This is a genomic window from Paenibacillus methanolicus (assembly GCF_008124765.1).
Classification (GTDB): Bacteria; Bacillota; Bacilli; order Paenibacillales; family Paenibacillaceae; genus Paenibacillus_Z; species Paenibacillus_Z methanolicus.
This window is the reverse complement of sequence record NZ_VNHS01000001.1, coordinates 692,056-749,726: the sequence shown is the minus strand read 5'-3', so window position 1 is coordinate 749,726 and position 57,671 is coordinate 692,056. Positions and strand designations below refer to the sequence as shown.

Here is a 57,671-nt window from a genome sequence, read left to right as displayed (position 1 = left end):
CCACTCTTCGTTGATAATCTTAAAGTAGGAATCAGTTTGCTTTCGGAAAGCAAGCGGTTCCTCGGTACCAGCTGCCTTCGGCATTCTTGGCCTTTCCGGTCGCAATCCTGGCTGTTCTCCATAAGAATCTTCCCATTCTAAATCAACTAGCGGATTGTCATACGGATACATTTGTAATCGCGTCATGCTTCTGTAAAAGCCTTTTATGGCCGCTAAAAATAAATGCACTGTTTTTGAGCTCTTACTGGTCGTGTAAATACCTTCGTGATTTTCTCGCCCGCGGATCTTACAGTGAAGCTTTTGAATTAGGTATTGCCTTACGGCTTCTTTTACGGCTTCAGATTGATCATTCCAACGAACTAATGAGCCCTTGTAATGACTCTTCTTCTCGATCCATGAAAAGAATGGTTTTAGAGTATTTAGATATGCGAGTACGGAGCCCTCACCTATTCGATTGATCTGATCGTGATAATATTCTGTTAAGGGAATGAAGGGCTCTTTATTTCCGTTATAAACGATTAACCGATATTTGCTTTTCACTCCCTTAGGACAAAATACATGAAAATATGAACCCAATGTTCCCACCTCGATGTTCTATTTTGGGCATAAAAAAATGGACTTCCCACACTCTCAATTGTGGGTGTCCACATATAATGTATGACACTATATGAAAATACAGTTATAGAAAGGTTTCGTCAACACTTCTTGTAAATTGATATTACATTGTATTTTATACATATGTCCATTGATCGGGTAAAATGAATCGAATTGCCCTACGGTCTGAAGACAAGAACTATGTTACATAAATGACAAGAACTTTAGCACATCCTTTGCTGTCTACTTTCACACCATTAAGAAAGTTTGCAAAGATATTAAAATCTAAGAAAAATAAAGATCCGCTAATCAGCGGATCTAATTGTACGTATGCTCTTGTTTTCAATTATTACGTCTGCAGCCGACCTTAGTCGGAGTGCAGCTTAATTAGCTTCTGGAATTTCAGCACCCCATAGCCGAGTAGCAATACGCAGAGCAATTGGAACACACTCAGTGCGCCTATGAGAATTGAAATCCGGCTTTCCCCCATCAAGCCACTGATCCAGTGTTTGGAATTCACTAGCAATACCACGAAGTTCACCAAGGCTATGATTCCAAGCATCTTCTGGACTCTTCGGTAAAACGAACGAATCGATTCCTTGTCGCTGTACAGTTCGGTCGTCTCTCCCTCCAGATATTGCCTCCGAAAGTACCGCCAATTCACGCAAGTCCCGACATACTCCCAGCCAGCGTCCGCATACAGATTGCAATATTCTTCAAGTTGCTTATCGTTCATCGTATCTTGATAATCCATCCGATACTCGTACCGGACACTTTGATCAAAGTCGAAGCGGTAACGAAAAACTCCCGGACGGTTCAGTTGTAGTCCTCGCTTCGAACAGTCGGCCAGCCAAGCCTCATCGCGCTTATAGTCCCAAACGAAGGATAATCGGTTTTTGTATATCGACTTTGCGCTCCCAATATCAGTTACCATTGGTATTCCTCCCTAAAGTTGTGTGACCTTTCGGCCGTTGCGCAACAGTTCTTCCAATCGCTCCATTTCCGCCATCACGACCTGTTTGCCAAACGGGGTAATCGCATAGGTTTTGCGGCGCGAATCCGCTTCAACTCCATCCGAAGGGATGATAAGTCCTTTTTTCATCAAATTGTTGAGCGCTGTGTACAAGGTTCCCGCCCCTATTTTGACGCGGCCTCCGCTCAACCTCTCCACATCCTGCATCATTCCGTATCCATGTGAGGGGGAAGCATATAGAGAAACCAAAATATAGTAAAACGCTTCGGTCAAGGGCAGTAAATCCCTAGTGTTCTCCAAAGGGTCGCCTCCGTTCTTTAAATATATATCATATGTCGATATAATAACATGCGATGTATCGACTGTCAATATAACTAAAAGGCCGAATACCCTCTTGAGTCTCATTCATATCACTGCCCCACAAGGAACGCATAAGCAGCCTCATTTCCGCCCAAGCAAAAAAAGGCTATCCCTCCTACATTCTGGGGTTAACTTCAAGTCAAGGCCACTTTTATCGCCCACTCGGCAATGTGTGCATGTTCTTGTCACTACACGGCAATGTGCCCAAGTTCTTGTCATTTACGCATGACAAGAACTTGGATACATAAATAAAAAATCCGCTAATTATGCGGATTCGTTTGTACGTATGTTCTTGTCACCCGACAGTCTTAGTTTTTTTTGTAAGGATAACAAATCCTTCAACGAGTGTTTGACAACATGTATAATACTAAAGTTTCTTTAGCTGGATCCAACTTCTTTAATCAATAAGTAAGTATCTTGAGATATGTCTAGCTTATCCTCAAATATAGAGGCGCATAGTGTCTCAAGTGCTACCCCCCACTCGTTATGCTCTAACAATTCTTGAATAGACTCTTTGTCTCGCATAGAGAGAGATTTAATACTATCAAGGAGCTTGAAAATTTTTGTTTCTATATCCATTTATCTTTATTCCCTCTTTCTGTTCTGTTACCTTGTTGGGAAAGCTGTAATAATTCCTTCCCCTGTCGGTTCAACAATGACTTTAATTTTCACTCCGCCTCTGACTCCGGTTACTTCATACCTTTGCTTTCCTTTGACCACTCTTCCTTTAGTCCATGTAAGATTACTTTGCCGCTAACTTTTGCACCCTTTACTACGGATGGTCCCACTACAAAGGGTACGAATGGAATACCTGATTCTTTGATGATATTTTCACGTACACGGTGATGAGCCGCTAAAAAGAAGTCGCACACAAAGTACGCACATTTTTATGACATAGTAACAAAAATGTGACTTAAGGAGTGGAAAAGTGGCTAGACATCAGTATGACTCAAATAACATCACAATAAATACAGTACAACAAATTTGTCCGCTGACGAAAGCTCAGGATGTCATTGCTGGACGATGGAAAATCATCATCCTATCGCATTTAAAATGTGCATGGGGTGATTCGTTTTATTGAGGTCGGGAAAGGCAAGGGAGCAGCCACCTCAATTGCTTCACTCATATAGTAATGTACAAGAAGAAGCGGGAATCACACGGGCACATAAAATATTAGTTGCCGGTGATGATTTCACACACACCCCTTATATAGTTAACTTCGAGAAGGCGAAAATCCCACGGGTGAGTATAATTTTTTTACTCCCTCTCCATTTCGAACAAATAAAAGCCCTTCCCACATACCGGGAAGGGCTCTTCCGTTTATCCGGAGGCTTGCTTTTTTGGTTAAGTTTATGATGAAGCCGGAAGCGGGACGACGATTTTGTAAATTTTAGAATTCCACACGGTATAAAAGGTCGTCTCGTTGTAAAAGTATGTCGTCTCGTCTTCCGTAAAGTCCGGCTTATAGGCATAGTGATAGCGATGCAGCGGATTTCCCTCTAAATCGGCATATACAATGGCATCTTCTTCTTCTTCATAGTAGATCATGTAGTTCTCCGTCGTATACGTCGTTCCTGACCGAGCGGTAGAATACATATATTTGCTTAGAGTACCAGATTTAAGATCCATGACATAGCCATAATCGTTCTGGGACCAGTCTTGCAGCAGCAGCGAGCCGTCGTTCAAGATCAAAATCAAGCCGAAATGCATGTCATCGGGATCGAAGCTCGAGTCAAACTCGGGAATCGAGACGGACCATAGCAACTCTCCCTTGGCATCGTAGCTGTTCCAGCTGCCTTCAACATCCACATAGTGGTAGGCATTGCCGTGAGCAATCATAAAGGTATCCATGAGCTTCGCAACCGGCTTCATCCATAGAAATGCGCCATCAGTGCTATATGCGCTCAACATTGCCCGGCCCGGTTCGTATCCGGAATCATGGATGTACAAGACATCCTTCTCTAGACTTATCCAACTGTCCGAGCTGGCTTTCAGCGGCGTCTTCCACTTCGCTTTTCCGTCCGTTCTAAGTTTAAACAAGCCATATTTCTTATCTAAGACGTAGAGACTATTATCCTGTTGTATCGTCGAGACGACCGAGGAGAAATCTCGCTTCCACAGAAACTTAGCTTTCGCATCGAATGCGAGCAGAACTTCCGCGCTTCCCTGCATGGCGCGCAAATAATATGTGCCGTCGGCAAGCACTTGGTCGCCGTAATATTCGGTTAAATTATAAGTTCCGGGGGCTACGGCTTCATAACGTTTGCCCGTTTTATCGTAGATAATGACTTTAAGTTTTTGATCGCGAATTCCGTAAAAATAGACTCGGTCGCCACTGAACTCTTCGGCATGAAGCGGAATCCCTTCATTATTTGCAAATTCCCAAAGCTTCTTTTGGTTACGGACGGCGCCGTAATAAATCTTTTTGTTCCCGTAAGCTCGGTAATAGACCGTCCCATCCTCGTCGACATGCAGAATCCGCGTGGATTCCTTCCCCGAAACGCTGCCCACGCTAACCCCATGAATCGAAATGGCATCCGCCCATACTGGGGACGTGAAACCAAGCATGCCCGCTGCTAGCATCAAGATGAGTAAAAACCGTTTCAAAATGTAGGCCTCCAATATTAGTTATCCTTCCAACCCCACCTATTATAACAGAACCAAAGTCCCGCACCAGCTGCATTTCCTTCCATTTTAATGGGTTGGAAACATTTAACAAACCGCTTGCCCGACTGACCGGGCAAGCGGTTTGGAGTCAACCTGATCTTTGCCCGCCTTTAACTTCAATGAAAAAAAGCAGCTAATCGTAAGATCAGCTGCAGAGAAACTTGATTCAGCCGACGTTCCCCGCTTATCTGGTTCCGGATCGCCGCTTGAAAAATGAAGGATTGAACCAAGTGATTCTTACTTTCCTCTTCGTTTGAGGATTGGACCATACCCACTCCTGCCAATACTGGTAGCCAAAAAGCAAAACCGCGATTCCGAGCATCATCGGATAGCTGGCCCATGAGGGTAAATTACCACCCGAGGTTATGCCAAGCTTCTTCCACAATAGACGCAGTCCAAAGGCATATATGAAATCAATCGCTGCGTTGGCTGCCATATAGATCCAGAAAGAGCGGTAGGTCAGGATGAAAATCCAGATTGTCCCGACTAGAAATAAGCCATAAACCGTATGAATCTGGGCAACTTTGTCCCTATCGAACATGGTGATTTTGTATTTCCCTCAACCATATCGGTATGCTATTTGGTACACAAGCGTTGTTTATGACGGTGGCCAAAAGAGCGACGGGCGATTACCGTATTCTAATAATGAGTCCTTCCTAGTTGAAATCAAGCGCAGACGGTTGAATTGTTCCCTAGAATAAATAAGAAGATCTCCTTGTTGTGGTTCAACTTCAACTGGTATCCTGATCTGGTCGTAGACATCGCCTTGCAAGTTCATCCAAGAGTCATTACACACATTATCCCTATGTCGGGATCTGAGGATGATTGCAATGGAATATCTGGATGCCCTGTTGCCGGAGTGAGTGTACTACGGGCTTTATTTGGTTCAGGACGATCTCTCTCTTACGGACTACGATTGGATATTCCGCTCCGCCTCCAAAGCATCCCAGTTCGGCGTAGGCACATCCGACCTGGTCCTTAACTCGGCAAATGTGTAATTCAACGCATTAAGCTCCGCATCCGTCCCATCAATCAACCGACTAATCGGGAGCAAGAAGAAAAGCTTTAGGACCCAGCGAACTAAGCGTGGATACCTGATAATCCAAGATGCTTGCCCCACCGGGGTCAGCGGGTAACCCAATGAATCCAGTACCTGAAAGCCCTCCCCCATCGCCGCCACCAACTGACGAAACCTCTTGTCGTCACGAACAACCTGTTTCATTTGGAAACCATGGAACAGAATGACCATGTTCATGGGCACGACTAACACCATGTGATTTTTTAGCCAGGCATCGATCAGATCATGATAGTTGAGCTTGTACTTGGTTCGCTTGAATGCCTGCTCCAGCAGGGAGCGGAACGGAATGGGGCCGTTCAATCCCCCGATGACCATCTGCCCATGGCCGCCACGGATGCAAATGACTTGCCCATCGGCACGAGTGCCAGCGGTAGTCTGGAATCCAAATGCGACCTGCTTGGGTGAACGCCCAGCCTTCAAATATTCCTGCATAGCATAGGTATCCATATTGTTGCCAACCAGTATAATATTGCGGCTATCGTTGTTCGCGAGGATCGGCAGCACAGCCCCAAAGTCCGAATATTTCATCATGACGAAGATCAAGTCATACAAGTCACCCGGCTCAAGCGTACGAACCACACGAACCGGATCGAAGGTTGTCTTGCGCTGAACGTAATGCCGGATGACCACTCCCTTCTCTTCCAGTTCCTCCGCTCGCTTCCCTCTTGCCAACACGGTCACATCATGACCGCCCCGTACTAGGACGTGCGCTAAATAGCTTCCCTGCACACCTGCTCCGTACACAAGTATGTTCAATATAGTCCCCTCCACATACGATTAACGGATGTTTAATATATAACAGATGTTGAATATATAACACCTGTGCACTACAATCAAGGTAACATTGGAACTAAAGCAAGCGCAATGGCTAATCGTAACTGCTTTTGTTGAGAAATGAACAACGAAAGCTGGATATGTTCAAGAAAGAGGGGGAAAACATGGATCGACGCATCGAGCGATCAAGACAAATGATTATGCAAGCGTTCATCGGGTTGTTGGAGGAGCAGGATTTTGAGAAGATCACCATTCAAGGGATTGCGGATCGGGCCAATGTCAACCGCGGAACGGTCTATTTGCATTTCACAGACAAATATGACCTGCTGGAACAGAGCGTGGAGACGTATCTGATGATGCTTGTCGACAGCTGTTTACAGGAGGAAGGAGCAGCCACTGAACTATCCCGGGAGCTTCTGATTCGTGCGTTCACGTATCTGAAGGAGCATGCATCGATCTACCGCGTGTTGATGACCAACAAAGGCATTCCAACTTTCAGACATCGTATGACACAGTTCATTCAGGGAAATATTACCGTGGTTGTGAACTACATGAATCTGGAAACGGGTATCCATCGAGATGTGATGGCGCAATTCTTATCCATTTCCGTTACGGGGTTGATTGAGTGGTGGATCGTCGAATCCATGCCGTATACGCCAGAAGAGATGGTCGAACAGATGACTAAGATACTGGAAGCACGGCTGCAGCTATGGTGAACTTAGTATCCTATCTCCCCGCTTTCACCTGAATCTGTTCGCCGTCGCACCAGGCGTTCATGTGACCTGAATCTATGAAGCGGATCGCCTCAATCCGAATAAATAGACTCACCAGACATGAGAAAGATGTTCTCTTCCGAGCAGAAGCTATCGTAATATCAACCTGATAGCAAGAAAACACGCCTGTAGCCGGGGTTTCAGCTACTGGCGTGTTTATGCCGTCTTCAATGATACACTCTATTTTGCGGGTAGCGCTGCTTAATACTGAATCGCGCCGATGCTCGGGCTCGTCGGATCCCATGGGTTGCCATAGTAATCGACGAAGCCGCTGCCGAGCGCCGCAAGATAGGCATTCGATCCTGAAGCTTTAAATGGCGAATTGGCGCTCAAATGAAAGTCTCGATTCGCATAGTTAACGAAAAGAGGATCGCCAGTTGCGTTATTATTGCAGGTGTCTAACGAATACGTTGTTTCACATGCATTCAGTGTGTTTATTGCAGCGTTGGTAAGCGTCTTGTAGCGAGCGACGGTGGTGCTGGAATCCCAGAACGCGTTATTATTCACGGTCAGCATCCCTGTTACCTCCGAGGAAACATTCAACCCTACGGGCAGATAACTCGAATCGTCAGCGTATTGCCCCATCAGATTATTAGCAATCTGAATATTCGTTACGTTGCCTTTCGTTTTATTGTAGTCCCTCACTTCAATCGCATACCCATCGGTATCGAGAATCGTATTGTTCACAATAAACAGGTTTTGGGATTCCAGATCGACGGTTATGTTCTGTGCGGCTGTAGTGCCTTTTTCACGCACGGGCCAAGGCGCGACATCCATTGCAAAAGGCTGCTTCGTCTGCCTAGGGGTTTCAGTGACCCCGACGAAAATATTGCTGTAAATGTAGTTATCCCTTCCTCCAACGTGACTCGTCGCTTGGAAATCATGAAAATAGTTGCGCCGAATAGTATTATTGGTCGTCTTACCCGGTAATCCGATCACGCCAAAGCCATGCATGTAGTCGGAGTTGCCTGACGAAACGTCATTCAATTCGACGAGGACATGATGAACGCCATGTGTCCGGTTCGTACCCAGCCATAAGCTTGTTTCCAACGATATACCGCCATGACCAAAATTAAGAATGGTATTTCCCCTGATGAGTCCGCCTTCAACCGCATCGAGGAGAAAGATGCCTTCGCCGCCATAGGTGATGTCCGGATTGGTATGGTTCTCTTCTTGCGTCCACACCTTGTCGATCACATTGTTCGTTATCGTAAGGTCGGACACGTATTGAGCCCATTGCTGCGGGGTAGGATTGGGATTATTCAACGCCTCCCTATTATAAGCCCGTATCCCGCTCTGAAATGTCTGCCGGATCGTATTATTGTCGATCGTGATATGGGAGCTTGGCGCTTCGACGTCGACAACTCCACCTTTAATATCCAGATTCTGAATCGTCACATAATTTGCATTTCTCACTAACACAGGGATATCGTTGCCGATCAGCTCGACGTGTTGCGGCGCGCCAGTCGTTGAGCCGACGTAGACAAAGCCGTTATTCGCATACCATTCGTAAGGTTGGTCGACGTCCGTTTCGTTCGCGTTCGTATCGTTGGTATTCACCTTGAATTTGGATACGCCATCTTCGAACAAGCGTAGCGTGCCAATCCCAATCGCGGGTATGGCATGCTTATATCGGTTCGTACCATCGGATATCCAGCCTGTTTTACTAAGTAAATACGTGAGCGAGATCATGGGCTTCGCTCCGATGCCGTAAGCTCCGACCACGATGGGGGCGGCGCTGGTTCCTGATGCACCGATTATTTGGAGGGTGCCTCCAATTTTCGTTCCGGCGCCGTTCACACTGTTTCTATACCAAGCATCGCCGCGTTTGAAAAGAACCGAATGTCCAGCTGATAGCAGCGTGTTCGCAGCCGAAATCGATTGCTTTGGCGTGGATGGAGACGTACCGTTATTGGCATCGTCTCCGGATGTGGAGAAATAATAGGTCGTACCTGTGGCAGAAGCAACCTTCGGCTGCGGCACGACAATCGTGCCTAACGCAAATACCAACAGAAGCAAGGCTAGACTGGTCGACTTAAAGCTCATGCTTTTCCATTTACGGACGATGATCACATTCACTCCTCCTAAATGTTCGATCATGCAAGCCTGACTGACGCCTATCGTTTTGAATCAGCTGGATATCATCTGCGCCAACGGGTAAAGCGGGCTATTCTATGGCTTCACATAGAATTTCATCTCGGAGATCGATACCCATTCCGGGTACGTGACAGCGTCCGTAGAGCCGAACACTCCTACTCTAAAATATCTGCCGGTCACGGACGGGAAGTTGAAGGGAATAAAATCGCTGGAGTCTCCCACGGTGTCTCCACCGTACACATGGGTCCAGTTCTCCCCATCATCAGATATGGATAACATCAGCCTGGTTGATCTCGTATGACCGTTATAGATCGCCAAGTCAAGTCGCTCGAGCTGTATCGTTTCGCCAAAATCAAAGATGACATGGCCCCCGATATCACCTGCCCAGCGTGAGTCGTTGGACTTGATATTGTCAAACATCTTCGGAACCAAATCCGGGTTAATGGTTGCCGAATAGCTCTGATACGGCTTTTCTATTAACGCTGAGATCGGGATCGGAGTCACCGGGGCAAGCGCTGTTCTCTCCCATTGGAGCTTCTCTATCTTCGGCAAGGTTGAAATTTCAGCGACTAGATTCTCACCATCCCAGGTCACACGATACCCCAAGCTTGCTTGAATAAAGGTTAGCGGAATTAGCATCTGTTGATTTTCGCCGGTTGCCGGCGCGTCCATAGTCATAGGCTGACCATTAACGTTAGCGGTATTGCTGCCAGCTGTCAGCTCAATCTTTGTTTTCCCATCGGATACCGATGCCGTATTAGTCGCATCATTCCATTCCACCTGTAAACCAAGCGCTTCATAGGCGCCTTTCATCGGAATCATCACATGGCCATTCATGAGCTCGGAAGGGACGTCAAATTCCTGTCCTTTCGAATCGATCCTGGCTCGGATCGTTCTCTCTACTGGTTCTGAAGGCACCTTGCCGGCAAGCGGGAGCGCATTGGAATCCGTTTTTTGCAAGGTGTAGGTGCCAGGTGTCCCTACAAAATAGAGGGTATTGCCATCTTTTTCCACCTGATACTTCACCGCGGCGGTCTCGCCTTCCTTCACTGCCGTCCAATTCCCTTCCTCAAGATCGGCAACCAGTATCTTGTAGGTCTGGTCCGCTTCCCCTGTGAACGTGAACTCGGCTTCCTGATTGACCAGCTCAAATCCTTTGGCAAAAAACACAACGCGATCATGAATCCGGGCGCCGGCATAATCCTCCGTCTCGGAGTAAGTGACATTCAGCGGCGCAGGACCGTTCGCAGCATCCATGACCTGCATCACATTCAAAAACTGCGTCTGGTTGGCTGGAGCTTTATTCGACAGCTCGATCCTCCATTTGCCCGCTTCCAGGCTGGCAATGTTGGTTGGCTTGGTGGCCCGAATCGCTTTATTCACGCCATCTACCTCAAATTCACGATTAACGCCTCCGATGGGCTCGACATCTAGATCATGACTCTTCGGCAGCAGCGTGTCGGTGACCAGCTTGCCGTTATACCCTTGCTCGGTCATAACACTCGTATATCTGCTGCCCTCAATTGCAGGCTGATTAATCGTATGAAGCAGCCATTTTTTCTCGGTGCTGGCATTCGGCGTGTTTATATTATCGTACACAAGCATCGCAGCCGGATGCTCGTCATCCTTGAAATTCAGGAAGGCCATGCTTCTCGTATAATGGTCGGTTCTCGTCTTGCCATACGCCTGACTAAGCTCACCCTTAATGTAAGAGTAATCAGGATACATCGCATCCTCCCCAATCGAGTGGGAAATGACCTTTCCTCGCTGGTAAGCAGGTTCGGCAATCCACTGCTCAACCGATTTGGGATACCGGTCAAAATAAAGGTTGTTGGAATCTCCGATTTGCACGACGTTATGCGCAATGGTCTGCTTATGATAGCCCAAGTCATGCACGCTATTGTACTCCATTGCCTTGCCGGTTGCCGGATCTACACCTGTATACATCCCGGAGTCGATCGCCAGATAACCCTTAAAGTACATAGAGAATGCACCAGGATCGACATGCTGATGATTGGTCTGGGTTCTCTCCCCAATGTTCATGATGGCGACGACCGCATTGGAATCCGGGCCTTCATCCCAGCCTGTTCTTGCCACGATGGAGCCATAAGGCGAAGGAAAGTATCTGGACAGCGGCGTGTCGTATACAGACTGCGATGGCGCGTCCGGGTTAAAGAACAGCATGAAATACAGAGGATCCTGGTACGTTTTTTGCTTTAAAAATTCGTACTGCGCCCTCGGATTGTTGTAAATGCTGCCTGCAATCATGTTTGTGATATTGCCGTATACATATCGATTCCATGGCGATTGAAATTCGGTGTTGAAATCGTCGCCTTCCGTCATGATATGACCGTCCGGCCTACGGGTATAGATCTGCCTGTCGAGCGCCAAGCCGACTTTCTCGGTGAGCGGCTCTACGCCGATGGCCTTCCATAGCTGATTGCCCATCATGATATATTTCAGCCGATTGTCTCCATATGCGGTGCCTTCAAGCGGCATCTCCGCATCCAGCAATACATTGAAGCCAGGCATCGTCACATTCAAGAGGTAGTCTGCGATGTCATTGTAATACTCGGGATTCGTATCATAGAGGGCGATACCCATCGCAAGCTTAAACTGATGATGCACATCGCCATTGGCGTGGCCGGCAATAATGACCTTCTGCTTCTCGTCCAGCGGATAGTTGTACTCCAATCCAGTGCTTACCCAAGTCCCCAGCGCCTGACGAATAGCGGATTTCTGTGTTTCATCCATCAGATCATAGCACCAGTCGTAGGCAATGGATTCAAAGAAGATCAAGTTTCCTATTTCACGGCCAACATTAAAAACAGTGGTCGAATTCGTTCGATCCGGGTTCCACTGCACCGTATTCGCCATATTCACGGCAATATTGACCGCTTTTTGACCCGCTTCCAAATCACCGTGAATCAGATATCGAATCGCACCGGCTTTCATGACATCCACCGCTCGCGGGTCAATATTGGTGTATGCGGTTTCAAGCCTTGGCGCAAAAATGCCGGTCACGTTCCGCTGTATCTTCGTGTTGATGTTCGCCCACTCTTCTTCGAAAGACTTATGCTTCAATCGCTCTCTCAGCGCCGGAAGCATCTCCTTGTTGACCAGCACACGCGGGCGTTCTGCAGGCGGTAACGGAATCGGATCATACTGGTTGGATTGTTTAGGCGCTACCACGACAGGTTCGGTGTGTAACTGAAGAACAACGTTAGGATTGGCCGCGATGTCGCTGAGCTTCTCGCTTCTAGTTCCCTCGTAGTTCAGCGCAAAAGTATAGGAGCCGGGGAGCAGCTGCTTGCTCGCCTCACCATTAACGGTCATGCCGAATGTCTTCCATCCGCTTGCGTAGTAAGATACCTCCCCGCCGCTTAGCGGATAGCCTCGATTGTTTTTGGCCTGTACGTTGGCATTGACCGTCTGGAATACGACAACTGGATCGGTGCCCGTATCCTGGAGCTTATCTTTGCCGGTTCCTTCGTAGTCGGCATGGAAGGTGTATGAACCTGGGAGCAGTTCTTTGCTCGCCTCGCCATCGATTATATCCCCGAAGGTTCTCCAGCCTGTGGCATAATAGGACGCTGTTCCGCCGCTCAGCGGGTTCCCCTCGCTATCCTTTAGCTGCACTTTGGTATTCACCGTCTGGAATGCGACGACGGGATCGGTGCCCGTATCCTGGAGCTTATCCATTCTCGTCCCTTCATAGTCCGCGTGGAAAGTATACGAACCTGGAAGCAGCTCTTTGCTCACCTCGCCATCAGCGATCGTCCCGAACGTCTTCCATCCGCTCGCATAATAGGACGCTTCTCCCCCGCTCAGCGGGTTCCCTTGGCTATCCTTTAGCTGTAAGGTGACATTGACCGTCTGAAATACGACGACCGGATCATCACCGGTATGCTGCACCTTGTCGAGCCTCGTTCCTTCATAGGTGACATGAAAGGTGTACGATTTTTCCGGCAGCGGCTTGGTGGCGATCCCTGCTGCATCTGTCGTTCCGAATGTATGCCATCCAGCATCATAATAATCAACTGTTGCTCCCGCAAGCGGATTGCCATGGCTGTCTTTTAATTGAACCTGAACCTCAGTCTCAGCCGCTTCCGCCGGAAGTGGACCGATTCCGAATAGGAGCCCTCCTGCCATAACCAAACCTAACAGGATAGACATCCATTTTCTGCTCTGACCCTTTAACACAACATGCATTAGCTTCACCCTTTCTCTTTGAGCAGGGACTCGCTCTCCCATCCGATTCACTTACTCCTGTATTTCAAGATTGGAGTGCATTATTTGTCTATTCCACTCACCCCCTTTCAGATAGCCCGTGAATATCGGCCCGGTGCTGCAGTACCTGGCTGATCCGGACGACGGACATCGCCAATACAGCCGCCCCAATCTCCAATGCCTCTAAGTGAAACTGCATCTGAGGATGATGCAGCCCTGGGGATAAGCCGCAGCCGAGGCCAATCATGGTGGCGTGAAGCTCAGGTCGGCGCAGCGGGTAAAAATGAAAATCCTCCCCGCCAGGCGTCACAGGAGGCGGGGCCCATCCGTTATTCCCGAGTAACGCGACGATTACCTCGCCAACCAAAGCCTCCAGATCGGGATCTGGACGCGCAGCAACCATCCGGGACTTCAACTGCAGCTCCACAGGGCTGCCATGTCCTTGACAGACGCGATGAATGGCGGCTTCTAATTCGGGCAGCAAGGCATCCATCGCTTCATTCGTCTGTGCACGAATATCAATCGTGAAGGCTCCTAAGGCTGGAATGATATTGCTGCTCTCGTTCGGAACATGAAGCTTCGTCACTTTGCAGGAAGCCGGTACATCCGAGTAGTCCTCGGAAACCGCTTGAGCTGCCTTGATGATGTCGGCTATCACCTCAATGACATTCAATCCGTCATATGGACGGGCCGCATGCGCTTGGATGCCTGAGACTTTCCCTTCTAATACCGCACATGCCCCATGATAGATGGCGCTGGACACTTGCCCGTATGCAAGCTCCTTGGTGGGCCGCACATGGATGCCCAGCAAGTAATCGGCATCATCAAGACAGCCTGCTTCGAGCAGCTTGAGCGCACCTTCCCCTACTTCCTCCGCAGGCTGGAACAATACTCTTAACTCGCCAGCAGGCTCAAAACCAATTGCCTGAAGTGCCTTTATTGCATACAACACCATGGTCATATGCGCATCATGCCCGCAAGAGTGGTTCGCCCTGCTTACACCGTCTACTTGCTGCCATAAAGCGTCAATATCTGTCCGAAGCGCGATAACGGAGTTTTCTCTCATATCCTCTAGCGCGAATCTTGTGTCCTTCTTCCAATGGGCGACAAGTCCGGTATGAGCTTCAAAGCACTCGTACTCGATACCGATTTCATCTAATACCCGGCTTAGATACCGAGTCGTCCGGTTTTCCTGCCAGCTTACTTCCGCTAACGCATGTAATTCGGCATAGGTTGATTTCAATTGTTCCTGGTGTGCGCGGAGCCACGCCGTGATGGCTGTATTCATCGTTTTCGTTCAAGCACATAGTCTTGAATCTCCGGTTCCGACTGATGACAGGCTACAACCTGGTAGCCTTTGGCGAATGCGGTCATGGACAGCTCGCGCACTTGCCTCTGCCACCCCTGATAGAGATCTGGCCGTGACTGCTTCAGACTGGATGCGTTCCGAGGGACAGGCAGCCTCAGTCCATGCGACTTGCCGATCAGATCGCCATATGGTACCTGTTTAGCAGCTAGAAGCTTATCTGTGGAGCAAGTGACCAATAGCAGCCGCGGATAGTCCGACATGTCGCCAATTGGCTGCGGCCCTTCGCTGACCGTGCGCACGACACGGTCTGAGGAGAGCATCCACTCCACAACAAAGCGATCCGTAGGGAAGCCCGCATCATCCAGCCCGTAAAAGGCAGGGATATAGGTCGATACCACGCCGCCCAGTTTGCAAATATTCAGGTAAGCGTTGCGGGATTCGAAGGGATCGAAGGTCCACACGATTGTACCGTATCCGGCCTGCATCGCCCATAACCGCTGTTCCAGCTTCAGTCGCATCCCTATTCCCAGGTCCCGATAGGCGGGGTGGATGGCCATCATGTGTGAGCCTAGATAAGGCTCGTTGCCATCATAGCCTGCGAAGCCGTAACAAAATCCAACGAGCTTCTCCTCGCAAAATGCCCCAATGACTGATCCGCCATGTAGGATCGCCGCTCTCATATGCTGCATAGAAGAGACCGCATCCGGTCTCCAAACCAGTTGCTGAAGCTCGACGGCCTCGCGAAGCTCGCTTGCTTCCGTAATTAAACGAATTTGTACACTTGCTTCTTGTTCATATGCCATACTTCGTCTCCTCTTCCCGGGCCGGTCTGTCCTTACGGCTCCATGTGACCAGGCTTGCAGCGATCGGCTCTTGACCGCACCCAGTAGTCATCCAATAATTCCAGGTCGAACTCCCTGACAATCTCCTGAATCGTGAAGTCCTCGCTCTCGCTCGAAATGACGAATGCATTCAGCCGTCCCGGATCGCTGATCCTGACCTTAGAGCCGTACTTTTGTTTTACCGCATCGAGTTTCGGCTTGTTGTAATCATAATGAACAACCGCACAATCCATGTTCACGGTCCTTGTCACGAAAGGATAGAAGTGCGTGCTCTCTCCGAGGACTTCTCCTACGGGACTTAGAATCGAACAAGGATCAGGCAGCCATATCGCTCCCGCAAAATGCGCTCTGCAAGTGTATGCCCAATACGACTGCATCAATCCCCCGTGGTAAGCGGACGAGAACACGATCAGATCCGGCTTCTGCTTCACATATTGCTCCATCAGCTCATTAAAATTAATGTCAAAGCAGATGATGCAAGCAACGCGGCCAAAATCAGTCTCTATGACAGCAGCTTCTTTTCCATACAAAGTCGTGGAGGTTGATTTCTGTCTGATCGTTATATGATTTTTGTTATACACACCGCAGATCTCTCCGGAACGATCGATAAGCAATGTCGCGTTACGGAAGGTGCCGTCTTCCATCTCCATCATGGCCGAGTACGCGATATAGCACTGGTGGGCTTTGGACACTTCGGCGAAGAAGTCGAGGATCCGATTCCCCCGATAGCGGTAAAATGCATACAGCCATTCCGGATTCATGCCTTCCATGTAAGGCTCATCGCAGCACTCCGGCAATACGATGAGATCCGGCTGATCCGGCAGCACATGCTGCAGCTGCCTTTCCCATTTGGCTATCATTTGGACAACGATGCCTTCCACGCCGTTCCCGTTATCTACTGTCTTGTTCGGAGGCGCCAGACAGCTGATTGTTACATACCTGGACATACCCATCTTCCTCTCCCTATTGGTAGCGCTTAACCGACCCGCGTCAGCTTCCTGACCGTCAATCGTTCAAGCGATTGCTCGCCTACCTCGTGACCGATTCCAACATTCGTTGGAACGGCAAGGATACCCGGACGAATCATCTCGATCCCTGGCAGAACGATGTCCTGCTCCCAGAATCGCTTCGATGCTGATACATCCCCCGGAATAACAAAGTTAGTTAACGAAGAAAGGGCGATATTATGAAGACGGCCAATGCCAAGCTCCAGCATCCCGCCGCACCAGACCGGTATCCCATGGAGCTGGCAGAGATCGTGAATCTTCTTCGCATTCGTTAACCCGCCTACACGGCCAAGCTTAATATTCATGATCCTGCAGCTGCCAAGTTCAATCGCATGCCGGGCATCGGCTATGGTGTGAATGCTTTCATCCAGACAGACAGCAGTTCGCAGCTCACGCTGCAGACTCGCGTGTTCGATAATATCGTTATGAGCAAGCGGCTGCTCGATCATCATCAGGTTGTAGTGGTCCAATTCCTTCAGAGTAGGCAGATCCTGAAGCGTATAGGCGGAATTCGCATCCACCATCAGCGGCAGTTCATCGCCGAATCGCTTGCGGATCGCTTCTACTAGCCGGACATCGAAGCCCGGTTTAATTTTCACCTTCATTCGCTTGTAGCCTTGCTCCACGAATCGTTCTACGTTCTGAACAACCAAGTCGACCGTTGGCTCGATGCCGATACTCACGCCAACCTCAATTTCCTGCTTCTCGCCGCCCAATGCTTGCGATAACGGAATGCCATTCTGTTTGGCATACAAATCCCAGACAGCCGTCTCGATCGCAGCGATGGCCATATGATTGCGGCGAACCGAGGCGAACAAGCCAGATACCTCCTCGGGACTTGCCACCTCCTTGCCCAATAACGCAGGAATCAGAAAATGCTCTAGCATATACCAGATCGTTCCGGTTGTTTCTTCGTTATAGAAAGGATGCGAGAAAGCGGTGCTTTCCCCGTATCCGACTATGCCGCCGCTATGTACGCTGATGATCACGCAATCCTTCCTGTCCATCCGGCCGAAGCTTGTTTCGAAGGGGTCTTTTAACGGTACTTGAATCTGCCTCATTTCGATTTTATCGATTCTCATCTTCGTTCCGCTCCTTAACACTTCTTGTTCTCTACGTGTCCCTACGTTATCGAAATGAACACCGGTTGAACATCATCGCTTTTCGATAAGCTACACCGTTTTGGCACAAACATTGAAAAAGATGAATGAGGTTCAAAATTGCCCAGTATTCATGGAACATGAGTTCAACGGTTTTTAAAGCCACGTGACCTCAATGAACCGCATTTACACCTGCCCTTAATCTCAAATACGTGTATAAAGTTAAAATACGGTGATACACCGGAGCCGCTAATCATGCTTTAATTAGAGTGACAACTATCCATGGCAAAGGAGAACTTTATGTCCTTCAGGATATCGCTAAAAAAAATCTTGTCCGGTTGGAGGCTCAAAGAATATACGTCCTCCCTGTTCATCCGCCTGCTGCTTGGATTTACGGTCGTGATTTCCCTTATGGCTGCATTTATTTGGTATTCCGTCATCTTCTACAGGGAAAGTCTGCAAGAAGAGGTGATTAGCCACAACACGTTAAATCTGCAGAAAACATCCGAGAACTATGATCGCCTGATCGATTCCATCCGCAGCTCCATTCTCACCTTTTCTCTCGAGCTGGAAGGAACGCAGGATGAGTTTGTAAACTATACGAGCGCTGTCTCGACGATGAAGAAGATCAGGCTTCTCGTCTCCAACCGCGCCTTGTATCTGGATAACCTCATCCTGATGAACAAGAACTCCGGCTTTGCGATTGAGAAAAGCCGCGGCACGGATATAGAGACGATGTTCGACCGCTACTATACCAGTGCCGATTATAGCGCCGCCTTCTGGAAGGACCAGCTCTCGCAGACAGATAAATTCCGGCTGCTCCCCGAATCCGTCTTTGTCGAGCAGGGCGTCAATAGCTGGATCGAGCAAAAGACGCTGCTCCCCATCATGCTGAGGAATGAGGGGCTGCCGAGCTATGATTTACTGGCGATGGTCGATGCGGACCAAATGTATAAGGAATTGGGCCAGTCGGTGAACGAATATTTCTTCATTCTGAATGAACAAGGCCGGACGATTTACACCTCATCGAAGCCGGACGTCATCTCTTTTCCGGAGCTTCCCGGTCCTTCGGGCTATGTAATGAAAGACAAGGTGTATTATTTTTATAAGAAAGGCGAGAACGGCTTAACTTACGTCCATCTTCTGCCGGACCGGACCATCTCGAGCCAGATTCGCTGGAATTATTCGTTCGTGCTGCTCCTCGTTCTGACCATAACCTTCAGCGTCATCGTATCCTTGCTGATCAGCGTTCGCCTCAATGCACCGGTAAAGCGCATTATTAACGCAATTCAGATGTGGAACGTTCCCTTTCATGTAGAGAGCGGGATTAAGGAATTCAACATCATTCATCACAAAATCAACGATATCTTACAATCGCACCGCGATATCCACCAAGATATGTCCGACAAAGAATCTCTCCTGCGGCACTACGCCTACTCGAATATGTTGAAAAAAATACGATTCCAGGATGAAAGCAGCTTAACCAGCATCACCGAGGATCGCTCATTCGTACTTCTGCTGTTTCAAGTCAGCTACAAATCCAACCTGTCTCTTTTGAATGTGCAGGAGGAACGGGCAACCTCCTTCATACGCGAATATGTTAACCGAATTATCGCCCAGACGTATGCAGAATCCATCACATTCCAGATGGAAATGGACCAGATTGTCTCGATTGTGTTCACGGACCGGAACGACCCGCTAATCGCGCAAACCCTAGAGCACGCTCGTCATATGCTTGAGACGGAAAGAGAATACTGCTTCTTCACCCTGACGGCTTCCCAAGGAACGGAGAATTGGAATGAAGCCTACCAGACCGGTCTAAGCCAGCTGAAAAAGAGAAAATTCGGCATTGAAACGCAAATTGTTTCGGCAGACACAAGTCAAGAAGAAGAGGCAGGGCTGTCACAAGTCCAAGAGGAAGAATTGGAAGCGAATCTGCACAGCGGAAATGCTGCCGCTTCACTTCAGATTGTTCGCCGAGTGCTTAGCAAAATGAGCAAGCGCGGCCAAACCTCGCAAAGCGTCCTTCAATTCGCGGAATCGGTTATCTTACGTACGCACAAAAGCCTGCAGCAGCGGCACATCGACCCTGATCCCGCAAGGATCGCGATTACAGAGCTGCCAAGCTGCTATACGTACGAGCACTTGGATGAGATCCTGTCTATCATGATCGAGAGATCGTCCAAGCTTGTCCGGGAGATCATGGATAAGCGCGATCACATCATTGACTTTGTATACGACTATCTGGAGCAGCATTATGACAAGGACATTACGCTCGATACGATTGCAGACAAGCTCAATATATCCCGCGGCTACTTATCCAGGTACTTTAAGGAGAAAACAGGCGAATACTTCGTCGACTACGTCAATTCCGTAAGAATCAACAAAGTGAAGAAGCTGCTGCTTCGACCGGATATTCGAATTCAAGATGCGGCGCAGTCCGTAGGTTATCAGAACGTGAACTCTTTTAACCGGATGTTCAAGAAACTTACAGGATTCACCCCAACCGAGTTCCGAAAAAACGAGCAGCAATAAGAAGAGCCGGCCACAGGTCTTCTCCTGTACCGGCTCTTCTTGCTTTGGACAGCGGCTAATCTCTTATTTCCATTCTCCCGTCGTGCCTGTTTCTTGCAAAAGCCTGTTCACATCGTCAATGACTTCTATCCCGCCTTTATTCATGAATTCCTCCACCATTTTATCCCAGCTGGTTATCGGTTCCTCACCTACGATCATCTTCGTCTGCCATTCCCGCGTAATCTCATTCAGCTCTGTTCCCTTGGTCATTAGAACTTCGGAAGAAACCCGGTTTACCGGATTGATGTAGAACTTGGTCGTTTTCAGTAACTCTACCGTTGCTTGCGTATAACTCTTGGCAAGCGGGTTCGTCAATGATTTCCACGGCTCATTGGCTTCATCGTTCGGCGCCCAGTTCGCGATCTGGCTATATCGGGTCGGCCGCACATCCGAAGCAGGGAATGGCTCTGGAACAACCGTGTTGTTGACCATCTTATACCCTCTGTTGACCCCTCCCCAAATCCAATCAAAGTCGGGATTCTGCGGGTTGCGCTCATCAAAGGGGATGAAGGTGCGGAAATAATCGAGAAAACCGAGAATCCGCTTCACTTTATCAGGCTCGTTCTTCATCTTGGCATTCAGCATCGTCACCGTATAATAACCGGAGCTCTCCAAGAAGCCTTGCTGTCCATCCGCTTGCTTGAAGGCTGGGATGACTTCAATCTTGGCTTCTGGCGAATGCTCCAGCAGCGCATTGAACATCCCCTCGTCAAGACCTGTCACCTGCTCGTACCATATCCCATACTTACCCGCGTAAAAGTCCTTGCGGATATCAATAACATTGGAGACGGCCCAATCCTTATGGATCGCTCCCTCTTTATACAAGTCCGCGAGGAATTGCGTCTGTTCCTTGAATCCCTCGGATATCGTCCCTGGAATTAATTGCCCCTGTTCGTTCTTATGATACCAGCCCGTATCCCATGCCGCGCCCAGGGAGGCGCCATAGACGATATCCTGAGAAAGTCCAAATCCGTAGGTATCGTCTTTTCCATTCTGATCCGGATCATCTTTCGTAAAGGCGATCGCCACTTGTTTCAATTCTTCATAGTTAGTCGGCATCTTGAGACCAAGATTGTCCAGCCAGTCCTTGCGGAGCACGGCTTTCTTCGCGTATTTTGCTGGTGAATAATGCGGAATGGCATAAATTTTGCCATCCACTGTGACCGCATCCCACACGCTTTTAGGAACGGCTTTCAATGTAGGAAACTCGTCGATGTAGTCATCAAGCGGCATAAATGCCCCCTGTTTCACCCATTTCATGAAATTGGCGTCCACCATCTCCCAACCGATCATATCGGGCAAGTCTCCCGCGGCCATCACGACCGGCAATTTGCTGCTATACTCGCCATAAGGAACAAACTGGGGCTTATAATCGATATTAAATTTCTCATTAATGGCCTTTAGACCTTCGCCGTCTGCGCTAGGGAGCGGGGACCAGGTTCCGCCAATGGAAGTAATGCTGAATTTCTTCGATGTCGCATCCTCTGTTGTATCGGCCGGCGCTGTGGATGTATTCTCTACAGACGGTGAATGGTTCGCTGTGCACGCGGCCAGGCTTCCCGCCATACTGATCATGAGACAGAGTGTCGCTATTTTTTTCATACTACCCCTCCGTTAAATAGGATGGAAACGCTACCTTTTTGAAGTATGAAGCCCCTGTTAGCCCTTCACGGATCCCACCATCACCCCCTTCGCAAAATGCTTTTGCAGAAAAGGATAGACAAGCAGAATGGGCAGCGTAGCGATTAGGATGGCAGCCATCCCAATCGTTTCTACAGGCGGCATGCTCTCGGCTATTGCCGCGTCACGGGCAGCCGAAGTCAGCGTATTCGCAGCGTCGTTCAGAATGACAATTTGCCTGAGTATCACCTGTATCGTAAATTTGGCCGGGTCGTTCAAATACAGAATAGCCGTAAAGTAGGTGTTCCACTGCAGGACGGCGTAAAACAATCCGAATGCCGCGAATGCCGGCTTGGATAACGGAATGATCACCTTCGTAAATACCTGCAGATCGTTTGCGCCGTCGATGACAGCCGCTTCATTCAACTCGCTAGGAATATTCAGGAAAAATTGACGGAACACGATCAGATTAAACGGATTAATCAAATTCGGAAGGATAAGCGACCAATAGCTGTCGATTAGGCCCGTAGCTTTGACGATTAAGTAGGTCGGGATCATGCCCGCGTGAAAAACGAAGGTGAACACGACGAGAAGCAGAAACGTCCTTTGACCCCATATATTCCGGGTCATCGCATAAGCCATCGTTGCAGTGAAAAGCAAATTGGCCAAGCATCCAACGACCGTAATGAAGATGGTAACACCCAATGAACGAATAAACTCCTTGGCGTTAAATATGTACGTATACGCATCCAACACCCACCGCTTGGGCCACAAGATGAGCTCGCTTGCCACATATTCCTCATAAGAAGTAAAGGAGACAGCGAAGATATAATAGAAGGGAAAAATCATCAGCAGAGCAAGCAAGCCAAGCAAACTTGCATTCATCATACCACTTATCCGCTCGGTCAACGATTTGTGAAAACGCATGGTATACACCCGCCTTGTTTAAATCTATCACAACTTAGAAAACGCCTTCATCGCCAAATCTCTTCGCAAGCCAGTTTGCGCTCAGAATGAGAACAAAGCCGACGACGCTCTTAAACAAACCGACCGCTGTTCCGAAGCTGAAGTCCGACTGCTGAATGCCTAAGAAATACACATAAGTATCCAGCACATTCCCTGCCTCTATCGTAAAAGGGTTCAGCATCAGAAAAATTTGTTCGAAGCCGGAATCCAGCACTGTGCCCAGCCGAAGAATCAACAAAATGATGATCGTGCTGCGCAGCGCAGGCAGCGTAATGTGCCAGATCTGACGCCACCGGCCCGCTCCATCCACCACTGCCGCCTCATATAAGCTCGGGCTCACGCCAGCCAGGGACGCCAGAAAAATAATCGTGCCCCACCCGGCCTCTTTCCAAATCACCTCAAGAATAACCAAAGGCATGAACCAGCCCGGTTCTTGCAGGAAAGCGATCGGCTCGATGCCAAACAAAGGCGTGATCAGACGGTTAACCAGACCCTCCGTCTTCAGGAAGATGGTCGCAATGCCGATAACCACGACCCACGATAAGAAATGCGGCAAATACAAGATGGATTGCACAATTCGCTTATACCTTTCGCTTTTCAGTTCATTGAGCATAATGGCAAGCACGATGGGAATGGGAAATGCAAAAGCAATTTGTAAAAAAGACAAATAAATGGTGTTCCACAGTACCCGGATCACTTCTTGATCGCTGAATATCTTCTGGAAATGCTGCAATCCGACCCATTCGCTGTTCAAGAAACCTCGGAATGGACTGTAATCCTGGAAGGCGATGATATTCCCGAGCATCGGCACATACCGGTATACAATAAAGTAAAGCAGCCCCGGCAGCAGCAGCAGGAATAAATACCTCTCCTTCCACAACCGTTTTCTCAGCTTGGATGTCCTAGACGTGTTTATGGTCATGGAAAGGTTGGGAAGTGCCTCTAGCTCGGATGCAAGGTTCTTCTGATTCATCTCATCGTTTCTCTCCTTTTCTACAATCTGAAAGTATCGCATGCTTCCCTTGTTCCCAATCTTATCGAAACACCCATAGGTTGAATATCGCCGGTATTGATTGAGCTTCGCAAATTTCACACCAAACCATGAAAATGATGAATGAGTGACATAAATGAATAGAGCAATTATCCGGATATTGAATAATGGATTGTTCATCTAGCTATCGTTCCCCGTTCGATGGTGTCCGTTTAAAAGCAAAAAAGGTACAGCCTCATCAATTTTCTTGAAGAGCTGTACCTTTTTCTAATGTTCGACCTAGCGACTGGAAGGCACCGCGGCAATGTGTATACGTTCTTGTCACAATTCGGGATGTACCCAAGTTCTTGTCATTGATTTTTCTCTTGTTGGTACAACATCCAACTTACGATCAACATGTATATTACGGTTACGATATGAATCCATGATGGCGTTTTATCAACTGCATTTTGCACTACTATAATCGCATCTAATGCAGGCGAACCTATTGTAGCTAATAAAAATACCAAGGTTGCTTTTCTCATCCGAAGCACCATCAAAGCTAGCATAAATACGCCGATGAATAAATCCCGATCTGCTTTAACCCAAACAATAGATTTGTCAGCAGCATCATGCAATGGTAAACCAAAGCCTTGTATAGCGGCTTCTGGTTGAAGAAATCCGTTTACTCCTATATACAACATCAACAGTGTAACAACACCTACCAACCAAAACGTTACAGACTTTGGTCCCCAATAGGATGGACTCATTTTGTCGATCACCTTTTTCTATTTTATTTGATTGACTTCATACTCCGTTGAGATCAGTAGCCAATAAAGGTGAAGCATACGGATGACTCCTATCCTGTATTAGCACTTAATAGAAATTGCGGCTCCGGACGTTCCTCATTTTCCAATTTCAGCACACCTGGATCGCCAAATTCATGTACCGCACTGCCTTCATCAATTGATTTTGACATTAGAATGCTCTCCCTTGTCTAAAGTTTCACCTCAATGCTAAATTCTCAACTGTAAACGAAATATGTTCAGCTTGTGCTGCTTATATTATAATTTGCTTGAGTGGATTCCCTAAAGTACGCACTTTTGAGAAACATAGTATCCATTTTGATACAATGGAGGATTGCTTATGGACGAGGAAAACCGCTTCTGTCCTGTCGAAGCGGCTCTGGCTGTAATCGACGGAAAGTGGAAGCCTTATATTTTTCGGAATCTGAGCGGCCGAACAATGCGATTTGGAGAATTGCAGCGCGATTTGCCATACGTTACACGAAAAATACTTACACAACATCTTCGGGAGCTGGAAAATGACGGTATCGTCGTCAGAACAGTATTTCCGCAAGTTCCCCCTAAAGTTGAGTATTCTCTTAGTGATTACGGGAAGACTTTCATTCCGATTATGAGCTCGCTGTCTGGATGGGGGCAAGCGCATGTCGAACGAGACAATCATGACAGAGCCAAACAACCTGATGGCTGACTGTGCCTGATTGCCAGTCACAGAAGTAGGGTTCTCCGTGATGTTTGTAACGGCAAGTATTAAGGCCTTCCTTTATCGGATGGCCCCAGATTGTCGAGAAACCCATGTCTTTTCATCAGACATGGGTTTCTTCATGCTAAAGACTGCTCATACCGGTGAGGCGAAGGAGGCCTCTCGAAAGCCTGTTCTCTTATCATGCTCATAATAGAAGAACCCACTTCCATAAAGTAGGAAGCGGGTTCAAAAAAGCCACCGTACACTTATTATTGTCAACCACAACACGAGCAGTTTGAGGACCGGTCGCGACGGTTTCCGCACGGGCATTTATGGTGACAGAAAAGAAAATAAAGATGCCGAAGTAAATATGTCGGCTTTCTTTTTTCAATCGATGCCGTAAATCTTCCATGCCTCATCCACCTTCTTAAGCGTGTACAAGGTATCTCCTTCTGGCCCGAACGGAGAGTCTTGATAAGTCTCATGAACAGCAACCGTGATCTGATCATCTTGAACCGTAAACTTCGGATCACTTAACTTTGTAATAATCGTTTTATTGTCTTTGTCGGCTTCGAGATCCGTGCCAGATACGGTCTCCTTCGTAAACACGGTTGGGTATTGTTCGTTATTCCGCTGATTGTAGAATGTAACGCGTTGGTTGATGGTTTTCACCACTTCTAGCTCATCACCCTGATAAGCCTCTTCATCCAATAAGGTAACGACCGAATCCGTTTCTTTTTGATTATCAACTGCAACGGGATTGTTTGGTGTATCTGGTGAAGTAATATTCGAGTTGGATGAGCAAGCAGCCAGCAGCGTCATTGCAAGGAGTGAACTAATAATTAGCGCCTTTTTCAAAGGTAATCTGCTCCCTTCGTGATTACGACAAAATGATGCATGCCTTAGTTAAGACGTCATCACCTTGAATATAGTTTCGAATATATCCGAATTTTTACATATTTCTTACCCATAATTATCTCTCCTTCCATACCTAGCTCCGATGGATCATTCCCCCATATGCGAAAATCATATCATATTCGATATCGAAGAAACTCGGCTAGCCGTGCCAATCCACCCAAAAATACTGTTTGCACTCTTCGCGGTGGCCCCACTAAGTAACCATCGATACATTTCCAGGCGACTCCAAGCCATAAAGGGTTTGACGGAATTCCCTTCTTGTTTAACCTACCCTCACATTCTAATTTGTGAATTAACTTAAACATCTTCCAATGTTGTCCTGGGGGGCGAACTTCGTGCAGTGCAATTAGCCGATTATCACTAACATTCCAGAACTGATGTGTCTCATTAGGATGAATGGTGACTTGACCTCCTTGTTCCACAATCCTTTCATTGCCGTCAATAATAAATCGCATTCGTCCCTCCTTTACCGTGAATTTTTCCTGAAGAACAGGATGCCAATGGGGACCGTTCATTGGACCTTGCCGAGTAATCATGTGTTCAACTAACAGGTATTGTCCTTTCTCGTCTGTGCCGCTGTCCAGTAATGTTACAGTTCGACCATCAAGATGAATGAGGGACTCTTTTATCACACGCATCAACTCACCCTTTCCACTCTCAATTATATGATTGTTCTCTAATCGTACATCTATAACCTTTGTTCTCGTAAAAAACTACCATATATTACTCTGATAGTACTAGGTCGAGCCAGGATCTCGCCTCCTGATACAGAACTGGATTGTTTTCCGGCGTGTAGTATGCCAGCACTCCCACTGCCTGAGAAACGACCCATCCGCGGGCTCTTGCCCACGTAGCGTCGTCCGTCGGAAGATATTCACGGAACGCATCGCGGGCCGCCGGCGAGTGTAACTTCCAAGCGACCATGACATCGCATGCAGGATCGCCAACGCCCATAGTTGCCCAATCGATCACACCGGTGATACGTTTATCGACAAGCAGACGGCGCACGAGCGCCTCATCAATTTCCATTTCGTCGACGTGCATCTTCTCACCCATTAGTCGACTCCTCCTCGTCCGCAATCGCGTTTGTAATACGAGTCCTATAATACAATTAATGCAATAACTGATACCATGAGCAATCCAGTTCAATATATCACTCAAACGCCGAAAAAGGACAGTGTTTCCCTACTCCAAGCGTCATTAACGCAAGACAAGAACTTGGGTACATAAATAAAAAAATCCGCATAATTAGCGGGTTCCATTGTACGTATGTACTTGTCACCCGACAGGTCAGGCTTATCGGTCCGGTATAATAATGACGAACAACAGCCGCTCTTTGTCTTGAACGGCTGCTGTACTTTCTCATTTGGGCGATACTGATAGAGGAAAAAAGAAAACCGGTCGATCAGGATAATTCCTGACCGACCGGTTTCTTATTTCAGCTTGACGGGAATGCAAAATTCGATTCGTACCAGGCCTTCGGGATCTTGAAGCGGAGCACCTTGGAAAATCGTCATCATGCACCGGTCTTCATCCCATTGATAGGGACTGAGCTGAAGCCAACGTATCGTCACCATATGCATAAGCTCGTTCAGCACATCAATCGGCTCGGCTACCGACATAACCGCATACTTGCCCTCGGGGAGCGTAATGGGCAGAACCTCGAGGGAAGGGGGGATTGTCCTCGATGTCGTGAAGCACACCGTATATCGCTGTTTCGACTCCGGGGTGATGCAAGGATCGTCGAAGATCACGCCGATCGCCTGCGTATCGGCCTCCATCAGATCATGGGCCTGCATCCAAGCTTCGAGTCTGCCGAACTCTTCTGAGACGGTCTGGTCGGACACTTCACGGATTAGCGTCCCCACATGATGAATGCAGGCTCCGCATCGCTTCGGCAGCTGCCTAACCTCGATCTTCAGGCTGCGATACTTCTCCTCCACTTCCGGCAGCCGGATGCTTCCGTTCTCTTCGGACAATCGCGCCTCCTGCCACCGCACATACTTCTCGATGCTATATTCCACACGGTATTCGGTAGGGCTCAGGCCGGTATATCGGCGAAATGTCCGAGAGAAATGGGCTGGCGACTGCAGCCCGCATTCGAGCGCAATGTCGGTCAAGCTGCGCTCTGGTTCGAAGACGATGACTTTGACCGCCTTCTCCACCCTTAGCCGATTGACGAAATGAATGACGTTCTCGTTCATGATGCGTTTGAACACGCGGTGAAAGTGATGAAAGGAGAAAGACGAAATATCAGCAAGTTTTTCCACGGTGAGCGGGGAATCCAAATGCTCCTCGATATAGCGAACCACCCGATTGATTCGACTTCGATATTCCAACTCCACTAGATTAGCCGTCCTCATACACCCCACTTTAAGAGTCTATTGTTTACTTCAGCAAGATTATAGCAAAAATCGTTAATGGTCGCACAAAAATTGGCAAGACGAAGCCGAGAATATCGACTAATATTTAAAACTGTAAGCGCTTCTATTCATAGTCAAGAAGACCTGATGGGAGGTGAATCATAATGTCTACTTGCGGAGACGGCGGCGTATTTTGCAAACTTCAGCCTTGCGGAAACTCTCAATATATGAGATACGTCCTCGATGCCAACGGCAATATTTGCTTCGGCTACTGCGGAAGCTGCTACTAATCGCTTCAGTCAATCCTGCTAGAGGTTGCATCAATTTCTGTAAATAGGAAGAAAGGGATGTGACCAAGCGTCTCATTTGGAGGTGAATAATATGTGTATTCAAACCGCGGTTTGTTCAGTTTATGCCTGTGGCTATTACAACAGTAAGCGAGTCGTACTGTTTTACGATGAGAACGGTATGCCGTGTGGCGGAGGTTACTGCGGCTGCTAGAAAATGCAAGGAAAGGGACGCGATTCAGCGTCCCTCTCTTTTGTTCATGACCACTACAAGCCATTGAGGTGACAGTATGAACGAGCTCTATATCCTTCTACAAGTGTTCTTGGCGACGGTATTCGCGTTTTCGGGAATCGCCAAGCTGGCATCCCGTTTTTCTTTCTACGAAACGCTGCTCGCGATCGGCTTGAAAGATTCCTACGCCAAACTCGGTTCTCGCGCATTTCCCTTCGTCGAAATCGCGTCAGCCGCCCTTCTGCTGGTAGAGCCGCTAAGGCTGGCAGGCGAGGCGATTCTATTGTGCATGCTGGCAGGCTTCATCATCATCTCGATTCGGGCAATGCGGGCCAAGGATAAGCAGGTGGACTGCCAGTGCTTCGGCGATCTGGTGGAAGAGCCGCTCGGAACGGCGACGTTGATCCGGTCGATCGTTCTGGTGGCTTGCATGATTCCGCTGCTCTTGCAGGGCGAAGCCACCGGACTGTATCGGATGGCAGCCATGGACGTCATCGCGACCGTCTTCTGCTCCTTCGGCATCGTCATGATTTATGCGATCGCCGCGGCATTCCGGTATCGATATCGCATTGCGAAAGGCAGGTAGAACATATGGATATGATCTCGATTTCCTATATTGTGTTGTGGCTGCTGGTCTTATCGCTCACGATATTCGCCATCGCCATCGCGAAGAAGCCGACTAAGGTGCTCGGAGCGAATCAGACAGGTCTGCCGGTCGGATCGCCCTTTCCGAGATTCAACATGCAATCGGTCGTCAAGCAAATCCCATTCAGCGTGTCGTACCCAGATCGGCAAGGAACGCTGCTGCTCTTCTCGTCAAGCGGCTGCCCGATCTGCAGTACCGTCTATCCGCTGTTTCCGTACGCCGAGCAGAAATATAACGTGAAGCCGCAGGTGATCATGGAAGGCAGAGACGGCGAGGTCGACAGCATTATCGAGAAAATCAATGAAACGGGTCTGAGCGCACCCGTCTATGCGTTAACGCCATCCATTAAAGAGGAAGTGAAGCTGGAAGGGTTCCCATTCGCCTACTATTTGTCTGCGGATGGCAAAGTGTTAGCCAAGGGGGTTATTAATACGACTACGGATATTGATTTGCTTGTCAGCACGGGACGCCGTGCAGGGATGAAGCTCGCCGGCTGATGCAGAAGGACTCGCATATGCGGACAACGGACCTGCTGTCAACACTGATCAAGATGTACCGCCTACTCTGGACCGTGTCCCCCTTCGGTTTATTGGGCACGATCGCTTGCCGTCTTCTGCTCGCCTTTCAGTCCATCGCCCATCTCTATCTGATTAGTCTGCTGGTCAATTCCGTATCGCAGGTCATTACGACAGGACAACCCCTCAGCGAGGCAGGTCGGATCATCCTGCTTCAGGTCGGGTTATCGATTGCAGCCGCAGGCATCCAGTCGCTCGACGGCATCATCATGACCTCGCTCAAGATGAAAGCCAAATTCCATATCGAGGACCGGATGGCGCAGCAGTCCTCGAGGCTTCCGCTCGTCTATTTCGACCGTCCGGATTATTACGATTCCTTCCACCGCGCGACGGCCAGTCAGAACAGCCTCCTTCTCATCGATGCATCCTTCTCGATCGCGCAAAGCCTGCTTACCGTCGCCGGTTACTTCGTCGTCATCGCCGGCTTTCATTGGATGCTCGCTGCAGGGCTCCTGATCTTTGCGGCCCCGTCGTTCATCGTAAACATGCAGCTGGGGCAAAAGCGCTTCATCCAGATGATCATGCAGACGCCGGTTGCCCGAAAAGCGCAATATGTATTTACGCTGCTGGTCGGGCGCGAGGCTGCAAAGGAAGTACGGCTGTTCGGGCTCTCCGCCTACTTCATCGAACGGTGGCGGGGCTTGTTCTGGCAAAATGCGAAGCAGCAAGTTGGCTTGGAGCGTAGAGGAATCGCGCTAAACTGGGGCGTAGACTCGCTCAACAGTCTCGTGGGAGGAGCGCTCATGCTGGGCCTAGCTTGGCTCGGCACGAAAGGACGGCTGACGCTCGGTCAGTACGTCGCGTTGACTGAGGCGTTCACATCGGCTAAGAACCAGCTCATGGCCATTTCCTCCAGCTTGGCGCTCATGTACCAGAATATCCTTTTCGCCCGCGAGCTGTTCGCGTTTCTCGAACTGCCTGGGGAAGAGTGCCCTTTACAGGCCTCTCTGCCATCGGGCGACCGAATCGAGGGAATCATCGATGCCGAAGACCTGGTCTTCAATTACCCTGGCCAATCGAATCCCGCCTTGAGCAGCGTCAGCTTCCGCATACGCGCCGGAGAGAAGATTGCCGTCGTCGGGGATAACGGCGCCGGCAAATCGACGCTGGCCAAATGCCTGCTCGGTCTTTATCCGCTATCGCAAGGCGCCATTCGATTCGGCGGAATCGATATCGGATCGATCGACCCGAACGAACTGAGGAAGAAAATAACGGCCGTGTTCCAAGATTTCGTCCGCTATCAACTCACGGTCCGCGAGAACATCGGCTTCGGTTCCGTCGACCGACTAGCCGATGACGACCGGCTGGAGGAAGCCGCGGCGAAAACGGGAGCAAGCGAGTTTATCGAGGGACTCGCGGACGGCTTCGACTCCTTGCTTGGTCCCATGTTCGACGGCGGGCGAGAGCTGTCCCTGGGTCAATGGCAGAAAATCGCCATCAGCCGGGCCTATTTCCGCCGCGCAGAGGTCGTCGTACTGGATGAACCGACTGCTTCGATGGACCCCATAACCGAAGCTGCCGTGTACGAGAATTTCCTTCACATGGCCGAAGGCAAAACAACGCTGCTGATCTCGCATCGGCTCGGGGTCTGCAAAGCCGTCGACCGCATATTGGTCATGAAGAAAGGGCGGCTTATCGAGCAAGGAACCCACGAGGAGCTGCTGAAGCTTGGGGGCGAGTACGCGCGCATGTATCAGATTCAATCGAAATGGTACGAAAGCACGGAGAACGGTCCAGCCAAGTCCGGTTATAGCCTGAGCGCCAACCATGCGTAGGCTCGAAGCAGACGACATCCGCGAAACCTGACATGATTTCTCTGAAGACGATGCCCCAACCATGTTCTTGTCATCCGACAGGTTCTTCTGTACGTGCAACAAAAACGAACATATTAGGAGGAACTATAATTTTATGGTAAAAAAGATGATGACTCTATTTATTTTTTCTCTGCTCCTGCTGAATTTTTCCAACACTGCCTCCTACACAGCCCACGCTGCGTACGGCGACACAAGAACGGTTAATGCCTATGATCCTCTTCCTTACGGATGGGGCATTAAAGAACAATATACCTCTAGTGGAAAAACCTTTTTCATTATTGTCGATTTGAACGGTGCATCTTATGGAGCGCGCAATACAGTTAGTTCCACGCGGAACGTTCCCCCCGGGTGGGCCATTACTGATCGATATACCTCGGCGACTGGCACCACCACCATCAGTCTTATCTATCTGAACGGTGGTGCAGCTTATGGAGCAACCAATATGGTCATTAATACATGGAACGTTCCTTCCGGATGGGCCATTAAAGACAAATATACCAATGTGAGTGGAACAACCTACTTTACACTTATCAATTTGAACGGTGCAACTTCTGGAACGAGGGCTTACGTTGTTGACCTGTGGAACGTTCCTTCCAGCTGGACCGTATATGGTCAATCTACCTCTGCTAATGGAACAACATACACCATTTGGAAATTATAGAAAGTGAACCATTTCCTCCTACACCTAAGCCCTAAGTAATGCCATGACGCCCCCTTTTCACTTCATATGTGAATCCGGGGCGTCTTTCTTTGTCTCTTACGCAACGTAATCGGAAATCCTGCAAATGTGAGGACGCTGCGCCTTCTTGATGTAGGGGACAAAGCGTACGTGCTCGGCTCCAGGACGGTAGCCGTCTGCTTCAGGTTGGTTCGGTCAGCCGAATGGAGAGATGACCGTATTTGTAGACGTTATGCAACTCGAGCCGGCTGTCTCGCTTCCAAGAAAACGAGATCAAGTCGGCGGGAGCTCCCGGCGCCAAGCCTTCTCCCGCTGTCAGTCCCATATACGCAGCGGGCTGGACTGAAGCCATATCCCAAGCCGTTGCCGAATCGCTCAGTCCGGATTCCACGAGATGTTCGATCCCCGCTTTCAACATCTGTGCGGATCCTGCAAGCAATCCTGGTTCATTCGCCAGATGCAATCTCCCTTCCGCCGTCAACACAACCTGCCCGCCGATATGAGTATCGTAGACCCCTGGTTCCATCCCGCACAAATATACCGCATCGCTTACCAGATATAACCGATCCGCCTTTACTTTCATCATGACTTTCATGACGGAATCCGGCAAATGGAAACCGTCTGCGATGATGCAAGTCGACAAGCCGTCCTGCGCCAGCTGTTCCCAAATATAGTTAGGATGCCTTGGCAGCTTGAGATGCGCGCCATTGCCCAGATGCGTGCTCAAGGATGCGCCGGATTGCACGGCTGCACGGATCTGTTCGGGAGTGGCGGACGTATGTCCGATCGACACCGAGACGCCGTTCCGGACGCATTGGTCAATAAACGCGCGCGCTCCCTCCCATTCCGGTGATAACGTAATCAGTCGAATGCGTCCTTCCGCAGCATACTGCCAACGTTCGAATAGCTCCCAATCAGGCGGCTTAACAAAAGCACGGCCGTGAGCCCCGCGCGGTCCGTCTTCCGGCGATAGGAACGGACCCTCCAGATGAATGCCGGCGATACTGGCCGCTGTCATCTCTTCCATGGCGCACGCTTGCGCGATCGTCCGAACGAGGGCCTCGATATTTTCGTCCGAATTGGTAATGACGGTCGGGTAGAATGTGGTCGTCCCTTCCGCCCAGAGCTTCCTTGTTAGCTCATGCACATGCTCCGTCGTAAGGGAAGGGGCGTTAAGATCGATGCCCGAGAATCCATTGACTTGCAAATCAACCCATCCCGGGCCGATCCAGGGCAGATGATCCGTACCCCCTCCCATCGCCCGATCAGTCAAAAGTTCTACGCGTTTGATAATCCCGTTCATCATATCGATTTGAATGGGCTTGCCGGTTTTATAATGCAGCCCGGCAATGCTCGCTCTCGCATGACTCATACGTTATGATCATCCTCCCCGTAGGATTCCGTATCCACATACAACGCGCAGTCTGGATGTATTCGCAAGATGGATGACGGGCAATCCGTTGTAATCGCTCCGCCAAGCGTTGCTGTGACCGCCTTTCGCTTGGTAGGACCGGGGACCATGCCGTACAAGTGCCTGCCTGACATTAACGTCGGGATCGTTAACGTCAGCGCATGAGTCGGAACGAAGTCGATGTCTGCGAAACATCCGTCATGGACTTGTTGCCGGCGACATGCTTCATCCAACCGCACGGCTTTCATAATGTCCGCATCTTGGAAGTCTGCCACCGGAGGATCGTTGAATGCAAGATGTCCGTTCTCCCCGATTCCCAGGCACACGATATCGATCGGAGCCGCGGCCAGCAGCCTGCCGTAACGCGCGCATTCGTCCCCAATCCCGTTACTGCTGTCAATAAGATGGACTCCGCCGGGCTTTACCTTATCGAACAACCGTTCCTGAAGAAATCGGCTGAACCGCTGCGGCGCATATTCGGGCAATCCGATGTAGTCGTCCATATGAAATGCGTCAACCCTTGACCAATCCATGTCCTTTGCTTGAACCAGAGACTGCAAAAATTCGTTCTGCGACGGCGCGGCGGCGAAAATCATCCGTACCCGCTCCTTATCGCGCAGCAGGTTCCTCATCCGCTCCGCGACCTCCGCTGCCGCCGCCTCGCCCAAGGCTTGGCGATTCGGGAATACCTTTACGTGTAGTCTATCTTTCTTGAACGTATGCCGCTCCGGCTTTGGATTCATGCCATCCTCCCTTTCCGAATCGAACAGCCTATTAAAGAAATACTTCTTTGCCTGTGCGGGATGATTCATAGATCGCTATAATGACGGCTACGGCTTTCCGCGCTTCCGCCCCGTTAATCATCGGCTCCCTGTCATTCAGAACGGCGTCGATCATATCGTCGATCAGCACGACATGCCCCTCAAGCGATATATCTCTCGGGTCCGCTCCGGGACTGGCCGCCTCGCTCCCGCCAGGTATCTCAACGGAGTCGTCTGCCGTCTTCCACAGCTGGATTCCGTTATCTCCGAATATGAATGTGCCCTTCTCGCCATGCAGCTCGAAGCGCGTGTCTTGAGCGGGATATACCGAAGTCGCGCCCTGAATGACGCCCAAAGCTCCGCTTTTGTATTTGACGGCAACAACCGCGGTATCCTCGACTTCGATATCGCGTACCAAAGCGGCGGAATGGGCAAATACGGACGCAATATCGCCCATCATCCATTGGATCAGATCGATGCCATGCACGCCTTGATTCATAAGCGCGCCGCCGCCGTCATGCTCCCAGGTTCCGCGCCAACCCGCGCTCTTGTAATATTCCGGGCTGCGGTAATATTTCAGGTAGGCGTCGCCCAGCACCATTTTGCCGAGCTTGCCCTCCTGAATCGCTTGCCTGGCGGCTATCGCTTCGGGCATCGTGCGGCGCTGATAGACGCAGCCAAGCTTCACGTTGTTCTTGTCCGCCGCTTCGAGCATACGATCGATTTTCTCCAAGGTGATATCGATCGGCTTCTCGCATAAGATATGTTTACCCGCATTCGCTGCCGCAATGGCTGCCGCTTCATGCATTCCGCTGGGCAAACAGATAATGACGACATCCAGTTGTTCAAGCGCCAGCATATCGGCCAACTCCGTAAAAATATGCGCCGCTCCGTATGCACGGGCCAACTTCTCCGCTTTCTCCCGATCGACATCGCACACGGCCAACAGCCGGGCATGCGGATTGCCGCTAATTACCTTGGCATGGGAAGCGGATATGACGCCCGCTCCAACAATTCCAAAATGTATGATTTTACTCAACCCGGTCACCTCATGAATAGAATTGTATGCTTTGCCTTGTTACAACCTAACAGCTTCCCCTGTTTGCCTGCTTTCGTTGGCCGCTTCGATGAAGCGGATAATCGCTACGGTCTCCTCCGGTCGTATACCAGGCGTCCCCGTTCCAATCATCGCCATGATTTTCTCGAGCAAGCTTGCATAATAAGGTTTGGCGCTCGCCGCGAGATCCACATGCTGCGTGCCCTTCTCCCGGTGCAGCAGCACGCCGAACTCGTTGTTGCCGCGGCGATTTCCTCGAATCGTGCCGATTCGTCCATCATCCCAGACCCCGATCACGGCGTCGTGCTCCTCCGTCGTCGCCGTCTTCACTTCCACGCACGAAGATCCGAGCGCGGAGAACAACATATCCACCGTATGAATGCCGTACCAGAACAGCCCAGGCTGTGTCGGCTGCAGCGCCATCGGTCCATAACAATCCACGCCGATGATGCTGCCTTCGCGCTCGTCGGCGATGGCCTGCGTCAATGCCTCCGCATAACGCACCGCGGAACAGCTCATTACCGGAAAGCCGTATTGCTCCGCGGTCGCGAATATCGCTTGGGCGTCGGCGGCGTTCAAGGCGAACGGTTTGTCCACGAATACCGGCTTGCGGTATGGCGCGATTCGCTCGAACAGCTCCCGATGCACCCGCCCATCCACCGATTCCAGAAAAATGGCGTCACAAGATGCGGCTGCCTCCTCCGGCGAATGAACGATTTGCACCTGATACGCCTCCCGCAGCTTCTCCGTAAAACCTTCGACGCGCGAATAACTTAATTCAAAGTCCGGCGAGCCGCCCGGATAGGCGACTGCCACCGTCCCTCCGCCGACATGATAAGGATGATCGCGATTGTTCAACAACTCGGTGAAGGCCGTCACATGAGAGGTGTCCAGACCAATCATTCCGATTTTGACCGTTTGTTCGTTTACCATCGATGTTCATCCTCCTCTAAGCGAATCCTGTCTACTCGTTCGTCAGCTTCAACAGCAGCTTTCGTCGCGAATACAATATCGCGGCCGGTCAATATGGAAGGTTTGGATTCGAGCCGCAGCAGGAAATCTTCCGTAATCGTCGTCGGCGGGGTCTCCAGAGCTACTTGCTCGGGGCCTCTCGAATTCGTCGTGACCAGAACCATAGCTTCCCTCCCCGCGAAGGGGTCTCCCGAGAGCCGCAATTCCGCGAAACCTTCTGTTCCGGTCACGAATATTCTTCCGTCCCCCCAGGTCCAGCTTTGCGAAGGCGTATACCAATCGGCGTACAACTGAGCGGTTACGCCTCCTTGCATCACGACTTGAACACTAGCCGAATCATAAAATTCGGGATATTCGGGCAATATGCGCTTGGTCATATTCCCCTGCGAACGAACAACTTCCTTACCGGTCAACCAGCGGAGCAGATCGTAGTCGTGAATCAACAAGTCGACGACGATGCCCCCGCATTGCGCCTTGGAGAAAAACCACTGCGGCCGAGCTGACGCATTCAGCCGATGCGGCTTGCGCATGCCGATGGTCGCCAGTTGGCCGAGCGTTCCTCGATCGATCAGCCTCTTCAGGGTGTAGACGGGCGAATGAAACCGTTCGGTCAGCAGCATGCCGATCTCGATGGCCCCGCGTTCCATCGCCGCCTGCAGTCGTTCCAGATCCCGACGGTTCGTCACGGCCGGCTTGTCGATCATGATCGGCTTGCCATGTCTCTCGCACAACTCGATCATATCGATTTTCTCGTTGTTAACGGCGGAGCTGCCGATGAGGTCAGCTTGCGCGAGCAGCGAATCGCGATCGCTTACGAGCGGCGTTTCGTATTTCTTCGCCAGCGACAACGCTAGCGCGTTATCCTCCCTTTCGTGAATGCCCGCCAATTCATGGCCAAGCTCGAGCATCTCTTGGATGAAGATTTCGATATGGGCGTGCTCGCAGCCGATAATGGCAAACTTCATGTGGTAAACATGCCTCCTTGTTTTGTTGATATATTAGGAGCAGCCTTAGTCCGGACAGTATGCCGAACTAAGGCTGCCTTCATTACCTAAACCGTTACTTATTGTGCGGAATGGTGATCGTACGGACAACGGCCGTTTGGTTGCCCGCGAAGTCGGTTGCCGTATACGTAACGGTATAGATGCGGCCGGATCCGCTGCCTAATCGTTCCGCCCTCACGCTGAATGACGTCGCTGCGGTGCCGATATCTGCTTCGATATCCGGCTCCCCTGCGTCCGGCTCATTGCTCGTAATCGAGGTTAATAGAACAGAGGCGAGTCCCGATGCAGCGTCCTCCGCTTCAATCTCTGCCTGTACCCTCACCATCTTGTGATTCGGCGGCCATATCAAGGCTGGACTCAGCTCGACCGACAAGACCGGTGCCGTGTTGTCCACCAGTACCTCCGTTGCCGCTTCGACCGTTGTCCCGCCCAGCGTGACGGCTGCCGTTAGGCGAACGGTTCCTTCGCCTGCGGCCGTTGCGGTCACAAGGCCTTCGTCGTCCACCGACGCGGCGGCGCTGTCGCTTGCGAAGACGAGCTCGGCCTCGCTAAGATCGGCAGAAGTTCCGTCGCTCATGACGCCTGTGACGCTGATAACGGCTTGGTCGCCGTTCTTGAGTATCGCTCGGTCAACGGCTGCCGTAACACTTTCCAGCGCAACGACGTGAACGAGCAGTTCGCCCGATACGCCAGAACCGTCGGTTACCGCTGCGGTTACCGTAACCGTGCCGGCTTCCACGCCGGTCAGCATACCCGTGGCCGGATCGATCGTCGCCGCGCCGGTACCGTTCGTCACTTTCCAGACAACCGAGCGGTCGGTCGCATCGGCCGGCAGAACCGCCGCTTGCAGAGCAAGCCTACCGCCCTTCAGCACCTTATTAGGAGACGTATGCCCCGCCGCGGTAACGGCAACGCTTTCTGCCGGAACATAAGGTCCGACACGAACGAATTTGATGCCATCCGCCAAAATAAAGTTGCTGGTCTTGTTTCCATTGACGATCGCGACGCTGCCCGTCGTGCCGGCTAGGAACGGGTACGTGCCGATCTTGTTCCACTTGCCGCCGTTCTTCGATTGATCGACGTCAACTTTAATCGGCTCCGTGACGGCCGCATGCCGAATCATGAACGGAGCGTCGGTCGGGCCTGCCGTCGAGTGGTGCCATTCGTACACTTCGTACATACCATTCATTGGGATTGCGGGGGTATACGTCGCGCTCGATAGGCCGCCCTTGGTCGTGTTCAACGCAAAGTCTCCCTTGTGCGCGCCCGTGTTAACCCCTGTGTTTCGCCACGTCGAATCGGAGAAGACGACACCCGACGAATCTTTGTTGTCCATTACGATCTCCACGGGAATGTCACTGCCCCGCCAGACAAATTTGAGGCCATCGGCGAGTATGAAGTTGCCTGTTCCGCTTTCGAACCCGTTCGAGATGACGACGCTTCCTGTCGAACCGGCGTCGAACGAATACGTTCCGATACTGTTCCACTTGCCGCCTAAGTCGCTTGATTGTGCTACCTTTATTTCCGAAGTCCCGCGCGCATGATGGACGGTAAACGGTGCCTTCGTCGTGGCATTATTGGTGGAATGATGCCACTCGTAGATCTCGTACATGCCAGGCAACGGAATAGACGGCGTATAGGTAACGGCCGCTTGACCGTCCCGGCTCGTATTCAATGCGAAATTGCCCTTGTTCGCCGTCGCGTTCTCCCTCGTATTGTTCCACTTGTTGCTGTCCGTCGTGTTGGTGAACGTCACGCCGACCGGATCCGAATTGTCCATCTCGATCGCGACCGGTACGAGCTCGAACGATACGTTGTCGAACACCACTTTGCCGACGCCGGACAAAATTCCGATATTGACGGTAATCTCCTTCGTCGTATCCGTCACTTGGAACGGCTTCGCATAATAAGCGTATTGACCGGTCAGCGATACGGGCGCCAGCTGATGGTCGCTATTGCCGGCCCAGATGTTCAATTCCGGCTGAACGTCCGCCCCGCCTTCCAGCTTTTTGATGGAGGCCGAAAGCACATATCGTCCCGCCTCCGCTACGCGTAACGTCTGGCTCATGAACGTTCGGTTGCCCGGAGCGCCCGCGGAGTCGAACTCGACCGCATTCGAGCCCTGATAGGGTCCGGTTTTGTTCACGTATGCGTTCTTTCCGTATTCGCCTTGAACCATCGTCCAGTCGTCGATTTTCACCCCTGAAGGCCCGCCCATCGGGTCGCCGTTCAGGTTCTCGAAACCGCCGTTGCGAATCGTCGTGAGCGCAACGTCTCCGGAAACCCCGCTAATATCCAGAGGTTCATTGCTGACGATAAAGAGGGTATTCTTCTTGAAGACGGTACCGGACTGGACCGGAACGAGGTTCCCGTAATTGTCCTCCACCGTAACCACTTTATCCGCATTGCCCAGGCTGATCGTAAGCGGCTGGTTCGACGATAGAATGCTCAAATATTTGTCGTCCGTTCGGCTCAAGTAATGTTTCACCGGCAGAAGCCCATCGCCCGTAAATCCATACGACCCGAGATATTGATCCGCCTTGCGAATGTGGTGCTGCAGCATCGCCGTCGTCTGGAATACCTCGGTCGGAGATACCGAGTAACGAGTGGCGAAACTATCTTCGTTCGGACTGCCGAAGCCGAAAAATTTGTCCGCGCCGTTCGCGAGGAAATCCATATATCGCTGAACGGTGCCGTACATCTTGGCCGGTATGGTGGTATACAGCTCGTTAATCGGACCGAATTCCCCTTGCCACAGCTGCAGGTTCGGGTTGCTTTGCTTCGCTGCTCTGTAGGCAGGAAGAATATCGTCCTGAATAAACTGGATCCCTTGGTACCCGTGAATGTTGTAAATATCGAAGTTGCCCTTACTTATCGCTTCGACCGCCATCGAGCGGTCCGCGACGGAGCTGAAGCCGCTTGTCGAAATGTACAGCTCTTGCCCGGTTTCGGCTTTCACCCGCTGGGCCTGCGCGTAGGCGATTTCCTGCATCAGGAAATATTCGTCGGATGTACCGGAGAAGGCTGCAGGACTGTAAGGCGGGTGGAAATTCACTTCATTCCAGACTTCGAAATATTTGACTTTCCCTGCATACCGCTTCATCGTCTTGTAGACGTATTCCGCCCATTCGTTTCCGCGATTCTCCTCATCGATCGGAAACCGGATGTCTTTAGATACGTACCGGCCTGCCTGATATTGATAAGGGGTTTTGAAACTATCGTCATCGAAATCGCTGACCGAAGGACGCGTCGAGTTCCAGTTCGAAGGATTGCCGAGAACCCCCAGCACATCCAATCCGGCCGCGACGGCTGCATCTACGTACTGATCGGAATGATCCCAACGGAAATCGCCGTTCGTCGGTTCGATGTCGTACCACATGAACACCCTCGCATCTTCCCACGTGCGCGTGATGTCGGTGTTGATCTTGGCCCATGGTGCCATCGAGTCCTTGTAATCCACATGGATGCCGAAATAGTCGGCATATTTGCCGTCGGGGACGGCCGCGTCGTGTACCGGCACTTTGGAGACGGCGTTGTTGTAGACGACGGAATTCCCTGGGGAAGACTCGACCGTCGTCTCCAAATACCAGAACCCCACTTTGTCGTTCAATTTCGGCAGCGGCAGCTCAAGCACGCGATGCGTGCCGTCGGCGGGGACCGCTACGTCTACCGATTCCGTGAATGCCGTGTCGCCATCCGGCTTCCTGGCTACGATCCTGACTTTATACGTCTTCTCTGCACTCCCGTAATTGACCGTCATCACCGGGAAGACCGCTGCTTCGTTACGGTAGAACACCTGCTTGTCGCCCCGGAACGCCGGTTTCACGACGCTGTAGCCCGATTCGGTATGCCAAGGCGTCACGAACTTCTGCGTTTGCACCGGTTGACCGAGCGTTATGTCCGCGAGCAGGGAAGTATCCCTGCCGCTCGTGAAGTCGTCCGTAGACGTCTCCAGCTCGTCGGCTTTAAGTGCGCGGGTCGATATTTTCAGATTGGACACGTTGTAAGGAGCAGCCCGCTCGACCATAAACTCGTAAGGCACGAATTTCTCCATCACCGGGACGATCTCGTTATCGGTCTCTGTCCTGGCAATCTCTTCACCGTCCATATAGATGGCGACATATGGGTCCGAGCCAAGCTTCCACGAGAAGGCCAGGTTGAACGGCTGACCGACCGTGTAGCTTAACTTGGACGGCGGCGCAATAGCGCGTACTTCTTTGAAGCCGGTCCTCACGTCGCCGTTCCTCACGAAGAACGTTAACGGCTGCTCCCAAGTCGAGCCCGTCGGCTTCTGCTCCGGCAGAGGGATATAAACGCTGTACAACGTGTAGCCCGGACCGCTCTGTCCGGGAATGAGCCGGAACATGAAATCATAGTCATTGTCGAACTCCGAGTAGGGCTTGTCGAAGCGGACGGTCATCTCGACGGTCCCCTCGTTCGGGCTTACCGTCCCGGGCGCATAATCCCGGTACCATGTGGCGCTGTCGACGAAATAGGGCCCTTCGCCGGCAGCCGCCGCAGCCTCGGGCCGTACCCCCGCGGCCGCGGGCAACGCTGCCGCCAGCAGAAGCAGCAGGCAGAGCGCAAACCGGCTTAGGCGGCTTGTTCCGGTGCGAGCCGGAACAGATCTGTTTGTCATGTCATCATCCTCCGTTTCAATCCGATATTGATCCGACCGCAAAGCGATGTAATCGCTTTCAATCGGACACTACTACTATAAGTAATAAAGGAATGAACGCAAACGGGGCAGGACTACGATTAGGTGGCTTAAGCTACGAAATACGGTGCAAAAGAACCCTCGCTTCCGATTCGGCCATTCGTCATCCGGGAGATGACGCTCTTCAAGCGACAACGAAGAGGGGCCGCCCGCCACCGGGCATGCCCCTCTCCTTATTTTTCATTTATCAAGATAAAGACGGCACCGAGACGACTGCCTCCCGTTCCATCGCCTCGTCGGCGGCGAAGCCGATGAGGTGGCCATAGACGGAATCTTCAAGCGATGACGTCGAGATCGACGGCTCAGCGCCGCGCAGAACGCTGACGAAATCGTCGACCAACCGCAAATCGCCGCCGCCGTGCATGTCGTCCGCGACATCCAATCGCACCGTCTCCTCCCGGTACATCCCTTCCGCCTCCGGGTCCGGCCGTCGGACGACGAAATAGCCGTCTTCCATTACGCCGTATATCTCGCCCTTCGTTCCGATCGCGTGGACGGTCCGGCAAGGCCGCGGCGAACCGCCGGTCATCGCGTGAGAGGCGGTGCTCCCGTCGGCGAATTCCACCGTCACCGTCTGATGATCGACGACGTCGTTGTCGCAATGCCACACGCATCGCCCGTACGGATTATCTTCGCGCAGCGACGCGAGCTTCTGCTCCGTCGTCGGATGCAGCGTCTCGCGCTCCACCGAATGCCAAGCGTATTGGCTCCATAGCCCTCGATCCACGTACAGCCTTCTCGCCGAGAACGTGCACGTCCCCTCGATGCGGCAATCCGTCAGGCAGCGCGTCCCGGCCCCCTCCGGCGCCCGCTCGCTGCGGAAGAACGTGCGGCCGCCGAAGCTCGCGACCTTGACGGGCGCCGACCCTTCTTTGAACCAAGCGATCAAATCCAGATCGTGGCAGCACTTCTGCATCAGCATAGACGACCCGCACCGATCCTTGCGGTTCCACTTGCCTCGTACGAAGGCGGTCGCCATGTGGTGATAGCTGACGTTCTCTTCGGTCTGCAGCGACAGGATGTCCCCGATATCGCCGGCCGCGATGCGCTCCTTCACGCTCCGATAGAAGGGGGCATACCGGAGCACGTGGCAGATCATCACCTTCCGCCCGGTCGACCTGGCCGCCTCCAACAGCCGGAGCACTTCATCCTTGGAGATGCCGATGGGCTTCTCCAGCAGCACGTCAAGGCCGGCCGCTAACAACGGCAGCGTCGTCTCCAAGTGGAGGGCATCCATCGTGCCGTTGACGGCGGCTTCGACGCTCAGCTCCGGGTCGGCCAACATGCTCTCGACCGAGGCATATCTTCGCGCCGGCGGGATGCTCCAACGCTCGCCGGCCTGCTCGAGCCGGACGGCGTCCGGCTCGACGACGGCGGCGATGCGCATGCGCCCCGGCTCCTTCTCCGCGTAAGCCGCATACACGGAGCTCCGGTTGCCTGCGCCGATCATGGCGACGCGTAACGGTTGATTGATCGTGTCCATGTCCGATTCTCCTAATCTTAGATCTTCAAGCTCTTCTATCGCATCATTTCTTGCCGTTATACGCCTCGTCGAGCGCCTTCACGACATCTTCGCCGCCGGCCTTTTTCCACTTGTCGAGGAATTCGTCGTAGGCGGACAACGGAAGCGCGCCTGTAATTATTTTCAAGAAGTACTGATCCCTTAAGTCTCTCAGCTCTTGGTTCTTCTGATCCACGATCGGCACCGGCGCGACGAGGTCGACGACATTCTCGTGCTTCGCCACGTTGGCAACGGGCGTGTAGTACGGCGCCAGTCCGGCGTTCTCCATCCGCTGCAAGCCAAGCTCGACCTTGTCGAACATGTTGTAATACACCTTATACTTGATGTTGTCCATCTCTTTCGTCGGTACGGCCTTCCCGTCTTTCTTCTCGTAGTGCGTCCCTTCAACGCCGAACGAGATGAAATCGATGATCTCTTGCTCGGTAGCTTTGTTCAGGAATTCCACCACTTCCTTGGCATGTTTGCTCGCCTTCGGGATGACGAAATATTTGGAGACAACCGATACTTTGCTCATGCCGAAAGCCCCGTTGCTGCCGGTCGGCGGATCGATGAAGGCCAGCTGACTGCCGGGGAACTTCTCTTTCGCCGCAGTCTCGGTCGCCTGGGCCTCCCACCAGCCGATCGTTGCCATAGCCGCCTTGCCGCTTGCCAGCTTCTCCTTGATGTTCGCCGTCTTGTTCACGACCGATTCCTTATCGATCAAGCCCTCGCCATACAGCTTGGAGGCGAATTCCAGGAAGCTCTTCGCTTCCGGCAGCGCAGCCGTATAGACAACCTTCCCGTCTTTCTGGACGAAATCGACCGGAGGATAGAACATGCTGGCGATCGCCTCCAGTCCGGTCAACCCCTCGGCTAAATTAGCGGTATACGGCACCATGTCCGGCTTCTTCGCTTTAATCGCCTTGAGCACCTCGTAAAAGTCGTCCTGGGTTTTCGGCTCCTTCAAGCCCAGCTCAGCCAAAATATCTTTGCGTGCAAGCAAACCGTATGTCGCGCTGCTGTAGTTAAAGGTACGGATCGCATACGTCGTTCCCTCCCACTTCGCCGACTTCCACTGCTCCGGTGTCATCAGCTTCTTGATGTTGGGTCCGGAATCGTCCAGCAGGGAATCGAGCGGCGTCAGCAGCCCTTGCTGAGCGAAGTTGCCGAATAACGGCTTGTCGGGATTCTGCAGGATGATCAAATCCGGCGTATCTCCGGACGCCATGGTGACATTCAATCGCTGGTTTTTCGCCTCCGCGTCCTTCGGCATCAGCTCCCACTGCACGTTGAAGCCGGTTTTCTCTCGAATCCCGTTCGCGATCTCGTTGTTATTGACATCCTTCCCGCTCGGAAATTCCGCGACATTGTTCGGCACGAGCACCTTTAACGTCACCTTCTCTTTGGTTGTCGGCTCCGAAGACGACGTTTCCGTCGAATTGCCGTTCCCTCCGCCGCTGCAGGCGGCAAGCGCCGTCACCGCACCTAGAACAATAGCCAGCGTGGTGCAGATCCGTTTTCCGTGATTCCACCTCATTTGCATATCGAACCCCCCATGTATCAATGTGGTTGCTTATGTCAGCCTTTTACGGCGCCAAGCACGATCCCTTTGACGAAATAGCGCTGCAGGAACGGATAAACGAGCACGATCGGCAAGGTTGCCGCAACGACCACGGCTCCGCGAATCGATTCCTGCGCGATCTGCATCTGAGCCACCATCTCGACGTTGTTGTTCGCGTCCGAGGTGCTGAAGATGACCTCGCGCAGATACACTTGAAGCGGAAGAAGATTCTGCTTGCTAATGTACATCAGCGCGTCGAAGTAGCTGTTCCAATATTCGACGGCGCAGAACAGAGCTGTCGTGGCGATCACCGGCATGGCCAGCGGAATCATGATGTGGAACAGTATTCGGAGGTTGCCGGCGCCGTCCATCTTGCCCGATTCCTCCAAACTGTCCGGAATGTTGCAGAAGTAGAGGCGGACGATGATCATGTTAAAAGGGCTGACCAGGCCCGGCAAAATCAGCGACCAGATCGAATTGAGCAGCCCCAGCTGTTTCACGATCAAATAGGTCGGCAAGATGCCGGCTTGGAAGATCATCGTAAACACGAACAGCATCATAATGACCTTCTGCCCCTTGAGCCTCCTGCGGGATAGCGCATACCCGGTGAAGACGGTGAGCGTAACGTTGATAAGCGTTCCGATCACCGTAACCAGCACCGAGATGGAAAACGAGCTAAGGAACTTTGGACTGCTGAGCACGTAATGGTACGCCTCCGTCGTAAAGTGAATCGGCCAAATCCCCACATCGCCCGCCACGACGCTGGACTCATCGCTGAACGATTTGGCGACGATATTCAGCACCGGAATCAGACAGACGAGAATGGCCAGCAGCAGAAGGAAATAGTTCACGTATTCAAAAACAACTTCTCCCCTGGTTCGTAATTTCATTTCATACCCCTCCTAGTGCCTACCAGAGACTGCGCTCGCCGAATTTGCGGCTGAAATAGTTGGCCGTCACGATCAGGATCATCCCGATTAACGACTGGAACAGCCCTACGGCGGTCGTGTAGCTGTACTGCATGCTGCCGAAACCTACCCGGTAGACGAACGTCCCGATGACGTCGCCGACATCCGCAACAAGCGGGCTATAGAACATCAGCACCTGCTCGACGTCATTGCCCAGCGCGCTGCCGATCCGCAGCATGATGATAAATACGATGACCGACCGGATGCCCGGCAGCGTGACGTGCCAGATTTGCCTTAAACGTCCGGCGCCGTCCATCTTCGCGGCTTCATATTGCTGCGTATCGATCGACAAAATCGCGGATAAGTAGATGATCGAGGACCAGCCGGTTTCCTTCCAGGCGGCCGACGCGACAAGGACGCCGCGGAAGAACCGTTCGTCTGCGATCATCATAATGTCCTGCATGCCCAGCAGGTGGAACAGATCCTTCAGCACGCCCGTCTGCGGCGACAGCAAGTTAATGAAGATGGCGCTGATGATGACCCAAGACAGAAAATGCGGCAAATAGGTGATCGTCTGCGAGACGCGCTTGAAAGCAACATGGCGCACTTCGTTGATCATGATCGCCAGAAGGATCGGCAGCGGGAACTGAAAGATCAGCTTATACAGATTGATCAGTACCGTATTCCGAAGTACCGAGTAGAACTTATCGTCCTGAAACAACATCTCGAAATACTTCAAGCCGGCCCACGGGCTACCCCAGATTCCCGCTGCAATGTTGTAATCCTTAAACGCGATCACCGCCCCGAACATCGGCGCATATTTGAACAGCAGCAGAGCCGCAAGCCCCGGCGCGAGCAGCAGGTACAAATCGTAATCCCTTAACCAGGACCAGGATCGTCGGCTTCGCTTCTTCGTACGCACCTCCGGCTTCTCCAGCTCCGGCATCCTTTCCTCGCTGACGATGGACATCCCAACACATCCTTCTCTATTGTGGAATCGCTTTCACTCCTATGTATGTAGTATAAAAAAACAGAACCGCCCCATAAACGGGGCAGTTCTACGATTAGGTGTCCAATCTTACTCCGTTCGCACCGGGTCGATCGGCCGAGTCCGCAGCACCAAACGAACCGTCGTGCCGACACCGGGGCTGCTGCGAACCGTTACGCCGCATTGCTCGCCGTAATACAGCTGAAGACGCTGATGGACGTTGCGCAGGCCGTACCCGCTCGCCGTTCCGTTCAGCAATCCGGCCGCGGTTTCGTGGTCCATTCCGACTCCGTTATCCGATACGAGCAGTATAATCCGCTCCCCCGAGAGCCTGCCTCGAAGGGCGATGACACCGCCGCTTCCGCTCGTCTTGTTGATGCCGTGTATGATCGCATTCTCGACAATCGGCTGCAAAATCAGCTTAATGATCTCGACATCGTACAAGGCCGGATCAAAGCGCAGCTCCGTCCGAATGCTGCCGCCGAACCGGACATTCTGAATGTCGACGTACGCTTTCACATGCTCCAGCTCTTTCTCCACCGTAATCCTATCGTTGCCGCCGTTCAGGCTGATGCGGAAAAACTTGGACAGGTCCGTCACGACCCTGGCAATGTCCGGAGCGCCCGACTTGATGGCCATCCACTTCACGGCATCGAGCGTATTGTACAGAAAGTGGGAGTTGATCCGTCCCTCCAGCACCTTCATTTCTTCCCTCTGCTTGTGCAGCGTGATCAGGTACACTTCCTCGATCAAGCTCTTGATCTGGGTCGACATCTTGTTGAATCGCTTCTGCAAAAGCGAGATTTCGTCACGGCCGGTTATTTCGACCGTCTCTCCGAAGCGGCCATACTCGATCCCTTTCATCTTGTCGGCCAGTACGGATAGACGTTTCGTGATGCGGCTTGACATCAGGTAGGACATCAAGATCGCAATGGCGATCAGCGATGCCGACAGGAGCAGAATATACACGCCCAGCAGATCGCTCTGATCCGTGATGTTAAGCGCCGGAATGAGCACAATCAGCTGCCAGTCGACGTTCTCCAGCGTCTGAACGAGATACAGATACGTCTCGTCGCGATAACGGATCGTCTTGACGCCTTGTTCCGGCCCCCCTCCCAACCGGAGTATTTCCGGTAGCGGGGCTTGATCGATGTCCAGATCGGTTCGATTGGCGTATGAAGTAATGACATTCTCGTCCTTGATCAGCATAGCCTTGTACGGGAGGGCGAGATTCATATTTTGCAGCACGTCCTTAAGCGTCTGCTCCTCCACATCGATCGCAATGACGCCAAGCGCCGAGGTGACGTTCTTGAAATCGAGCATCAGCCGGTGAAGCGAGATGATGCTCTTCACGCCCGCTCCCAGATAAGAAGTCTGCCCGAGATAGTTCCACTGCATCTTCTCCTTCTGCCCGTTCAGCTCGTCCCGGTAGCGGATGAAATCGCGATCGCTCAGTCCGAATAGGCTGATATTCTCGGCCGTATACAACGCCGAGCCCGGAATGAGCAGACGAATTCGGAAGATGTTGCGGCTTTTCTCCAGATTGTACAAGATGTCTTTGATGTTCTTGTAATCATTCATCACGTCCGCAATCGTAAGCTCCTTCGTACGCGCACGCCTAAGCATGTCCTGGAGACGGTCGTTCGTATAGACGATATACGAGATGTTCTCCACCTCGGTCAGCCGGTACGATAGGTTGATCGACGTTTGCCGAAGCGCTTCCATATAAGCCCGGCTAGTCTGATCCTGAATGATCGAAGACGACTTGCGATAGGAGAAAAATCCGATCGCGATCGTCGGAAGGAGTACGATCAGCGTGAAGGCGACCAGCAGCTTTCTGCGTAGACTCGTTCGGGAATCGAGCCGTCCGAGCCACCGCCATAAGGCATTCATACGCGCTCCCTGAATTCGCTTGGATTCAGGCCGACCTCGCGCTTGAACAGCTTCGTGAAATATTTCCCGTCCTTATACCCGACACGTTCCGCCACGTCAAACACTAAGATGCCGGGCTCCTCCCGAAGCAGCCGCTTCGCCTCCGCCAGACGAATCTCAGTGATATAGTCGTTAAGCGTAACCCCCGTTTCCTTCTTAAACAGATTCGCCAAATAATTGGGCGACAGGTGCACCTGGGCGGCAAGCTGAGCGAGCGTCAACTCCTCCCGGAAGGCGTTTTGAATATACGCTTTAACGGCTCTGACGGACTTCCGCTGGTCTGAACCGTTCGGATCGACCTCTTCGTGCCCAAGCCGCCGTTCCAGGATGCGGACTCGTTCCAGCTGCTTCCGCTCCGCATCAAGACTCGCTACGACCCGGCGCAGCACGTCTCCCAGCTCTTCGTCGTGGAACGGCTTCAGCAAATAATCGATCACCTGAAGCTTCAGCGCCGACTTGATATAATCGACTTTCTCATGCCCGCTGATCATGATGACGCGGATGTCTTTATCCGGTATATCGGTGCGCAGACGGCGAACCAGTTCGATGCCGTCCATCTCTTTCATCACGACGTCGGTGAGCACGATATCCGGCCGCAGGCGAACAGCCAGCTCAAGCGCCTCCTTGCCGTCGGCCGCCGCTGCCGCGAGCGTCAGCCCGTAAGAAGACCAATCGATGCCCATCTTCATCCCTTCGCGAATCAGCTCTTCGTCTTCGACGATCATACAGGTGTATATTGGCGATCTCCCCAATCGTTCCCTTATGTTTCCGTTCTCTTACTATAGCGTGTGCATGTAACCGTTGTCACCACCCGCCCGATGGTGAAACAGCCCTCTCCGATTGCGGAGAAGGCCGGTGATTGTTACAGGAAATAATAGTCGTTCGTGTCCTTCCCGGCCAGCGCGTACCGCTGAAAATGCTGGTAATGCGCTTGGTACAGCTGCCCGTTCTTCGAGGGAGAATACGTGAGATACAGCTGTTTCCGGCTGCTTTCGGATAAGTTCGGTCCGCTCTGATGCGGAGTGAAGGAATGAAACAGAATGACGTCGCCCGGATTCGTCTCGACGATCTCTCCGCTTGCAGGGTCGATCTCGGCAATCTCCGCCTCGTTCATGTTTCGGAGCTCGCCCGGTGTCGATCGGAGCCGGTCGTGATAGCCGGGGAACAGTTCCAGTCCGCCGTTCTCGGTTGACGCCCCGTCGATGGCAACCATGACCGAGACCAGCCCTTCCATCGAGAAACCCTGCCACCATGACGCGTCCTGGTGCATCGAATACCCGTTGGCGCCCGGAAGCTTAAAGATCAGCTTATCCTTAAAAAGCAGCGGTTCGTCGAGATAGATATCGCGCAGAGGAGCCAGTATGCGTTCGTCCCGCACGAGATCGGCGAATACCGGCGATATGTCGTGAACCGGGTCGAACCGTTCGATTTTGACGTCTCCGTTGGCATAACGTTTGTAGCCGGCGCGGACGTTCTTCGTATCCGTGTAGCGCTCAAGCGTAAGCAGCTTGTCGCATTCGGTCTGCATCACCTTCGCCTCCGCCTCCGTGAACACGTTCCTCAGCACGAGATACCCCTGATTTTGGTAAGTTTCCAGCTCTTCATAGGATAAAATGTTGACCGACTGCTTCATGTCGTCGTTCCCTCCATTTGTTTTTTTTTCGAATAACCGTATTCGGTCATCCCTTGTAATGTCATGATAAGTCATGTATGTTGGCATTAACATGCATCGGTTTATAAGATTTCATATACTTTTTTTCGCAGGGGGACGATGCGCATGCAGGTACTGGCTTATTCCTACAACGGCGGCATGGAGCAATTCCGGTATCCGGAGGATCGGTATAAGGGTTGGGCGGTGCTGGCGGTCCAGTCCGGACATATCTCCTTTACGATCGAAGGCGAGGAGTCGACAAGCGGAGAAGCCGAATACGGCGAGCTTCTGTTCTGCCCGCCCGGCATGCTTCTAAGAAGACGGATGCTTCAGCCAAGTTCGTTTCACTTTGCGGAGTTAAGCGGCGAATTGGAGCTGCCTCCCGGAAAAATACGCATCCGCGACGTGCAGCGCCTAAGCTCGACCTACGACTATTTAATCCGGCTGCGCGCCGAGTATCCGTATGAGCTGCATCCGGATATCGAGCATTTGATCGGAGATTTATTATTTCTTTCCAAGCGGGAATATGCGATGGCGCAAGATCAGCGACGCCGAACGCTTGATCCGGTTATGCACCGGGCAGCCGCTCTTATGGAACGGCAAGCCTGCGAGACGGATTTCTCCGTTCAGGCGATTGCCCTCCGCTTCGGCATAAGCGCCCCCCAGCTGAGCATCCGGTTCCAAGCCGCATATGGCGTGTCGCCCATCCAATTCGCCACCTCCGTCCGCCTCGCCAAAGCCGGCAAGTTGCTCGTCGAAACGGACGATACGTTAGAAGCGATTGCGGACCGGTGCGGCTACCAGAACGCGTTTTACTTCAGCCGGGTGTTCTCGAAGCATATGAAAATAAGCCCTTCCTTGTACAGAAGGGCCAATCGGGTGTAGATCGAAGTCCAGCTACCCGCGTCTTCGGAGTCGAGCTCGAGACCAATTCTAGGTTTCTGTTTCAAATGTGGGCTGATTCAAAATCACCGCTGATGTTCCCGCTAACACAAATCGAATGCCCCCCGAACAAGTCTCCGTCTGAATAATAAACAGTGAATCTGCCGTCTGGAAAGACAGAAATTGTCCAGATTTTAATCGAGTTGATGAATATCTCTTCCGTTATTTCTTCGTACTGAGGTTCATCTTCTTGCTCTAACCAATCATTTGCCAAATCGAGCAATTCATTTGCCGCATACGCTTTTAGTCTCTTGTTCCACCCTTCCTGATCACCAAACAACGAATAGGCTGTTTGAAGCGCCAACTTCATTTGGTCTTCATCCGATTGCCAATCAAAGTAGAGTACTGCCCTTCCGCCATCGAATTGAACTTCTTTTTCAAATAAATCAATCGTCTTATCCAATTCAAATTGACCTAACGTCTCATCATGATAGAAAACGGGTTTGAAGGATTCCTCTAATACCACATTCAATTCTTTATCTTGATATGATGGATCAAGAACTTCAATAAGCATAAGGGATTTTTCTCCAATTCGGACGTTCAACCTTACCAGACTGTTTGCTTGAAGGACCTCTTTTGCTTTTGATAGTTCGCTATTGCTTACAAGCCATTCCAAGCATGTTCTATCACGTATAAGTGGTTCATCTTCCCCTATCCGTTTCCACGCAATTAAATTAATGGACGGGTTCCACATGACTTGACCCATTCCTTTGCCAGCTCCGATACCGCAAGCTTCTGTAACGCCGGCAATCTCAACAATCTCGTCATCAAAACGCGCATTGAACTCCATTATTTCTTTATCTTTCCCTTTTCCCATTTCATTCCACCGTTCTTTTATCTTAATTTATCTCATTCGCTTACCTATATGACCTATAGGAGGACAAACGTAAATATGAGATCGTCACAGACCATCACTAGTGGGTTGATTATGAATTCGGTTCGACTGGCTTGACTACCTGACGTTGCAACAATCCTAAATGACGCTGTGTGTGGGTACGGTCATTATACAAATGGAATGGTGCAGTTTAAAAGGCAGAGCACTCGTAAAGTTTGGTGGCTATATTCGGAAAAGCCATGGTCATCGTCCGAGACTGTCGGTTCCCTCATTTCCGCGTTAATCAGTCATTCAGTCGACGTCCGAGATCTTCCACGCGCCATTTTCCTGCATGAACACAATTCCTTGAGTGCCCGACTTATTTCCGTACGGATCGAACAGGTAGCTGAACGTCACATACGCCAGCAGTGCGTCACCGGGACGGTCTTCGAACGTCACGGAGCGGATGCCCGTAATGAGCCGTTGGCCAATGATCTCGAACAACTGTGCCGGTGTGCCGTCCTTCACAAACATTCGGCCGAGCGCAACGGCATCGCGACTGTTCATGGCGTTTACATAGCTGTTCAGGAGCTTCGTGGCGGCCAACTTCTTCGCTTCTCCTGCGTACACGCCTTCATCGAGCAGCTGCGGCTTGAAGACGAGCAGCGTGCCGCGCACGCTTGGCGTCCACGTCAGCTGAAAACCAAACGCTTCCGACGTCGCGCGCAGCGGCAAGTAGACGCGTCCCTTCTTGATCACCGGCTTGGCGTTCGCGCCGATAAGCTGCTTGCCGTTCACCCATAGCGACGGCATGCCACCGCTTCCTGGGTTGATTCCCTGCGTATCAGGCTGCGTTGAAACGAATGCGGCTTATGCGCAGCGTTCCATCTCACGTACCAGCCGAACGATTCCGCAAGCGCGCGCATCGGCAGCAGCATGACGCCGTTCGAGACGATCGGTGCAAGCGCCGAATCGTTCACCGCGACACCGTTGATGGACAGCGTAGGAGCGGCTGGAGGAGCGACCGCAACGCGCTGGGAGGATCCACTCCAACCGGTGTCGATGTAGAGGTCATAAGTGCCAGGTGTGATCGGCTTAAAGGTGCCGTCGAACGCTTCGCCGTAGGCCGGCATCGTGAATTGAAACTTGTAACGTGCTTCGCTGTAAGGTTCGGTAAAGACAAGCAGTGCACCAAGACTTGAAGTTTTCTTGAAGAGTGTCCTAATTAATAAAAATAATATTATTGCTAAAGAAAGTACTGGGATTCCGGTACCCCAAATCAATAAATCCCCACCTCTCACAACAAACAAAATCAATTCAAAACAATAATAACACATATTGGAACTATCCTGTCTTTAGTTGAGCCGCGGCGGATTTCAAATCGGGTATCCGCCGCAATATAAACTAAAAACATCGATAAAGTTCTCTACGACGTTCGCCGCAGAGCTGTACGTAGATTTGAGTGGTCGATGCTTTCTCATGACCAAACATACCTGGGATGAAATCCAATGGGGCACCGTTATCAAGGAGTTGGCATGCATATACGTTCGCTTCAAATTCTCCCCGTCTTGCAAGCCGTTTTAAAGCCCATCTAGCATAAAAAACCAGCTGCTCGAGTATTGAGCCGCTGGTTTTTCGCTTCTTGATTTTTTGTTTATATTGGTCCCCAATTATTTGGCCCGATGTACCGTTAGATTAACCCGACTCGTCTCGCACATGAAAGTGGACAAATGAACGGGCTCGTCATTCACGTCAAAGGCGACTTTCAGAATCCGGAATAGATTCGCTCCGATATCGCACTCCAGCAATTTGGCGTATTCTTTCGTCGCGCCAATCACGTCAATGATTTTGTCGTTGCTCACAATCTCGGTACGGTAATCCTCGATGAGAATTTTGTACGTCGATTCGTTCATGGCGATCTTCTTCTCCAAGTCCGGAAAACGCGTAAGCGAATAATGCGCGATATCATAGAATAGCGGGCGATCATTGACATACATCAGTCGCTCTAGCTCCAGCACGGGGCTACCTTCTTCGATGAGAAGATGTCCGGCCACATCCGCAGACGCCGGAATTACTTCGCTTCTTAGAATGCGGGAATTCGGGATCATGCCCAGTTGATAGCTGAATTCCGAGAATCCGCTTACAGACAACAGTTCATTGTGGAACTTATTCGAGGCCACGAAAGTTCCTTTGCGGGTAATGCGCGTCAAGGTCCCCTCCCGCACGAGTTCCTCGATCGCTTTACGCACGGTTATCCGGCTGACGTTATAGAGTCCGCAAAGCTCGGCTTCCGTCGGGATCTGCTCGTCGGGCTTATACCGCCCTTGCTGAATATCATTCTTCAGCATTTGCCTAATCTGCATATACAGCGGCTGAGGGCTTGAAGGATTTAAACTCATCCAGTGTTCATCCTATCCATCGAAGGTCATATTATGTTTCTATTATACCTTGATGGCAGGCTCGTAGTCACCATGCCCCGAAATACCCAATGGTCTTCGCGGCTGTCTGAGCGCCTAATGCGAGGCAATTTTGAATGGAGCGACCTTCCACTGTGCCGTATACAAACCCGGCTATGAACGAGTCCCCCGCTCCCATCGTATCGATCACGTTTACCTCCACGATCCCCTGCCGGTAGAATTGCTCCCCATCAAAAGCGAGCGAACCATTCTCACCCAAGGTGGCCACGGCGACCTTCGCCCCCCTTTGTTTGGCCTCCCTTAAAAGTCCGCGGATATATGCGTCATCCTGCGAATACGAAAAGAAAGGGAAATCCACGTAGGGCATTAAGGTCTGCACAAGCTCACTGTCCAGATGATCCGAGAAATCAAAGGAGGTGAGAAGTCCCCTCTTTTTAAAGGACGGATAGTAGGAATCGGCATGCCCCCAAATGCCTGCATGGACAAGTTGGAAGCCTTGAACAAATTCGATCTCTTCCGCTGTGAGCGAAAAGGCAGCCATCACGCCCTCATCGTAGTCGCCGAACTTTCGGTCATTACCGACCATTTCCACATCGGTTACCGCTGTATTACCTGCTTTTCTTAACATGTGGGAGGTATTGATGCCTTTGCCACGAATAGCCTCGATCATGATCTCTCCATATGCATCGTCTCCGACCCATCCGATATAAGCCGTTTCTGCCCCTAATGCTTGCAAATAGACCGCCACATTGACGGGATTGCCTCCAGGGTAGGCTTTACCGGTTGCCAGGTACACATCCATGCAGTTGTCACCGACTGTCACGATTCTCATCTTGCTTCCGCCTTCCCATTCAGACTAAAGAAGGAGCACTACGATGTAGTGCCCGCGCCGATTATTAATATTCCATCTGTCGGTAGTACCTTCTCAGCGTCAGCGGATGGTTTCTTTCTTGCTCCAGGTAGACACTGATTCGGCTGAGTACCGCCCAGTTGATACTGACCGCGAAATGCTTGCGGAACGTTTCGCTGATGCCTGGCATTGCAAAGTCCTTCGTATCGATCACCGTCAGCTGTTTCGTTATTTTCTCCGCAAAACGTTCCACGCGTTCGATTAGCGGCCTTGTTTCATCCTCGCCTTTTAACAGAATCACGCTCGTATCCTCCACCACCAGCTCCAGCGTGCCGTGGAAGAACTCCGCCGCGTGTATCGATTTCGCGTGAATCCACTGCATTTCCTCCAGGATGCACATCGCGTAGGAGTACGTGTTGCCCCAGAGGTTGCCCGCGCCGACCATCATATGGTAACCGGTGTCTTTGTGCCGAATGGCGAAAGCCTCCGCTTGGCTATCAAAAGCTTGGACCGCATCCAGGATCGCGCGGGGCAGCAGGGCTACTTCCTTCGTAAACTGCTCGTATTCCGGGAATTCGTTATTATGATGCATGAACCGGAAAATGACCATATATAGCAGCATAAAGAAGGTATCGAAAGAATGCTTCTCATAGCCTGTCGTGATGCAGTGATCGACAATCTCGGCCAGCGGCGTATTCGGCTCGGCGACCAAAGCGATCGTCGTCGCTCCCCGCTCCTTGCAGTAAGCGGCCGCCGCCACTGTCTCTTGCGTCGTGCCAGACACGGAGGTAAAGATACAGACCGAATCCTTACTGAATCGGCGATGATTCATGACCATGAACTCAGCGGCGATCTCCGCGTGCACCTCAATGGACGAGCTGGATTTCAGGATATATTCATAAGGATACATCATGGCAATCGTGCCGCCGGCCCCAATCAGAAAAAGATTGCTGTAGCCTCTCTTGGCAAGGCCATCGACGATCGCCTCAATCTGCCCTCTGAAGGCAAGTCCCTCTTCTTCTACCAGCTTTAGAAATAAGGCTTCATCAAATTTCAACATCGGTATGGCCTCCATTTATCGGAGCAGAGCTCCTAATTTTTATTTTTAAATAATTTAAGCGCTTACATTCGTGTCTTTATGATGGTTGGCCCCGTACCTCTTCTCCCAATAGTAATAGACGGGCAGCCCTGTCGCGATTACGATCAGCGCGGCAATCATCCCTTGCAACGGCGCCCAGGTAAAGGTTCC

Annotated in this window: 50 protein-coding genes (2 of these 50 only partly in view); 8 read left to right on the top strand and 42 right to left on the bottom strand. The window is 51.2% G+C overall.

Annotated elements, in window-relative coordinates; translation table 11 throughout:
* From BCM02_RS02670 to BCM02_RS02635, 7 genes are all read right to left on the bottom strand, one after another.
* Window positions 1-576, bottom strand: partial view of a tyrosine-type recombinase/integrase gene (locus BCM02_RS02670; RefSeq protein ID WP_246183162.1) — the beginning only. It extends 783 nt beyond the left edge of the window; the window shows 576 of its 1,359 coding nt (coding positions 1-576); the start codon lies at window positions 574-576; the stop codon falls past the left edge of the window.
* Window positions 577-961: 385 nt separating this feature from the next.
* Entirely contained in the window at window positions 962-1,528 is a 567-nt protein-coding gene (locus BCM02_RS02665) for a DUF2812 domain-containing protein (RefSeq protein ID WP_148927488.1), read from the bottom strand.
* 12 nt (window positions 1,529-1,540) lie between these two features.
* Window positions 1,541-1,867, bottom strand: coding sequence for a PadR family transcriptional regulator (locus tag BCM02_RS02660; RefSeq protein ID WP_148927487.1), 327 nt, complete (start codon window positions 1,865-1,867; stop codon window positions 1,541-1,543).
* A gap of 438 nt (window positions 1,868-2,305) precedes the next feature.
* Window positions 2,306-2,506, bottom strand: coding sequence for a MafI family immunity protein (locus tag BCM02_RS36540; protein ID WP_148927486.1), 201 nt, complete (start codon window positions 2,504-2,506; stop codon window positions 2,306-2,308).
* Window positions 2,507-3,277: 771 nt separating this feature from the next.
* Window positions 3,278-4,534: a PQQ-binding-like beta-propeller repeat protein gene (locus tag BCM02_RS02645; protein WP_148927484.1), complete on the bottom strand. Its 1,257-nt coding sequence runs from the start codon at window positions 4,532-4,534 to the stop codon at window positions 3,278-3,280.
* A gap of 244 nt (window positions 4,535-4,778) precedes the next feature.
* Window positions 4,779-5,135 (bottom strand): hypothetical protein, encoded by a 357-nt coding sequence (locus BCM02_RS02640; protein ID WP_148927483.1) that lies wholly within the window; start codon window positions 5,133-5,135, stop codon window positions 4,779-4,781.
* A gap of 369 nt (window positions 5,136-5,504) precedes the next feature.
* Window positions 5,505-6,428 carry a ketopantoate reductase family protein gene (locus BCM02_RS02635; protein WP_148927482.1) on the bottom strand — a complete coding sequence of 308 codons (924 nt, stop codon included), beginning with the start codon at window positions 6,426-6,428 and terminating at the stop codon, window positions 5,505-5,507.
* 182 nt (window positions 6,429-6,610) lie between these two features.
* On the opposite strand from BCM02_RS02635, the gene BCM02_RS02630 reads away from it, so the two are divergent.
* Window positions 6,611-7,162: a TetR/AcrR family transcriptional regulator gene (locus tag BCM02_RS02630; RefSeq protein ID WP_187433987.1), complete on the top strand. Its 552-nt coding sequence runs from the start codon at window positions 6,611-6,613 to the stop codon at window positions 7,160-7,162.
* A gap of 258 nt (window positions 7,163-7,420) precedes the next feature.
* Here BCM02_RS02630 and BCM02_RS02625 read toward each other — a convergent pair whose 3' ends face one another.
* The 6 genes from BCM02_RS02625 to menC form a co-directional block, all read right to left on the bottom strand.
* Window positions 7,421-9,292, bottom strand: a complete 1,872-nt coding sequence (locus BCM02_RS02625) for a right-handed parallel beta-helix repeat-containing protein (protein WP_187433986.1) — start codon at window positions 9,290-9,292, stop codon at window positions 7,421-7,423.
* Between the two features lie 99 nt (window positions 9,293-9,391).
* A complete protein-coding gene (locus BCM02_RS02620; RefSeq protein WP_148927479.1) occupies window positions 9,392-13,570 on the bottom strand; it encodes a stalk domain-containing protein in 4,179 nt (1,392 codons plus the stop codon).
* Window positions 13,571-13,625: 55 nt separating this feature from the next.
* Window positions 13,626-14,834 carry an amidohydrolase gene (locus BCM02_RS02615; RefSeq protein ID WP_148927478.1) on the bottom strand — a complete coding sequence of 403 codons (1,209 nt, stop codon included), beginning with the start codon at window positions 14,832-14,834 and terminating at the stop codon, window positions 13,626-13,628.
* Window positions 14,831-15,658: a GNAT family N-acetyltransferase gene (locus tag BCM02_RS02610; RefSeq protein WP_148927477.1), complete on the bottom strand. Its 828-nt coding sequence runs from the start codon at window positions 15,656-15,658 to the stop codon at window positions 14,831-14,833. The genes BCM02_RS02615 and BCM02_RS02610 overlap by 4 nt, the downstream gene beginning before the upstream one ends.
* Before the next feature lie 32 nt (window positions 15,659-15,690).
* Window positions 15,691-16,578, bottom strand: a complete 888-nt coding sequence (locus BCM02_RS02605; RefSeq protein ID WP_187433985.1) for a carbon-nitrogen hydrolase family protein — start codon at window positions 16,576-16,578, stop codon at window positions 15,691-15,693.
* A 95-nt stretch (window positions 16,579-16,673) separates the two neighbouring features.
* Entirely contained in the window at window positions 16,674-17,786 is a 1,113-nt protein-coding gene (menC, locus tag BCM02_RS02600; protein WP_148927475.1) for an o-succinylbenzoate synthase, read from the bottom strand.
* A 318-nt stretch (window positions 17,787-18,104) separates the two neighbouring features.
* On the opposite strand from menC, the gene BCM02_RS02595 reads away from it, so the two are divergent.
* Window positions 18,105-20,339, top strand: a complete 2,235-nt coding sequence (locus tag BCM02_RS02595) for a helix-turn-helix domain-containing protein (protein WP_187433984.1) — start codon at window positions 18,105-18,107, stop codon at window positions 20,337-20,339.
* Between the two features lie 63 nt (window positions 20,340-20,402).
* On the opposite strand, the gene BCM02_RS02590 is transcribed toward BCM02_RS02595, so the two are convergent.
* The 4 genes from BCM02_RS02590 to BCM02_RS02575 form a co-directional block, all read right to left on the bottom strand.
* Complete coding sequence (locus tag BCM02_RS02590; RefSeq protein WP_148927473.1) at window positions 20,403-21,980, bottom strand: extracellular solute-binding protein; 1,578 nt, start codon at window positions 21,978-21,980, stop codon at window positions 20,403-20,405.
* Between the two features lie 57 nt (window positions 21,981-22,037).
* Entirely contained in the window at window positions 22,038-22,925 is an 888-nt protein-coding gene (locus BCM02_RS02585) for a carbohydrate ABC transporter permease (protein WP_148927472.1), read from the bottom strand.
* A 34-nt stretch (window positions 22,926-22,959) separates the two neighbouring features.
* Window positions 22,960-23,886, bottom strand: coding sequence for an ABC transporter permease (locus BCM02_RS02580; protein WP_148927941.1), 927 nt, complete (start codon window positions 23,884-23,886; stop codon window positions 22,960-22,962).
* Between the two features lie 419 nt (window positions 23,887-24,305).
* Entirely contained in the window at window positions 24,306-24,704 is a 399-nt protein-coding gene (locus BCM02_RS02575) for a DUF4267 domain-containing protein (protein ID WP_148927471.1), read from the bottom strand.
* 376 nt (window positions 24,705-25,080) lie between these two features.
* Here BCM02_RS02575 and BCM02_RS02570 point away from each other — a divergent pair, with 376 nt between their 5' ends.
* On the top strand, window positions 25,081-25,428 hold the full coding sequence (locus tag BCM02_RS02570) for a winged helix-turn-helix transcriptional regulator (protein WP_148927470.1): 348 nt from the start codon (window positions 25,081-25,083) through the stop codon (window positions 25,426-25,428).
* A 199-nt stretch (window positions 25,429-25,627) separates the two neighbouring features.
* Here BCM02_RS02570 and BCM02_RS02565 read toward each other — a convergent pair whose 3' ends face one another.
* From BCM02_RS02565 to BCM02_RS02545, 5 genes are all read right to left on the bottom strand, one after another.
* A complete protein-coding gene (locus BCM02_RS02565; RefSeq protein ID WP_148927469.1) occupies window positions 25,628-25,834 on the bottom strand; it encodes a hypothetical protein in 207 nt (68 codons plus the stop codon).
* On the bottom strand, window positions 25,810-26,280 hold the full coding sequence (locus BCM02_RS02560; protein ID WP_148927468.1) for a putative periplasmic lipoprotein: 471 nt from the start codon (window positions 26,278-26,280) through the stop codon (window positions 25,810-25,812). Before BCM02_RS02560 ends, BCM02_RS02565 begins: the two co-directional genes overlap by 25 nt.
* Before the next feature lie 173 nt (window positions 26,281-26,453).
* Complete coding sequence (locus tag BCM02_RS02555; protein ID WP_246183213.1) at window positions 26,454-26,855, bottom strand: cupin domain-containing protein; 402 nt, start codon at window positions 26,853-26,855, stop codon at window positions 26,454-26,456.
* A 208-nt stretch (window positions 26,856-27,063) separates the two neighbouring features.
* A complete protein-coding gene (locus BCM02_RS02550; protein ID WP_246183161.1) occupies window positions 27,064-27,396 on the bottom strand; it encodes a phosphotransferase in 333 nt (110 codons plus the stop codon).
* A 377-nt stretch (window positions 27,397-27,773) separates the two neighbouring features.
* Complete coding sequence (locus BCM02_RS02545; RefSeq protein ID WP_246183160.1) at window positions 27,774-28,685, bottom strand: AraC family transcriptional regulator; 912 nt, start codon at window positions 28,683-28,685, stop codon at window positions 27,774-27,776.
* A gap of 595 nt (window positions 28,686-29,280) precedes the next feature.
* On the opposite strand from BCM02_RS02545, the gene BCM02_RS02540 reads away from it, so the two are divergent.
* The 4 genes from BCM02_RS02540 (at window position 29,281) to BCM02_RS02525 (ending at window position 32,918) form a co-directional block, all read left to right on the top strand.
* Window positions 29,281-29,808 carry a MauE/DoxX family redox-associated membrane protein gene (locus tag BCM02_RS02540; RefSeq protein WP_148927466.1) on the top strand — a complete coding sequence of 176 codons (528 nt, stop codon included), beginning with the start codon at window positions 29,281-29,283 and terminating at the stop codon, window positions 29,806-29,808.
* A 5-nt stretch (window positions 29,809-29,813) separates the two neighbouring features.
* Entirely contained in the window at window positions 29,814-30,365 is a 552-nt protein-coding gene (locus BCM02_RS02535) for a thioredoxin domain-containing protein (RefSeq protein WP_148927465.1), read from the top strand.
* Between the two features lie 17 nt (window positions 30,366-30,382).
* Window positions 30,383-32,218 carry an ABC transporter ATP-binding protein gene (locus tag BCM02_RS02530; RefSeq protein WP_187433983.1) on the top strand — a complete coding sequence of 612 codons (1,836 nt, stop codon included), beginning with the start codon at window positions 30,383-30,385 and terminating at the stop codon, window positions 32,216-32,218.
* Window positions 32,219-32,351: 133 nt separating this feature from the next.
* The gene (locus tag BCM02_RS02525) at window positions 32,352-32,918 is read left to right on the top strand and encodes a hypothetical protein (protein ID WP_148927463.1); all 567 of its coding nucleotides are present in this window, start codon (window positions 32,352-32,354) and stop codon (window positions 32,916-32,918) included.
* A 199-nt stretch (window positions 32,919-33,117) separates the two neighbouring features.
* On the opposite strand, the gene BCM02_RS02520 is transcribed toward BCM02_RS02525, so the two are convergent.
* The 13 genes from BCM02_RS02520 to BCM02_RS02460 all read right to left on the bottom strand — a co-directional run bounded on the left by BCM02_RS02520 (window position 33,118) and on the right by BCM02_RS02460 (window position 51,381).
* Entirely contained in the window at window positions 33,118-34,308 is a 1,191-nt protein-coding gene (locus BCM02_RS02520; protein WP_148927462.1) for an N-acetylglucosamine-6-phosphate deacetylase, read from the bottom strand.
* Window positions 34,305-35,090 (bottom strand): glucosamine-6-phosphate deaminase, encoded by a 786-nt coding sequence (locus tag BCM02_RS02515; protein ID WP_148927461.1) that lies wholly within the window; start codon window positions 35,088-35,090, stop codon window positions 34,305-34,307. The genes BCM02_RS02520 and BCM02_RS02515 overlap by 4 nt, the downstream gene beginning before the upstream one ends.
* A gap of 31 nt (window positions 35,091-35,121) precedes the next feature.
* A complete protein-coding gene (locus BCM02_RS02510) occupies window positions 35,122-36,156 on the bottom strand; it encodes a Gfo/Idh/MocA family protein (protein WP_246183159.1) in 1,035 nt (344 codons plus the stop codon).
* 30 nt (window positions 36,157-36,186) lie between these two features.
* On the bottom strand, window positions 36,187-37,098 hold the full coding sequence (locus tag BCM02_RS02505) for a Gfo/Idh/MocA family protein (protein WP_148927459.1): 912 nt from the start codon (window positions 37,096-37,098) through the stop codon (window positions 36,187-36,189).
* On the bottom strand, window positions 37,092-38,102 hold the full coding sequence (locus BCM02_RS02500; protein WP_148927458.1) for a Gfo/Idh/MocA family protein: 1,011 nt from the start codon (window positions 38,100-38,102) through the stop codon (window positions 37,092-37,094). The genes BCM02_RS02505 and BCM02_RS02500 overlap by 7 nt, the downstream gene beginning before the upstream one ends.
* Before the next feature lie 94 nt (window positions 38,103-38,196).
* Window positions 38,197-42,780, bottom strand: coding sequence for a golvesin C-terminal-like domain-containing protein (locus tag BCM02_RS02495; protein WP_148927457.1), 4,584 nt, complete (start codon window positions 42,778-42,780; stop codon window positions 38,197-38,199).
* Window positions 42,781-43,045: 265 nt separating this feature from the next.
* Window positions 43,046-44,341 carry a Gfo/Idh/MocA family oxidoreductase gene (locus BCM02_RS02490; protein WP_148927456.1) on the bottom strand — a complete coding sequence of 432 codons (1,296 nt, stop codon included), beginning with the start codon at window positions 44,339-44,341 and terminating at the stop codon, window positions 43,046-43,048.
* 43 nt (window positions 44,342-44,384) lie between these two features.
* Window positions 44,385-45,902 (bottom strand): extracellular solute-binding protein, encoded by a 1,518-nt coding sequence (locus BCM02_RS02485; RefSeq protein WP_148927455.1) that lies wholly within the window; start codon window positions 45,900-45,902, stop codon window positions 44,385-44,387.
* Between the two features lie 35 nt (window positions 45,903-45,937).
* Complete coding sequence (locus BCM02_RS02480; RefSeq protein ID WP_148927454.1) at window positions 45,938-46,810, bottom strand: carbohydrate ABC transporter permease; 873 nt, start codon at window positions 46,808-46,810, stop codon at window positions 45,938-45,940.
* 19 nt (window positions 46,811-46,829) lie between these two features.
* Window positions 46,830-47,798, bottom strand: a complete 969-nt coding sequence (locus tag BCM02_RS02475) for an ABC transporter permease (RefSeq protein WP_246183158.1) — start codon at window positions 47,796-47,798, stop codon at window positions 46,830-46,832.
* Between the two features lie 108 nt (window positions 47,799-47,906).
* Window positions 47,907-49,709: a sensor histidine kinase gene (locus BCM02_RS02470; protein WP_148927453.1), complete on the bottom strand. Its 1,803-nt coding sequence runs from the start codon at window positions 49,707-49,709 to the stop codon at window positions 47,907-47,909.
* On the bottom strand, window positions 49,706-50,473 hold the full coding sequence (locus tag BCM02_RS02465) for a response regulator transcription factor (RefSeq protein WP_187433982.1): 768 nt from the start codon (window positions 50,471-50,473) through the stop codon (window positions 49,706-49,708). Before BCM02_RS02465 ends, BCM02_RS02470 begins: the two co-directional genes overlap by 4 nt.
* A gap of 137 nt (window positions 50,474-50,610) precedes the next feature.
* Window positions 50,611-51,381: a phytanoyl-CoA dioxygenase family protein gene (locus tag BCM02_RS02460; protein WP_187433981.1), complete on the bottom strand. Its 771-nt coding sequence runs from the start codon at window positions 51,379-51,381 to the stop codon at window positions 50,611-50,613.
* 144 nt (window positions 51,382-51,525) lie between these two features.
* Between BCM02_RS02460 and BCM02_RS02455 the strand changes: the two genes are divergently transcribed.
* Window positions 51,526-52,284 (top strand): AraC family transcriptional regulator, encoded by a 759-nt coding sequence (locus BCM02_RS02455; protein ID WP_187433980.1) that lies wholly within the window; start codon window positions 51,526-51,528, stop codon window positions 52,282-52,284.
* A 61-nt stretch (window positions 52,285-52,345) separates the two neighbouring features.
* On the opposite strand, the gene BCM02_RS02450 is transcribed toward BCM02_RS02455, so the two are convergent.
* The 7 genes from BCM02_RS02450 to BCM02_RS02415 all read right to left on the bottom strand — a co-directional run.
* Window positions 52,346-53,158 (bottom strand): DUF2262 domain-containing protein, encoded by an 813-nt coding sequence (locus BCM02_RS02450; protein WP_148927449.1) that lies wholly within the window; start codon window positions 53,156-53,158, stop codon window positions 52,346-52,348.
* 309 nt (window positions 53,159-53,467) lie between these two features.
* Window positions 53,468-53,968 carry a stalk domain-containing protein gene (locus BCM02_RS02445; RefSeq protein WP_148927448.1) on the bottom strand — a complete coding sequence of 167 codons (501 nt, stop codon included), beginning with the start codon at window positions 53,966-53,968 and terminating at the stop codon, window positions 53,468-53,470.
* The gene (locus tag BCM02_RS02440; RefSeq protein WP_148927447.1) at window positions 53,950-54,438 is read right to left on the bottom strand and encodes a stalk domain-containing protein; all 489 of its coding nucleotides are present in this window, start codon (window positions 54,436-54,438) and stop codon (window positions 53,950-53,952) included. Before BCM02_RS02440 ends, BCM02_RS02445 begins: the two co-directional genes overlap by 19 nt.
* A 387-nt stretch (window positions 54,439-54,825) precedes the next feature.
* Window positions 54,826-55,554, bottom strand: a complete 729-nt coding sequence (locus BCM02_RS02430) for a GntR family transcriptional regulator (RefSeq protein WP_148927446.1) — start codon at window positions 55,552-55,554, stop codon at window positions 54,826-54,828.
* A 67-nt stretch (window positions 55,555-55,621) separates the two neighbouring features.
* On the bottom strand, window positions 55,622-56,404 hold the full coding sequence (gene frlD, locus BCM02_RS02425; protein ID WP_148927445.1) for a fructoselysine 6-kinase: 783 nt from the start codon (window positions 56,402-56,404) through the stop codon (window positions 55,622-55,624).
* Between the two features lie 64 nt (window positions 56,405-56,468).
* On the bottom strand, window positions 56,469-57,482 hold the full coding sequence (locus BCM02_RS02420; RefSeq protein WP_148927444.1) for an SIS domain-containing protein: 1,014 nt from the start codon (window positions 57,480-57,482) through the stop codon (window positions 56,469-56,471).
* 54 nt (window positions 57,483-57,536) lie between these two features.
* A protein-coding gene (locus tag BCM02_RS02415) for an amino acid permease (protein WP_148927443.1) crosses the window boundary here: on the bottom strand, window positions 57,537-57,671 show its end. The gene runs 1,206 nt beyond the window's last position; the window shows 135 of its 1,341 coding nt (coding positions 1,207-1,341); its start codon lies beyond the right edge, outside the window — the gene reads right to left on this strand; it ends in the stop codon at window positions 57,537-57,539.

Coding starts and splice junctions, on each gene's coding strand:
- BCM02_RS02590 (WP_148927473.1), bottom strand. CDS start 21,980: ATGAAAAAAATAGCGACACTCTGTCTCATGATCAGTATGGCGGGAAGC.
- BCM02_RS02450 (WP_148927449.1), bottom strand. CDS start 53,158: ATGGGAAAAGGGAAAGATAAAGAAATAATGGAGTTCAATGCGCGTTTT.
- BCM02_RS02595 (WP_187433984.1), top strand. CDS start 18,105: ATGTCCTTCAGGATATCGCTAAAAAAAATCTTGTCCGGTTGGAGGCTC.
- BCM02_RS02500 (WP_148927458.1), bottom strand. CDS start 38,102: ATGAAGTTTGCCATTATCGGCTGCGAGCACGCCCATATCGAAATCTTC.
- BCM02_RS02420 (WP_148927444.1), bottom strand. CDS start 57,482: ATGTTGAAATTTGATGAAGCCTTATTTCTAAAGCTGGTAGAAGAAGAG.
- frlD (WP_148927445.1), bottom strand. CDS start 56,404: ATGAGAATCGTGACAGTCGGTGACAACTGCATGGATGTGTACCTGGCA.
- BCM02_RS02585 (WP_148927472.1), bottom strand. CDS start 22,925: ATGCGTTTTCACAAATCGTTGACCGAGCGGATAAGTGGTATGATGAAT.
- BCM02_RS02515 (WP_148927461.1), bottom strand. CDS start 35,090: ATGAATCCAAAGCCGGAGCGGCATACGTTCAAGAAAGATAGACTACAC.
- BCM02_RS02665 (WP_148927488.1), bottom strand. CDS start 1,528: ATGGTAACTGATATTGGGAGCGCAAAGTCGATATACAAAAACCGATTA.
- BCM02_RS02495 (WP_148927457.1), bottom strand. CDS start 42,780: ATGACAAACAGATCTGTTCCGGCTCGCACCGGAACAAGCCGCCTAAGC.
- BCM02_RS02470 (WP_148927453.1), bottom strand. CDS start 49,709: ATGAATGCCTTATGGCGGTGGCTCGGACGGCTCGATTCCCGAACGAGT.
- BCM02_RS02540 (WP_148927466.1), top strand. CDS start 29,281: ATGAACGAGCTCTATATCCTTCTACAAGTGTTCTTGGCGACGGTATTC.
- BCM02_RS02575 (WP_148927471.1), bottom strand. CDS start 24,704: ATGAGTCCATCCTATTGGGGACCAAAGTCTGTAACGTTTTGGTTGGTA.
- BCM02_RS02480 (WP_148927454.1), bottom strand. CDS start 46,810: ATGAAATTACGAACCAGGGGAGAAGTTGTTTTTGAATACGTGAACTAT.
- BCM02_RS02565 (WP_148927469.1), bottom strand. CDS start 25,834: ATGGAAGATTTACGGCATCGATTGAAAAAAGAAAGCCGACATATTTAC.
- BCM02_RS02535 (WP_148927465.1), top strand. CDS start 29,814: ATGGATATGATCTCGATTTCCTATATTGTGTTGTGGCTGCTGGTCTTA.
- BCM02_RS02620 (WP_148927479.1), bottom strand. CDS start 13,570: ATGGGAGAGCGAGTCCCTGCTCAAAGAGAAAGGGTGAAGCTAATGCAT.
- BCM02_RS02555 (WP_246183213.1), bottom strand. CDS start 26,855: ATGAACGGTCCCCATTGGCATCCTGTTCTTCAGGAAAAATTCACGGTA.
- BCM02_RS02640 (WP_148927483.1), bottom strand. CDS start 5,135: ATGTTCGATAGGGACAAAGTTGCCCAGATTCATACGGTTTATGGCTTA.
- BCM02_RS02580 (WP_148927941.1), bottom strand. CDS start 23,886: ATGACCATAAACACGTCTAGGACATCCAAGCTGAGAAAACGGTTGTGG.
- BCM02_RS02630 (WP_187433987.1), top strand. CDS start 6,611: ATGGATCGACGCATCGAGCGATCAAGACAAATGATTATGCAAGCGTTC.
- BCM02_RS02460 (WP_187433981.1), bottom strand. CDS start 51,381: ATGAAGCAGTCGGTCAACATTTTATCCTATGAAGAGCTGGAAACTTAC.
- BCM02_RS02615 (WP_148927478.1), bottom strand. CDS start 14,834: ATGAATACAGCCATCACGGCGTGGCTCCGCGCACACCAGGAACAATTG.
- BCM02_RS36540 (WP_148927486.1), bottom strand. CDS start 2,506: ATGGATATAGAAACAAAAATTTTCAAGCTCCTTGATAGTATTAAATCT.
- BCM02_RS02520 (WP_148927462.1), bottom strand. CDS start 34,308: ATGAGTCATGCGAGAGCGAGCATTGCCGGGCTGCATTATAAAACCGGC.
- BCM02_RS02570 (WP_148927470.1), top strand. CDS start 25,081: ATGGACGAGGAAAACCGCTTCTGTCCTGTCGAAGCGGCTCTGGCTGTA.
- BCM02_RS02505 (WP_148927459.1), bottom strand. CDS start 37,098: ATGGTAAACGAACAAACGGTCAAAATCGGAATGATTGGTCTGGACACC.
- BCM02_RS02490 (WP_148927456.1), bottom strand. CDS start 44,341: ATGGACACGATCAATCAACCGTTACGCGTCGCCATGATCGGCGCAGGC.
- BCM02_RS02550 (WP_246183161.1), bottom strand. CDS start 27,396: ATGGGTGAGAAGATGCACGTCGACGAAATGGAAATTGATGAGGCGCTC.
- BCM02_RS02465 (WP_187433982.1), bottom strand. CDS start 50,473: ATGATCGTCGAAGACGAAGAGCTGATTCGCGAAGGGATGAAGATGGGC.
- BCM02_RS02485 (WP_148927455.1), bottom strand. CDS start 45,902: ATGCAAATGAGGTGGAATCACGGAAAACGGATCTGCACCACGCTGGCT.
- BCM02_RS02455 (WP_187433980.1), top strand. CDS start 51,526: ATGCAGGTACTGGCTTATTCCTACAACGGCGGCATGGAGCAATTCCGG.
- BCM02_RS02430 (WP_148927446.1), bottom strand. CDS start 55,554: ATGAGTTTAAATCCTTCAAGCCCTCAGCCGCTGTATATGCAGATTAGG.
- BCM02_RS02610 (WP_148927477.1), bottom strand. CDS start 15,658: ATGGCATATGAACAAGAAGCAAGTGTACAAATTCGTTTAATTACGGAA.
- BCM02_RS02530 (WP_187433983.1), top strand. CDS start 30,383: ATGCGGACAACGGACCTGCTGTCAACACTGATCAAGATGTACCGCCTA.
- BCM02_RS02525 (WP_148927463.1), top strand. CDS start 32,352: ATGGTAAAAAAGATGATGACTCTATTTATTTTTTCTCTGCTCCTGCTG.
- menC (WP_148927475.1), bottom strand. CDS start 17,786: ATGAGAATCGATAAAATCGAAATGAGGCAGATTCAAGTACCGTTAAAA.
- BCM02_RS02445 (WP_148927448.1), bottom strand. CDS start 53,968: ATGCCGTCGCTATGGGTGAACGGCAAGCAGCTTATCGGCGCGAACGCC.
- BCM02_RS02475 (WP_246183158.1), bottom strand. CDS start 47,798: ATGTCCATCGTCAGCGAGGAAAGGATGCCGGAGCTGGAGAAGCCGGAG.